At 68.5% G+C, this 57,671-nt stretch carries 48 protein-coding genes and 1 riboswitch (1 of these 49 running past the window's edge); of the genes, 22 read left to right on the top strand and 26 right to left on the bottom strand.

The annotated features are described in order from the left end of the window. The 3 genes in view from ABZ942_RS14650 to ABZ942_RS14640 are tightly spaced (at most 23 nt apart) and all read left to right on the top strand, a layout consistent with a single transcriptional unit that may run on beyond the window. Positions 1 to 119 carry the 3' end of a cytochrome c gene (locus ABZ942_RS14650; RefSeq protein ID WP_357381995.1) on the top strand. It extends 745 nt beyond the left edge of the window, so only the last 119 of its 864 coding nucleotides appear in the window; its start codon lies off the left edge, out of view; the stop codon is at positions 117 to 119. Positions 120 to 142: 23 nt separating this feature from the next. Next, complete coding sequence (locus tag ABZ942_RS14645; RefSeq protein WP_357381993.1) at positions 143 to 1,378, top strand: ubiquinol-cytochrome c reductase iron-sulfur subunit; 1,236 nt, start codon at positions 143 to 145, stop codon at positions 1,376 to 1,378. After that, positions 1,375 to 2,994: a ubiquinol-cytochrome c reductase cytochrome b subunit gene (locus ABZ942_RS14640; RefSeq protein ID WP_357381991.1), complete on the top strand. Its 1,620-nt coding sequence runs from the start codon at positions 1,375 to 1,377 to the stop codon at positions 2,992 to 2,994. The genes ABZ942_RS14645 and ABZ942_RS14640 overlap by 4 nt, the downstream gene beginning before the upstream one ends. Before the next feature lie 147 nt (positions 2,995 to 3,141). On the opposite strand, the gene ABZ942_RS14635 is transcribed toward ABZ942_RS14640, so the two are convergent. Beyond that, positions 3,142 to 3,663: a polyadenylate-specific 3'-exoribonuclease AS gene (locus tag ABZ942_RS14635; protein WP_357383164.1), complete on the bottom strand. Its 522-nt coding sequence runs from the start codon at positions 3,661 to 3,663 to the stop codon at positions 3,142 to 3,144. A 175-nt stretch (positions 3,664 to 3,838) separates the two neighbouring features. On the opposite strand from ABZ942_RS14635, the gene ABZ942_RS14630 reads away from it, so the two are divergent. Next, positions 3,839 to 5,224: a class II 3-deoxy-7-phosphoheptulonate synthase gene (locus tag ABZ942_RS14630; RefSeq protein WP_357381989.1), complete on the top strand. Its 1,386-nt coding sequence runs from the start codon at positions 3,839 to 3,841 to the stop codon at positions 5,222 to 5,224. 24 nt (positions 5,225 to 5,248) lie between these two features. Here ABZ942_RS14630 and pknB read toward each other — a convergent pair whose 3' ends face one another. After that, complete coding sequence (pknB, locus tag ABZ942_RS14625; protein ID WP_357381987.1) at positions 5,249 to 7,204, bottom strand: Stk1 family PASTA domain-containing Ser/Thr kinase; 1,956 nt, start codon at positions 7,202 to 7,204, stop codon at positions 5,249 to 5,251. A gap of 149 nt (positions 7,205 to 7,353) precedes the next feature. Between pknB and ABZ942_RS14620 the strand changes: the two genes are divergently transcribed. Then, positions 7,354 to 7,719 (top strand): Rv2175c family DNA-binding protein, encoded by a 366-nt coding sequence (locus tag ABZ942_RS14620; protein ID WP_357381985.1) that lies wholly within the window; start codon positions 7,354 to 7,356, stop codon positions 7,717 to 7,719. Between the two features lie 367 nt (positions 7,720 to 8,086). Here ABZ942_RS14620 and ABZ942_RS14615 read toward each other — a convergent pair whose 3' ends face one another. The 4 genes from ABZ942_RS14615 to ABZ942_RS14600 form a co-directional block, all read right to left on the bottom strand. Then, on the bottom strand, positions 8,087 to 9,361 hold the full coding sequence (locus tag ABZ942_RS14615; RefSeq protein ID WP_357381983.1) for a phytoene/squalene synthase family protein: 1,275 nt from the start codon (positions 9,359 to 9,361) through the stop codon (positions 8,087 to 8,089). Then, positions 9,358 to 10,941 carry an alpha-(1->6)-mannopyranosyltransferase A gene (locus ABZ942_RS14610; protein WP_357383162.1) on the bottom strand — a complete coding sequence of 528 codons (1,584 nt, stop codon included), beginning with the start codon at positions 10,939 to 10,941 and terminating at the stop codon, positions 9,358 to 9,360. Before ABZ942_RS14610 ends, ABZ942_RS14615 begins: the two co-directional genes overlap by 4 nt. 245 nt (positions 10,942 to 11,186) lie before the next feature. After that, positions 11,187 to 12,701, bottom strand: a complete 1,515-nt coding sequence (gene crtI, locus ABZ942_RS14605; RefSeq protein ID WP_357383160.1) for a phytoene desaturase family protein — start codon at positions 12,699 to 12,701, stop codon at positions 11,187 to 11,189. Between the two features lie 154 nt (positions 12,702 to 12,855). After that, positions 12,856 to 14,007 carry a polyprenyl synthetase family protein gene (locus tag ABZ942_RS14600; protein WP_357381981.1) on the bottom strand — a complete coding sequence of 384 codons (1,152 nt, stop codon included), beginning with the start codon at positions 14,005 to 14,007 and terminating at the stop codon, positions 12,856 to 12,858. 225 nt (positions 14,008 to 14,232) lie between these two features. Between ABZ942_RS14600 and ABZ942_RS14595 the strand changes: the two genes are divergently transcribed. After that, positions 14,233 to 15,117 (top strand): methylenetetrahydrofolate reductase, encoded by an 885-nt coding sequence (locus tag ABZ942_RS14595; protein WP_357383158.1) that lies wholly within the window; start codon positions 14,233 to 14,235, stop codon positions 15,115 to 15,117. Between the two features lie 120 nt (positions 15,118 to 15,237). Here the strand turns inward: ABZ942_RS14595 and ABZ942_RS14590 are convergent, their stop codons facing one another. The 15 genes from ABZ942_RS14590 to ABZ942_RS14520 form a co-directional block, all read right to left on the bottom strand. Beyond that, on the bottom strand, positions 15,238 to 17,265 hold the full coding sequence (locus ABZ942_RS14590; protein WP_357381979.1) for a CocE/NonD family hydrolase: 2,028 nt from the start codon (positions 17,263 to 17,265) through the stop codon (positions 15,238 to 15,240). A 393-nt stretch (positions 17,266 to 17,658) separates the two neighbouring features. Then, positions 17,659 to 18,810: an LLM class flavin-dependent oxidoreductase gene (locus ABZ942_RS14585; RefSeq protein ID WP_357381977.1), complete on the bottom strand. Its 1,152-nt coding sequence runs from the start codon at positions 18,808 to 18,810 to the stop codon at positions 17,659 to 17,661. Beyond that, entirely contained in the window at positions 18,807 to 19,613 is an 807-nt protein-coding gene (locus ABZ942_RS14580; RefSeq protein ID WP_357381975.1) for a DUF1684 domain-containing protein, read from the bottom strand. The genes ABZ942_RS14585 and ABZ942_RS14580 overlap by 4 nt, the downstream gene beginning before the upstream one ends. Beyond that, complete coding sequence (locus ABZ942_RS14575; protein ID WP_357381973.1) at positions 19,610 to 20,980, bottom strand: NtaA/DmoA family FMN-dependent monooxygenase; 1,371 nt, start codon at positions 20,978 to 20,980, stop codon at positions 19,610 to 19,612. Before ABZ942_RS14575 ends, ABZ942_RS14580 begins: the two co-directional genes overlap by 4 nt. Further along, entirely contained in the window at positions 20,977 to 22,110 is a 1,134-nt protein-coding gene (locus ABZ942_RS14570) for an LLM class flavin-dependent oxidoreductase (RefSeq protein WP_357381971.1), read from the bottom strand. Before ABZ942_RS14570 ends, ABZ942_RS14575 begins: the two co-directional genes overlap by 4 nt. Next, positions 22,110 to 22,355: a hypothetical protein gene (locus tag ABZ942_RS14565; RefSeq protein WP_357381969.1), complete on the bottom strand. Its 246-nt coding sequence runs from the start codon at positions 22,353 to 22,355 to the stop codon at positions 22,110 to 22,112. Before ABZ942_RS14565 ends, ABZ942_RS14570 begins: the two co-directional genes overlap by 1 nt. Continuing rightward, positions 22,355 to 24,040 carry an ABC transporter ATP-binding protein gene (locus tag ABZ942_RS14560; protein ID WP_357381967.1) on the bottom strand — a complete coding sequence of 562 codons (1,686 nt, stop codon included), beginning with the start codon at positions 24,038 to 24,040 and terminating at the stop codon, positions 22,355 to 22,357. The genes ABZ942_RS14565 and ABZ942_RS14560 overlap by 1 nt, the downstream gene beginning before the upstream one ends. 3 nt (positions 24,041 to 24,043) lie before the next feature. Then, entirely contained in the window at positions 24,044 to 24,907 is an 864-nt protein-coding gene (locus ABZ942_RS14555) for an ABC transporter permease (protein ID WP_357381965.1), read from the bottom strand. Further along, on the bottom strand, positions 24,900 to 25,910 hold the full coding sequence (locus ABZ942_RS14550; protein ID WP_357381963.1) for an ABC transporter permease: 1,011 nt from the start codon (positions 25,908 to 25,910) through the stop codon (positions 24,900 to 24,902). The genes ABZ942_RS14555 and ABZ942_RS14550 overlap by 8 nt, the downstream gene beginning before the upstream one ends. A 2-nt stretch (positions 25,911 to 25,912) precedes the next feature. Further along, positions 25,913 to 27,532, bottom strand: coding sequence for an ABC transporter substrate-binding protein (locus ABZ942_RS14545; RefSeq protein ID WP_357381961.1), 1,620 nt, complete (start codon positions 27,530 to 27,532; stop codon positions 25,913 to 25,915). After that, entirely contained in the window at positions 27,529 to 28,632 is a 1,104-nt protein-coding gene (locus ABZ942_RS14540) for an LLM class flavin-dependent oxidoreductase (protein WP_357381959.1), read from the bottom strand. Before ABZ942_RS14540 ends, ABZ942_RS14545 begins: the two co-directional genes overlap by 4 nt. Continuing rightward, positions 28,629 to 29,156, bottom strand: a complete 528-nt coding sequence (locus ABZ942_RS14535; protein WP_357381957.1) for a GNAT family N-acetyltransferase — start codon at positions 29,154 to 29,156, stop codon at positions 28,629 to 28,631. The genes ABZ942_RS14540 and ABZ942_RS14535 overlap by 4 nt, the downstream gene beginning before the upstream one ends. A gap of 4 nt (positions 29,157 to 29,160) precedes the next feature. Beyond that, positions 29,161 to 30,120 (bottom strand): ABC transporter substrate-binding protein, encoded by a 960-nt coding sequence (locus tag ABZ942_RS14530; RefSeq protein WP_357381955.1) that lies wholly within the window; start codon positions 30,118 to 30,120, stop codon positions 29,161 to 29,163. 14 nt (positions 30,121 to 30,134) lie between these two features. Next, positions 30,135 to 30,902, bottom strand: a complete 768-nt coding sequence (locus ABZ942_RS14525) for an amino acid ABC transporter ATP-binding protein (RefSeq protein ID WP_357381953.1) — start codon at positions 30,900 to 30,902, stop codon at positions 30,135 to 30,137. After that, the gene (locus ABZ942_RS14520) at positions 30,899 to 31,942 is read right to left on the bottom strand and encodes an amino acid ABC transporter permease (protein WP_357381951.1); all 1,044 of its coding nucleotides are present in this window, start codon (positions 31,940 to 31,942) and stop codon (positions 30,899 to 30,901) included. Before ABZ942_RS14520 ends, ABZ942_RS14525 begins: the two co-directional genes overlap by 4 nt. Positions 31,943 to 32,205: 263 nt before the next feature. Then, positions 32,206 to 32,300: riboswitch (SAM riboswitch) on the bottom strand. 410 nt (positions 32,301 to 32,710) lie between these two features. Here ABZ942_RS14520 and ABZ942_RS14515 point away from each other — a divergent pair. Next, entirely contained in the window at positions 32,711 to 33,424 is a 714-nt protein-coding gene (locus ABZ942_RS14515; RefSeq protein WP_357381949.1) for a hypothetical protein, read from the top strand. An 88-nt stretch (positions 33,425 to 33,512) separates the two neighbouring features. Here ABZ942_RS14515 and ABZ942_RS14510 read toward each other — a convergent pair whose 3' ends face one another. From ABZ942_RS14510 to ABZ942_RS14490, 5 genes are all read right to left on the bottom strand, one after another. Then, positions 33,513 to 34,655, bottom strand: a complete 1,143-nt coding sequence (locus ABZ942_RS14510; RefSeq protein WP_357381947.1) for a glycosyltransferase family 2 protein — start codon at positions 34,653 to 34,655, stop codon at positions 33,513 to 33,515. A gap of 33 nt (positions 34,656 to 34,688) precedes the next feature. Beyond that, a complete protein-coding gene (locus tag ABZ942_RS14505; protein WP_357383156.1) occupies positions 34,689 to 35,435 on the bottom strand; it encodes a DUF3153 domain-containing protein in 747 nt (248 codons plus the stop codon). 96 nt (positions 35,436 to 35,531) lie between these two features. Then, positions 35,532 to 36,389, bottom strand: a complete 858-nt coding sequence (locus ABZ942_RS14500; RefSeq protein WP_357381945.1) for a carotenoid biosynthesis protein — start codon at positions 36,387 to 36,389, stop codon at positions 35,532 to 35,534. Between the two features lie 82 nt (positions 36,390 to 36,471). Further along, the gene (locus ABZ942_RS14495) at positions 36,472 to 38,037 is read right to left on the bottom strand and encodes an NAD(P)/FAD-dependent oxidoreductase (protein WP_357381943.1); all 1,566 of its coding nucleotides are present in this window, start codon (positions 38,035 to 38,037) and stop codon (positions 36,472 to 36,474) included. A gap of 58 nt (positions 38,038 to 38,095) precedes the next feature. After that, positions 38,096 to 38,707, bottom strand: a complete 612-nt coding sequence (locus ABZ942_RS14490) for a GNAT family N-acetyltransferase (protein WP_357381941.1) — start codon at positions 38,705 to 38,707, stop codon at positions 38,096 to 38,098. 141 nt (positions 38,708 to 38,848) lie between these two features. Here ABZ942_RS14490 and ABZ942_RS14485 point away from each other — a divergent pair, with 141 nt between their 5' ends. The 15 genes from ABZ942_RS14485 (at position 38,849) to ftsZ (ending at position 57,176) form a co-directional block, all read left to right on the top strand. Next, entirely contained in the window at positions 38,849 to 39,289 is a 441-nt protein-coding gene (locus ABZ942_RS14485) for an SAV_6107 family HEPN domain-containing protein (protein ID WP_357381939.1), read from the top strand. Positions 39,290 to 39,437: 148 nt separating this feature from the next. Beyond that, complete coding sequence (locus ABZ942_RS14480) at positions 39,438 to 39,866, top strand: DUF3040 domain-containing protein (protein WP_357381937.1); 429 nt, start codon at positions 39,438 to 39,440, stop codon at positions 39,864 to 39,866. 415 nt (positions 39,867 to 40,281) lie between these two features. Next, the gene (gene mraZ / locus ABZ942_RS14475) at positions 40,282 to 40,713 is read left to right on the top strand and encodes a division/cell wall cluster transcriptional repressor MraZ (RefSeq protein WP_040733463.1); all 432 of its coding nucleotides are present in this window, start codon (positions 40,282 to 40,284) and stop codon (positions 40,711 to 40,713) included. A gap of 268 nt (positions 40,714 to 40,981) precedes the next feature. Next, positions 40,982 to 41,956 carry a 16S rRNA (cytosine(1402)-N(4))-methyltransferase RsmH gene (rsmH, locus tag ABZ942_RS14470; RefSeq protein WP_357381934.1) on the top strand — a complete coding sequence of 325 codons (975 nt, stop codon included), beginning with the start codon at positions 40,982 to 40,984 and terminating at the stop codon, positions 41,954 to 41,956. Positions 41,957 to 42,121: 165 nt separating this feature from the next. Beyond that, the gene (locus tag ABZ942_RS14465; RefSeq protein WP_357381932.1) at positions 42,122 to 42,934 is read left to right on the top strand and encodes a hypothetical protein; all 813 of its coding nucleotides are present in this window, start codon (positions 42,122 to 42,124) and stop codon (positions 42,932 to 42,934) included. Positions 42,935 to 43,059: 125 nt separating this feature from the next. Continuing rightward, complete coding sequence (locus ABZ942_RS14460; RefSeq protein ID WP_357383154.1) at positions 43,060 to 44,823, top strand: penicillin-binding protein 2; 1,764 nt, start codon at positions 43,060 to 43,062, stop codon at positions 44,821 to 44,823. 104 nt (positions 44,824 to 44,927) lie between these two features. Continuing rightward, positions 44,928 to 46,514 (top strand): UDP-N-acetylmuramoyl-L-alanyl-D-glutamate--2,6-diaminopimelate ligase, encoded by a 1,587-nt coding sequence (locus ABZ942_RS14455; protein ID WP_357381930.1) that lies wholly within the window; start codon positions 44,928 to 44,930, stop codon positions 46,512 to 46,514. Continuing rightward, complete coding sequence (gene murF, locus ABZ942_RS14450; protein WP_357381928.1) at positions 46,511 to 48,025, top strand: UDP-N-acetylmuramoyl-tripeptide--D-alanyl-D-alanine ligase; 1,515 nt, start codon at positions 46,511 to 46,513, stop codon at positions 48,023 to 48,025. The genes ABZ942_RS14455 and murF overlap by 4 nt, the downstream gene beginning before the upstream one ends. 67 nt (positions 48,026 to 48,092) lie before the next feature. Then, complete coding sequence (mraY, locus tag ABZ942_RS14445; protein WP_150406558.1) at positions 48,093 to 49,169, top strand: phospho-N-acetylmuramoyl-pentapeptide-transferase; 1,077 nt, start codon at positions 48,093 to 48,095, stop codon at positions 49,167 to 49,169. A 49-nt stretch (positions 49,170 to 49,218) separates the two neighbouring features. Beyond that, the gene (murD, locus tag ABZ942_RS14440) at positions 49,219 to 50,655 is read left to right on the top strand and encodes a UDP-N-acetylmuramoyl-L-alanine--D-glutamate ligase (protein ID WP_357381926.1); all 1,437 of its coding nucleotides are present in this window, start codon (positions 49,219 to 49,221) and stop codon (positions 50,653 to 50,655) included. Further along, positions 50,652 to 52,097, top strand: a complete 1,446-nt coding sequence (gene ftsW, locus ABZ942_RS14435; RefSeq protein ID WP_357381924.1) for a putative lipid II flippase FtsW — start codon at positions 50,652 to 50,654, stop codon at positions 52,095 to 52,097. The genes murD and ftsW overlap by 4 nt, the downstream gene beginning before the upstream one ends. Beyond that, positions 52,094 to 53,227 carry an undecaprenyldiphospho-muramoylpentapeptide beta-N-acetylglucosaminyltransferase gene (gene murG, locus ABZ942_RS14430; RefSeq protein ID WP_357381922.1) on the top strand — a complete coding sequence of 378 codons (1,134 nt, stop codon included), beginning with the start codon at positions 52,094 to 52,096 and terminating at the stop codon, positions 53,225 to 53,227. Before ftsW ends, murG begins: the two co-directional genes overlap by 4 nt. Positions 53,228 to 53,270: 43 nt before the next feature. Then, positions 53,271 to 54,710, top strand: a complete 1,440-nt coding sequence (murC, locus tag ABZ942_RS14425; protein WP_357383152.1) for a UDP-N-acetylmuramate--L-alanine ligase — start codon at positions 53,271 to 53,273, stop codon at positions 54,708 to 54,710. Between the two features lie 85 nt (positions 54,711 to 54,795). Then, on the top strand, positions 54,796 to 55,542 hold the full coding sequence (locus ABZ942_RS14420; protein ID WP_357381920.1) for an FtsQ-type POTRA domain-containing protein: 747 nt from the start codon (positions 54,796 to 54,798) through the stop codon (positions 55,540 to 55,542). Positions 55,543 to 55,949: 407 nt separating this feature from the next. Continuing rightward, complete coding sequence (ftsZ, locus tag ABZ942_RS14415) at positions 55,950 to 57,176, top strand: cell division protein FtsZ (protein WP_357381918.1); 1,227 nt, start codon at positions 55,950 to 55,952, stop codon at positions 57,174 to 57,176. Positions 57,177 to 57,671 lie beyond the last annotated feature (495 nt).

The following is a 57,671-nucleotide window of genomic DNA, read 5'->3' as shown; positions in this document are numbered from 1 at the left end:
AGGCCCCCGGCGGCTGGGACCTCGGCGGCTTCGGTCCCGCGACCGAGGGCCTGGTCATGTGGGTGATCGGTATTACGACGGTCGTCGGTGCCGCGATTTGGATCGGGTCTAGGTCATGACGGATGAGAAGGAGCCAAACGACATGGGTCGGCCGGATGAGGGCCACGACGGCGCGCCGTCGAAGGAATCCACGGGCCACGGTTCCCACGAGGTGGTGGCGGGTTCCGACGGCCACGCGGTAGCGGAGTCCGACAGCCACGCGGTGAAGAAGGACTACACCGAGGCCGAACTCGACGCGATGACGCGCGACGAGCTGGTCAAGCTCGGCACCGAGCGGGACGGCGTCGACGTCGCCTACCGGCGTGAGCGGTTCCCGGTTCCGGGCACCCGCGCCGAGAAGCGCGCCGAGCGCGCGGTCGCGTTCTGGTTCGCTGTCTCCGGCATCGCCGCGGCGGCGCTGGTCGGCGTGTACCTGTTCTGGCCGTGGAAGTTCAAGCCGTCCGACGAGGAAGGCCACACCGCCTACTCGCTGTTCACTCCGCTGGTCGGTGTCACCTTCGGCGTCTCGGTGCTGGTCATCGGTGTCGCGGTGGTGCTGATCCGCAAGATGTTCATCCCCGCCGAGCTGTCCATCCAGGACCGCCACGACGGCCCGTCGCCCGAGGTCGAGCGCCGCACCCTGGTCGCCGAGCTCACCGACGCGCTGGAAACCTCCACGCTGGCCCGCCGCAAGCTGATCACCCGCACCGCCGGTGCCGGCGTCGGCGTGCTCGGCATCGGCGCGCTGCTGGTGTTCGTCGGCGGCATGGTGAAGAACCCGTGGGCCAAGCGGGAGAAGTCGCCGCTGTGGGTCTCGGGCTGGACCCCGGACTTCGAGGGCGAGACCATCTACATCCGTCGCGACACCGGTCGCCCGGAGGACGTCGTGCTCGTCCGTCCCGAGGACATGGACGCGGGCGGCATGGAGACGGTGTTCCCGTGGAAGGAGAAGTGGCGCGGCGACGAGCACGCCACGCTCCAGTCGCTGCGCGGTATCCGCAACGCGGTCATGATGATTCGCCTGCGCACCGAGGACGCGCAGAAGGCGATCAAGCGTAAGGGCCAGGAGAGCTTCAACTACGGCGACTACTTCGCCTACTCGAAGATCTGCACCCATCTCGGTTGCCCGACGTCGTTGTTCGAGTCGCAGACCAACAAGATCCTCTGCCCCTGCCACCAGTCGCAGTTCCTGGCGACCGAATGGGGTAAGCCGGTCTTCGGTCCCGCCGCTCGCGCACTGCCGCAGCTGCCGATCACCGTCAACTCCGAGGGCTACCTGGTCGCCAACGGCGACTTCATCGAGCCGCTCGGCCCGGCCTACTGGGAGCGTCGTTCATGAGCCCTTCTGTCGCCGCACAGGCCAATGAGATGGACGAGCGGTATCAAGCCGCTGCGTTCATGAAGCGGTCGATCAACAAGGTCTTCCCGACCCACTGGTCGTTCCTGCTCGGTGAGATCGCGCTGTACGCGTTCATCATCCTGCTGCTGTCGGGTGTCTACCTGACGCTGTTCTTCGATCCGTCGATGACCGAGGTCGTCTACAACGGCTCGTACCAGCCGCTGCGTGGTGTCACCATGTCGCGGGCGTACGAGACGTCGCTGAACATCACCTTCGAGGTGCGTGGCGGTCTGTTCGTCCGCCAGGTGCATCACTGGGCCGCGCTGCTGTTCGCGGCGTCGATCATCGTGCACCTGTTCCGCATCTTCTTCACCGGCGCGTTCCGCAAGCCGCGTGAGGCGAACTGGGTGATCGGCTCGCTGCTGCTGATCCTGGCGATGTTCGAGGGCTTCTTCGGTTACTCGCTGCCCGACGACCTGCTGTCCGGCACCGGTCTGCGGGCCGCGTTCGGCGGTATCACGATGAGTATCCCGATCGCGGGCACCTGGATGCACTGGCTGATCTTCGGCGGGGACTTCCCCGGCACGATCATCATCCCGCGCCTCTACATCGCGCACGTGCTGCTGCTGCCCGGCATCATCCTGGCCTTGATCGCCGCGCACGTCGCGCTGGTCTGGTACCAGAAGCACACCCAGTTCCCGGGGCCGGGCCGTACCGAGAACAACGTGGTCGGCGCCCGCATCATCCCGGTGTTCGCCGCGGACCAGGGCGCGTTCTTCGCCTTCACCCTCGGCATCATCGGCATCATGGGCGGCTTGTTCCAGATCAATCCGATCTGGAACCTGGGTCCCTACAACCCGTCTCAGGTCTCCGCGGGTTCGCAGCCGGACTTCTACATGATGTGGACCGACGGCCTGGCCCGTCTCATGCCGCCGTGGGAGCTCTACCTGGGTCGCTACACGGTTCCCGCCGTGTTCTGGGTCGCGTTGATCATGGGCCTGGTGTTCACGGTGCTGATCATGTACCCGTGGATCGAGAAGCGGCTGACCGGCGACACCGCAGGCCACAACCTGCTGCAGCGTCCGCGCGACGTGCCGGTGCGTACCGCGATCGGCGCCATGTCGATCGGCTTCTACGTCGTGCTGACCCTGTCGTGCGTCAACGACATCGTCGCGCTGAAGTTCGACATCTCGTTGAACGCGACCACCTGGATGGGCCGCATCGGCATCCTGGTCGTGCCGCCGCTGGCGTACTTCATCGCCTACCGGTTCTGCATCGGCCTGCAGCGCAGCGACCGGGCGGTGCTCGAGCACGGCATCGAGACCGGCGTGATCAAGCGCCTGCCGCACGGTGAGTACATCGAGGTGCACCAGCCGCTCGGCCCGGTCGACGACCACGGCCACCCGATCCCGCTGGAGTACCAGGGCGCGACCGTCCCGAAGAAGATGAGCAAGCTCGGCCTGGCCGGCAAGCCCGGCACTGGCAGCTTCCTGCGCGCGGACCCGTGGCAGGAGAGCGAGCAGCACTTCGAGACCGAGCACGCCGAAGAGCACAAGCAGCTCAAGGTGTTGCAGGCGCGTCAAGAAAAAGAGCATGGTGGCAAGCACAGCCACTGATAGCTGAACAGCAAAGGCCCCGAGTCGGTTTCGACTCGGGGCCTTTGCGTTGGGTCCTGCCCTCGGCGACCCAGCGAAATCAGTTGCCGCATTGGTGAAACGAAAGGCCCCGAGTCGAATCAGACTCGGGGCCTTCGCTTTCAGGATCTACAACCGCGGCGCACTGCGGCGGGAGGCCTCGATCGCCTCGAACTTCGCCAGGTTGTGGCGGGCGTCGGCGAGCGCGTCGTGCGCGTCCGGTGGCACGGGCGGCAGCTCGGGGCGGCCGTGCGCGTCCCAGTGCTGGCGCAGCTCGTTGGTGTAGCGGGGGAGGGCGGTGGGCAGGTCGACCATGGAACCCCACAGCTGGCACAGCGCCACGTGGTCGTACGCGCCGACCCAGGCCCACAGCTCCGGCACCACCGACGAGCGCGGCACCAGGAACTTGTACAGGTCGTCGCGGATCTGCTTCCTGCTGCGCCACAGCGGCGAGGAGGGCGAGGGCAGCTGCGGCAGCACGTGCCTGCGCACCCATGGGCCCGCCCGCTCGGGATCGAATTCGGTGGACACCGCGTAGTATTCGCGCCCGTCCTCGCACACGACACCGATGGAGACCAGGTCGATGACGACCCCGTCCTCGATGAATTCGCAGTCATAAAAGTATCGAAGCGAGATCGGTCTACTCCTCAGCAATTCGGCACGGCGCCCGATGTGGCGCCGGAGCTACCTCCGAACAATCACCCTAGGTGGCCGGGGGCTCGGTTTGGCAGCCGGGCTCGGATCCCGAACCGCGATGACCAGGGGTGGCCCGTGCCACCCGTGTGGTGGGTACCGCCCGAGTCCGAGTGGTCCGTATTCTGAACGGGTGAACTGGACCGTGGACGTGCCGATCGATCGCCTGCCGGAACTGCCGCCGCTGCCTACCGAGTTGCGTAGGCGGTTGGACGAGGCGCTGTCCCGCCCCGCCTTGCAGCAGCCGTCGTGGGATCGCGAGCAGGCCGCGCAGATGCGCACCGTGCTGGAGAGCGTGCCGCCGATCTGCGTGCCGGCCGAGGTGGAGGACCTGCGCGCGCAGCTCGCCGAGGTGGCGCGTGGTGAGGCGTTCCTCATGCAGGGCGGCGACTGTGCCGAGACGTTCGCCGACAACACCGAGCCGCACATCCGCGGCAACATCCGCACGCTGCTGCAGATGGCCGTCGTGCTCACCTACGGCGCGAGCCTGCCGGTGGTCAAGGTGGCCCGGATCGCCGGCCAGTACGCGAAACCGCGCTCCTCCGATACGGATTCGCTCGGCCTCAAGTCCTACCGGGGCGACATGGTCAACGCGCTGGTCGCCGATGCCGCGCAGCGCGAGCACGACCCGTCCCGGCTGGTGCGCGCCTACGCCAACGCCAGTGCGGCGATGAACCTGGTGCGCGCGCTGACCGGCGCGGGCATGGCCGATCTGCACAAGGTGCACGACTGGAACCGTGACTTCGTCGCCAAGTCGCCCGCCGGTGCTCGCTACGAGGCGCTGGCCGAGGAGATCGACCGCGGCCTCGCCTTCATGACCGCCTGCCGGGTGAACGACCCGAGCCTGAGCTCGGCCCGCATCTACGCCAGCCACGAGGCCCTGGTCCTCGACTACGAGCGCGCCATGCTGCGCCTCAGCGAGAACGCCGCGGGCGAGCCGGTGCTGTACGACCTATCCGCACACTTCCTGTGGATCGGCGAGCGGACCAGGCAGCTCGACGGCGCGCACATCGCGCTCGCCGAACTGATCGCCAACCCGATCGGCCTGAAGATCGGCCCGACGACCACGCCCGATATGGCCGTGGAGTACGTCGAGCGGCTCGACCCGAACAACGAGCCCGGCCGGCTGACCATCGTCTCGCGGATGGGCAACGGCAAGGTCCGCGACGTGCTGCCGCCCATCATCGAGAAGGTCCAGGCCACCGGCCACCAGGTGATCTGGCAGTGCGACCCTATGCACGGCAACACCCATGAGGCCTCCACCGGTTTCAAGACCCGCCACTTCGATCGCATCGTCGACGAGGTCCAGGGCTTCTTCGAGGTGCACCACGCCCTCGGCACCCACCCCGGCGGCCTGCACATCGAACTCACCGGCGAAGACGTCACCGAATGCCTCGGCGGCGCCCAGGATATCTCCGACCTCGACCTCTCCGGCCGCTACGAAACCGCCTGCGACCCCCGCCTCAACACCCAGCAGTCGCTGGAACTCGCCTTCCTCGTCGCCGAAATGCTGCGCTGAACAAGGGTTTTCCGAGGTAACTGTCTAGGGCAGGGCGACCAAGGACACGGTGTTGCCCGCCTCGATGTTGGCGCCGACGGCCGGGGTCTGCGAGACAATGAGTGAACTGTCGCTTGCGACAAGCTGTTTCACCTCGACCTGAACGCCGAGGGATTGCAGCTTGGCCCTGGCGTTGGCGACGGTCCAGCCGCGGACGTCGGGCATCTTCAAGGCGTTGGAGACGAGCAGGGCCACACCGTCACCGGATTGGATGGTGGTGCCCGCGGCCGGATCGGTGCCGATCGCCTTGTCCGCATCGATGGTGCGGTCGAACTGAGACCTGTTCTCGCGCACCATGATTCCGGCGTCAGTGAGAATTTTGGTGGCCTCGGCGGTGGTTTTCCCACGCACGTCGGGCACCTTCACCGGCTGAGAACCCTTGCTGCGGTACACCTTTACCTGCCCGCCCATCGGGAGGACGGTGCCGGGACCCGGATCGGTCTTGGCCAGCGACCCTTTCGGCGCGGAGTTGCCGATTTCACCGGAGTCCACCGGTTGCAGCCCCGCGTCGCGAATCAGCTGGTTGACCTTGGTGATCGGATCACCCGGCTGCACATCGGGCACCTTCGGCTTGCCGCTGGACACCAGGACCGCGACCGTCGAGCCCTTGGTGACCCGCGAACCCGCCGACGGATCGCTGCCGACCACCCCGCCGACGGGAATGATGTCCGACGCCTTCTGCCGAATCTGGGTCTCGAACCCGGCATCCCGCAGCGCGGCGACCGCGCGGTCGGAGTCCATCCCGGCGATCGCCGGCACCGGCGAATATCGGCCAACGCCCAGCCACCAGCCGCCGACCCCGACGACCAGCGTGAGAATCACCACAATGGCGATCCACACCCACGTCATCCGGCGCGATTTGACCCGGTCGGGCGCGTACGCCTGATACGGCGACGCCGCATGCTGCTGCCGTACCGGCTGCTGCTGGTAGTCGTCGGGCGGACCGTAATCCACCCGCGGCCGCGGCGCGGTGACCACCTTGGTGTGCTGCACCGTCTGCGGCGTGTACGGCTCCGGCGCGTGCATCGCCGCGGGCGCGGCGGCCGGCGTGGCGATCCGATAGCTCGCGCTCAAATGCTCGGCCGACTCCTGCGGCGCGGGCACCCGGTACGGCGGCAGGTTCAGCTTCGCGCCGATCTGCCGCAGCGCCGCCGCCATCTCGTTGGCGTCGGCGTACCGGTGCGCGGGCTCGCGCGCGGTCGCCTTGGCGACCAGCTCGTCGAACTCCGGCGGCACACCCGAGATGAACCGGCTCGGGCTCGGCACATCGTTCTCGATCCGCTGATACGCCACCGATAGCGAGGTGTCTCCGGTGAACGGAACTTTTCCGGTCAACAGCTCGAAGATCAGCACGCCGAACGAATACACATCGCTGCGCGCGTCGGCTGTGCCGGTGGTCACCTGTTCGGGGGACAGGTACGCGGCAGTGCCGAGAATCACGCTGGCAGAAGTGGTGTTGGCCGCGGCCACTGCGCGAACCAGGCCGAAGTCGGCGATCTTCACCTCGCCGTTGTCGGAGATCAGCACGTTCTCCGGTTTCACGTCCCGGTGCACCAGCCCCGCCGAATGCGCGACGCCGATCGCCGCGAGCACCGGTTCGGCCACCGCGCGCACCGCGTGCGGCGGCATCGGGCCGCGTTCGCGCAGCAACTCGCGCAGCGTGCCGCCCTCGACCAACTCCATGATCAGGAACGGATACTCACCGTCGACGCCCTGGTCGTACACCGCGACCAGCGAGGAATGCTTCAGCTTGGCGACCGCACGAGCCTCGAACTCGAACCGGGACAGGAACTGCGGATCACCGGCGAACTTCGGGTCCATCACCTTGATGGCCACCGGCCGATCAAGTCGGGTGTCGACGCCCCGGAAGACCATCGACATGCCGCCGCGGGCGATCGGCGCATCGATGCGATAGCGCCCTTCCAGCATCTGGCCGATCAATTGATGTCCTCCGGCTTTCACAAAGTTCTCACCCCTCGCGGTTGATCCCACAAGTGATCGACCGCCCCGTGCGGCCCTCACGATGGTATCGACCAAACGCACCCGGGTGTCTCACGACTTGCTGCGGGTGACCGTCTACCGTTATCCGCGTGAGTGCATTTCCCTGCAGTGATGATGTCCTTCCGGAGTCCGTGGCAGTGCTGCCGCTGCCCGAGGTGGCAGACAAGCTCGGGCTCGTGGTGACCCGCGTCCATCAGATGCTGCGTGACCACCAGCTACTCGCCGTCCGCCGCGACGGCGTCGTCAGCGTCCCCGAACGCTTCTTCGACCAAGAAGGCGTAGTCAGGTTCCTGCCCGGCCTGATCACCGTGATGAAGGACGCCAAATACACCGACGAGGAGATCCTGGAATGGATCTTCACCGAGGACGACAGCCTCCCCGGCACCCCCGTCGACGCTCTGCACGGCCCCCTCGCCCGCGAGGTCATCCGCCGAGCCGCCGCCGACCCCTTCTGACTAACTGCCGGAGATCCGCACCCTCTCTCAAGACCCGCACCCGCTGCGACGCCCAGAGTCGGTGCGGACCCCGATCCTGCGCGCAGATCCTCCCCGCCGGCGGACAGTGCTGTCCCGCGCGAACGAAAACGATGCGTGGCCTCCAACTCGCCACGTGGGCAACGGAATCCGCACCTCAACTCGGGATCGGCACCGGGTTTAGGGCCCTATTCCGAGTGCAGATCCCGAGTTAGAGTGCAGATCTTCGGCGCTTAGGTGTGCTTGCTCGGAGGGGCGTACTTGTCCGAGTGCTGAGCACGTCAGGTGGGGTCCCCGACCTTCCGCAACTTGGGATGGGCAAGGTGTCGGTTCCAGCGTGCGGTTGGCCTCATCGAGGCGAGTCGAATGGTTGCTCGTAGAGATCAACTAGCGACCATTTGACTCGCCTCGGCGGCGGCTGTTTCCAGCGGGGGCGTAGCGCTGCGGTGGTGAACTGCATTGCTGCTACGCCGAGGCGCTGGTGGCCGGGGACTACCGCGCGGTGGCTGAAGATGGCGTAGCCGGAGTCTTCTATGCGGTTGAGGATGCTTGCGTAGAGCATGGCGGCGGTGCGAATGGCGGGACGGACTCGTGGTTCGAGCAGGTCGATGCCGGGTTCAGCGTGGCGGTAGATGTCGCGGTTGAGGGCGATCAGGTGTGTGAGGGCACGGCGGACGCGGGGGTCGGTGCGTTGCGTGCGGTGGCAGTGCGCGAGCAGGTCGTGGTCGACTCCGAACGCGGCGAGTTCGTCGGCGGGCAGGTACACCCGGTCGCGATCCAGGTCTTCCGCGACATCGCGCAGGAAGTTGGTCAGCTGGAACGCCTCGCCGAGCGCGGCGGCCGCCGGTTCCGCCTCGGCGATCGGCACCACGGTGCCCAGCACCGGTAGGACTTGCAGGCCGATGGCCGCGGCCGAGCCGCTCATGTATTCGTGCAGATCGGCCATGGTGGCGTAACGATCACGGAACCGCGGGGTGCCGGGGGCGTCCATCCGCATGGAGTCCAGGAAAGTCCAGAAGTGTTGGGCCGCAATGTTATAGCGGCGTATAGTGTCGGCTACCGCAAGCAGGACCAGGCCGCGCCGGTACTGACTCGCAGCTTCCGGTGCCGGTCGCCGCAGCGGAGCCGCCGACATGGACGAACGCGATGGCTCCGGCGAGATCCCCAGCACTCCGGTGGCATCGGTCAGCTTCTGCGCCATCGGTGAAACTCCGAGTGGCTGAGCGGCATTGGTTGCCTCCCGCGACTCGAGCGAGACGCCGAGCGGCCAGGTCGCGTCGATTGTCTCCCGTGTCTCCAGTGCGATCCGCAGCTGCTTCTCGATCAGGTCGAGCTCATCGCCTGGGCTGGGCGCGAGCGTTCCGCCCGGATCGAGCGCTCCGCCGCGGCCGTGCTCGGGCAGCTCCCGTACCTGACTCGGATAACGCTGTGCCACATCGATTTCCGCGTGGTCAACGATATCGTCGACCACTCTCGCGAACGCGTACAACGCATGCACCGCCGGTCGACGCTCGGCCGACAGCAACCGGGTTGCCAGAAAGTAGGTCCGCCCGTGCGCTGCCGCGATCTGCCTGCATTCGCGATACGCAGCGGCGAGCTCGGGGTGCGGCGTGCCGCCGATCATGGCCGAGCGGGCGCGGCCGGGTCGATGCTCGGCGGTGTGGCTCGCAATCGCAGCGGATCCACCTTGCGCAGCGACATCGCCGCCACCACGGCGGCGAAGGTCGCCAAGGCCACGTGCCAGAAGCTGTACAACCCGATCGAGCCGTCCGGGTTGAAGACCAGCATCAGCCAGGTACACAGGCCGACCAGCACCATCAAGGTCGTGGTGGACAACGCGAACCCGGCGGCGAGCGCCAGTGGCCACGAGTAGTACCAGGGCAGCGCGGCGGGGGACAGGATGACGATCCCCACGAACGCGATCAGGATGCCGAGCACCGCCTCGCGCTCGCTGTGCCGGAATCGCCACCAGGTCCAGACGAGCATGACGACCAGCGCCACCATGCACAGCATTCTGATCGGATCGAGCAGCTTGTCGGGGTTCAGCGGCGTCACCCAGGTGATGACATCCCGGATGAGGGTCGGCAGCGAGAGCCACTGGATGATCTTCTTGGACCCGGATAGTGCGGTCAGCCAGCCGATGCCGACACCGGCGATGGCCGAAGCGGCCGCGAAGACCGCGGCGAACACGGTCAGGGCAAGCCCGGCGATCTTGGCGAACATCAGCGCCGGATGCCGCATGTCCTCGGTGGGTTCGGCGGCATCGTGCGGCCGTTCACTCTCCGGCAGGTTCTCCGGATCGCGCCCGGCGCGGCGCGCGGCACGCTTCTCGCGTTCGTGCAGCATCCAGATCCACACCAGGAATGGCAACGCGACACCGGCGGTCGCCTTGATCGCCACTCCGATCGAGAGCACCACGATGCCCGCGACGTGGTGGCGTTCCAGCACCAGCGCGATGGCCGCGCACATCAGGCCGACCATCAGCATCTCGTTGTGCACACCACCCCAGAGGTGGATCAGCACCAGCGGGTTGAGCACCGCGAGCCACAGCGCGACCGTCGGCTTGCCGCCGAGGTGCTTGGTCAGATAAGGCACCGCCCACATCATCAGCGCGAGGCCGGGCAGCATGACCAGGCGCATCGCGATGGTGCCCGCGACCACATTGTCGCCGGTGATGCTGGTGATGCCGCGGCCGAGCAGCAAGAAGATCGGGCCGTACGGCGCGGTGGTGAGTTTCCACACCGGGCTCACGTTGTCGAGCAGCACGCCGGGGTTCGCGACCGGTCCGACGACGTAGGGATCGAAGCCGTCGCGCAGCAGCGCGCCCTGCGCCAAGTACGAGTAGACGTCCTGGCTGAACATGGGCACGGCGAACAGCAGCGGAGTGATCCAGATACCGACGATCACGCGCAACTCGTTGAGCGTCACTCCGGCGTCGACCCGATCGTCGCGCCCGATCGTGGTGCGGCCGAGTCGCACCCACGCGGCGATCATCAGCAGCACGCCGATCCAGACGACGATCGTCGACAGCGCGTACCCGTGGCCGAACCGTAGCCAGGACAGGTGCAGCGCCTCGAGTATCGGGTCGCGCTTGCGGGTGCTGCCCGCGCCGAAGCCGCCGAAGGTGATCATGATCGCGCCGTAGCAGCCGAGCATCGCGGCATGCCCTTCCGGGCTGCGCAGGAACAGGGTGACGGTACGCATCCGCGACCGTGCACTCGGTGGCTCGGCGGGGGCCGATTCGCGTTTCGCCGCGATGTTCGGTGCGTGGCCGGTGATTTCGGTCAATGTGGCCTCTGCGGCGTGCGTTTCGGGGGAAGCCATCTGGTGTCGGTCCCCCCGAATGGTCAGCGGTCGCAACCGCGAGTGAATAGGTCGGCGCCTAGTTTACGGCGTCGCCGGGAACACTATCTCGCTGGTACGCGCGGTTTCATCTCGAGCGGGCCGGTCTAGCCGGTAATGCGGGTTGCCGCCAGTTTTCCAGACAGCAGCGTGGTCGGCACCCCTACGCCCGGGGTGGTGCCGCAACCGGCGATAACTACATTGTCGCTGGTGCGCGGAAAATTGCGCGAACGAAATGGCCCGGTTTGCCGGAAGAGGTGGGCCGCGGAGAACGGTGTGCCGGCCAGCAGGCCTTGATCGCGCCAGGTTTGTGGGGTGTCGAGATGGTCGACGGTGAAATGCGCGGCAATGCCCGGGTAACCGCGTACTTCCAGCACTTGGAGCAGTTCACGCAGGTAAGCGGGGCCGATTCGGGGCCAGTCCAGGGGAGCGGCGTCCAGATTCGGACAGGGGGCCAATAAAGAGAATGGTTCGTGCTGTCCGTCCGGGCGAGTGATGTAGAGGCCGGGGTCGGTGAGTGCGGGGCGGGTGAGCAATAACGACGGGTCGGTCATCAACTGGCCACGCCGACCGGCGATCTCCGCGAACGTCTTGTCCCACGCCGCCCCGAAGTCGATGGTGTGGTGCGCCTGGATGGGCCAGGTGCGGGCCACCTCGGCGGGCACCGTGCCGTGTGCGACGACCGCGGAGGGCGCGGCCCGCAACCCGCGGCGACGCCGCACGCCGAAGCGGTCGATGGAGCCGAGATCGACGGTCAGCACCAGGGCATCGCAGTCGAACGTGCGACCGTCGGCGGTGCGCACGCGCTCGGCTCGTCGCCTCGCGTAGTCCACTCCGGTCACCTCGGTGCCCAGCTCGAGCGTCCCGCCCGCCGCCGTGAACGCCTCGGCCATGGCTGTCGCGATCGCCCGCATACCGCCTTCGGGAAAGTAGACGCCGAGCGAGGTGTCCATGTGCGGGATAGCGCCGTACACCGCAAGCGCCTCGGCGGGCGGCAGGCCCGCGTACAGCGCCTGGAAGGTGAACAACCGGGCCAGCCGCGGATCCCGCAGGATCCGGCCGACCCGGCGACCGAGCCTGCCGAACCCGCCCAGGCGCACCAAAGCCGCTAGCGCACGGCGCTTTTCGGGCATCCGGACCATGTCCAGTGGCGAATCGAAGTTGGTGTCCATGAACTCGGTGAACTCGGCCGCGTAGATCCGCGCCAGCCAATCCCGCAGCCGTCGATAGCGACGCGCCTCCGCAGGGCCGCAGACCCGCGCGACCTCCTCGGCCATGGCGTCGGGGTCGGCGAACACCCGCAGCGTGGCCCCGTCGGCGAATGCGGCGTGATAACTGGGCGCCAACTGATGAATACGCAGCGCGGGCTTGCAGGTCTCGGGTGTCCGGCCGACCGCGGCCAGCGCATCGGTGATCAGCTCGGGCAGCGTCAACACGGTTGCACCGGAATCGATCTCGTAATCCGGCCCCTGATAGCGCCCGACGCGCCCGCCGGGATGATCGGCCCGCTCGATCAGGGTGACCTTGCGTCCGGCGCCGGTGAGGTACAGCGCGGCGGAGAGCCCGGCCAGCCCGGCGCCGACCACGACCACGCGATCCGTTGGTCCGGCAACGGTTTTCATCGGACGGGCAGTGACCAGATCGGAGGCGATCGGCATTTCCTGATCGAGCTGCGCCCGATCGATCGGCGCGGCAACGTCTTTCATCAGATTCCCCTCTTCGCGGCACGTGCCGGTTCGGCCTCGATCAGGATTACCCGCTCTGCCACAACCGCTTTCACGCAGCGCGCATGGTCGCCGCCAATGCCATGGCGCGCAACCGCTCTTTCGCGGCCGGTGTCGCCGTGCTGGTTTCGATGGCGGCCAGCCCGGCGTCGGTGAGCTCGCTGATCCGGCGTTCCACCTCGTCGACCGCGCCGAGTTCGGTGATGACGTCGCGCAGCTTGGCCACTTCCTCCGCACCGAGATCGGTGCCGATGCTGGTGCGCAGCAGCTTCGCCGCGGCCGGATCGGCCACGTCGGCCCTGGCCAGCGCCTCGGCGAGCAGCACGGTGCGCTTGCCCTCGCGCAGATCGTCGCCGGAGGGTTTACCGGTGACGGCGGGATCGCCGAACACCCCCAGCAGGTCGTCGCGCAGCTGGAAGGCGATGCCGATGTCGGTGCCGAAGAGACGGTAGGCGTCGATCAGGCCCTGATCCGCGTCGGCGATGGCCGCACCCAGGTGCAACGGGCGCTCGACGGTGTAGGCGGCGGTCTTGTACCGGTTGATCCGCAGCGCGGCCTCGACCGACTCGTCGGCCCCCGCCTCGCCGTGGATGTCGAGCAGTTGGCCGCCGAGCACCTCGGTGCGCATGCCGGCCCACACCGGCGCGAACCGGGCGATCGCCGCCGGGGCGAGCCCGGAGGTGTGCACCATGTCATCGGCCCAGGCCAGCGCCAGATCGCCGACCAGGATCGCGACGCTGGCGCCGAAGTGCGCGGAGTCACCCGCCCAGCCGCGGTCGCGGTGGCGCTGCTCGAAGTCGACGTGCACCGTCGGGAAGCGGCGCCGGGTGCGCGAGGAGTCGATGATGTCGTCGTGGATCAGCGCGCAGGCCTGCACGAGTTCCAGCGCCGCGCACGCGGTCAGCACCGCATCGGCGGCCGGGCCGTCGGCGTCGCCGCCCGCGCCGAGCCAGCCGGTCCAGGCGAACGCCGGCCTGGTGCGCTTGCCGCCGCGCAGCACGAACAGTTCCAGCGCGTCCGCGGCCTCCACGAAGACCGGGCCGAGTTCCTCGACCATGCCGCGCCGGGTGGCGAAGAACCTGGTCAGTGCGTCTTCCACGGCGGTGACGAAGGCGGGCGTCCCTGGCTGTGCTGCGATGAGCTCGGCCGCCGAGGTGCGGTGAGGCGTCTGGATACCGGGTCCGGCGGACAGGGGAGCCTCCAAAGTCGTGCGGTGGGTAGGCGCGGAGCACTACTGGTTCGGTCCGAAGAATACGCGTACTCGTCGGTACGACCAGTGGGGCCCGCCACCGCTCACCACTACACTGAACCGGTGACTTTCGACAATGCACGGGGACGCTCGACCCCAGGCCGTCCGCCCCGGACGCACCCGGACGTCTCGGCGACACCTTCGGTTGTCCAGAGTCTGCGGGCCCACTCCAGCGCCTCGGTGCCGTTCTCCGTCGAGTTCAATCCGCCGCGCGACGCCGCCAACGAGGCCAGGCTGTGGCGGGCCGTTCGCCAGTTCGAGCGGATGCATCCCGCGTTCGTCTCGATGACCTACGGCGCGGGCGGGTCGACTCGCGATCGCACCGTGCGGGTCACCGGCGAGCTCGCGCAGCAGACCACCCTGCTGCCGGTGGCGCACCTGACTGCCGTGGAGCACAGCCTGTCCGAATTGCGTTCGCTGGTCGGCTCTTACGCCGACTCCGGCATCCGCAACATCCTGGTGCTGCGCGGCGACCCGCCCGGCGACCCGCTCGGCGAATGGCAGCAGCATCCCGAGGGTGTCGCCTACGCCGAGGAGTTGGTGCGCATCGTGCGCGACCTCGGCGACTTCCATGTCGGCGTCGCGTCGTTCCCGCAGGGTCACCACCGTTCGCCGGATCTGGACTCCGACACCGCGTACCTGGCCGCGAAACTGCGTGCGGGCGCGGAGTATTCGATCACCCAGATGTTCTTCGACGTCGAGCACTACCTGCGGCTGCGGGACCGGATCGCGAAGTTCGACCCGATCGAGGGCGCCAAGCCGATCATCCCCGAGCTGATGCCGATCACCTCGCTGCGCACGGTGGCCAGGGCCGAGGAGCTGTGCGGCCGCGCGCTGCCGTCGTCGGTGCTCGAGCGGCTGAACAAGGCCGCGGGCGACGCGCCTGAAGGGAATCAGGCTGCGGTGCGCGAGGTCGGCATCGAGATCGCCACCGAGATGGCCCAGCGGCTCATCGACGAGGGCGCGCCCTGCCTGCACTTCATCACGCTGAACTTCGCGAAGGCGACCACCGAGGTGCTCACCAACCTCGGCTACGGCGTCACCGCCGCGCCGATCAGCGCCTGAGCACACACTGCCGTCGCGAGCAGCGCTAAGCCACACATCGCCGCACGCCTCCTGATTTCCTGCACCTGAATTCGCATGCGATTCCAAGTGCCGAAAGCCAAAAGACGTGCGGCGGCGGGATTACCAGCCGGGGGATCCGGCGAGCGGGACGTTGACGTAGCTGGGTGCTGCCGGATCCAGTTGCAGGTGTTGGGGTTTGAGCTCGGTCGCGTCCAGCATCGGGCGGATGGGCAGGCCCTTCGGGTAGTTGCCCGCGAAGATGTCCACCCGAAGCCGGTGTCCCGGCTGCAGTATCGCGTCGGTGGGGGCGAGGCCGAGGTCGAGTTGGGTGGGCTGGCCGGGGACCATGGGCTGCCTGGCGGCGAGGGACATCAGCGGGAACGGATCGGTGTAGGCGCCGTCGGGTGAGCGGCGGCTCTTCTCGTCGTCGACGGCGCGCATCGAGGACATCAGCTGGCCGGTGCTCAGGGTCACCGAACGGCCGTCGGGGGCAACATCATTCAGCGTCGCGGTCCAGTAGCCGTCGGTGGCGTCGTGCACGGTGTTCAGGTGCACCGCGATCGGCCCGGAGATGGGCGTCGGCTCGGCGACCGGCGGGCTGGTGAAGCTCAGCCCGCTGAGTTCTTGCACTCTGGCGTCTTTGCCGCAGCCGGAGAAGACGAGGATGCCCGCGGTGCCCTGGACCGAATCGGACGAGCAGAGGCTGGCCAGCCCCGGCGCGACGGAGAGTCGGGTCGTCTCGGAAGTCGGTTCGGCGGTGAGACTTCCGTCATGCACGCTGGTGTTCGTAGTGCCGCTCGGTGTCGCCGACAGATATAGCCGCCGGTGGCTCGCCTCGGCGCGCGGGAACTGCTCGTTGCTGGTCCAGCCTGCGCCCTGCTGCCACATCGTCACCGGGCCGTAGCCGTCGATGCCGTTGTCGATGCCCTTGAGCCACTTGTCGAACCAGGCTCGCGTGAGCACGTCGATGCGCGGCGGTTCGCCGGGCCTGCCACGCATGTCGAAGCCCGCGTTCACGTGGTAGCTGTTGCCCATGATCAGCTGCTTCTGGCCGGGCGGCAGCGGAATGTCTTGGTAAATACGGGGTTCGCCGTTGGCGAAGTTGTCGTGCCAGCCGCCGATCACCAGGGTGGGCACGGTGATGCGTTCGGGATGCCCGAGCCAGGCCTGGCGGATCGGACTGTCCGGGTCGAGGACGCTGTGCAGCTGTGGCTGAATGGAGTCGAACGAGTCGGTGCCCATGGTCTGAATTCCCACGTCCATGAACGACATCGGGCTGGCCAGCCGGTCGGCCAGCCACTGCATATCGAACTTGCCCTGCACCAGCGACACGAGATCCGGCATGAACTTGGCCGCGTTCACCGCGAGCAGGTAGGGCAGCAGGATGCCGATGGCCGCGCCGCCCGGGGCGATCATGTCGCGCACCAGATCGTTACCCGGCACCACCGGAACGATGGCTTTCAGTGCGGGCGGTTGCTTTTCGGCCGCCTGCACCTGATTGATCCCGGAGTAGGAGGCGCCGGTCATCCCGATCTTGCCGTCCGACCACGGTTGCGCCGCCGCCCAGGCGATGACCTCGGGGGTATCCTGCTGGTCCTTCGGGCCCCAGGGCTCCCAGATCCCTTGGGAGAAGCCGGTTCCGCGCACATCGACCACCACCTGGGTGTAACCGCTGCGAATCAGGTTGGGGTCCACCGCGAAAGCGCGCCCGAACCCGCCGCCCGCCACCCTGGTCGCGTCGGTCAGCGCCTCCAACGGCGTACCGGGCAACTCGAAGTCACGCAGGAACCCGACGATCGCGTCGGACAGCACCGGCACCGACAGCGCCGTCTGCGCGATCATCGACAACAACTTGGTGTAGGGCGTCAGGTTCACGATCGTCGGTAGCGGCGTGCTGACGGGTCCGTTCGCGTCCGCCGGGCGGTACACATTAGCCTTCAGCACGGTGCCGTCGCTCATGGTGATCGGCACGTCCCAGTCGATATGCATCGCCGGATACTGCTGCGGGCCATCGTGTAGCGCCGTCCACGCGGCCGCCCCCTCGGGTGCGGCCGGTACCCCGGGTGCCACCAGCACCTGCGAAACCGTAAGCAGCGCAAGCACTCCGACGAAAACCCTGGTCCACCGGCGGGCTGGAGCAATCCTCATCGATATCCTCCCTCTCCTGATCGGCCAGAAATATACATGCACGCTTGTATGTTTCTGGCCGATTGGCGGAAGTATGTCGATGTGCCCAAGATCGTCGCGCCAACCTGGGCGCCCAGCCGAATACCTGGCTGCGAACAGCCTCGCCCAGCACCCCAGCGCACCCCCTCCGTCGGCGATTGCCGCCCAGCGCCAGATGCGTCCTCCCGCGCATTTCCTTGCCCCACGCGCACGAAATCGCTGACAGTTTCGCGCGCACGAGACAGAAACATGCGCGAAGCACCGCCCGCCGCGTCGTACCGCCGCGCGGCTGTGTCGGCTGCCGCGTATGTATTTGCCTGGTGCGCACGAAATTGCGGGCAGTTTCGTGCGCACCAGGCGAAGTGGTGCGCGGGGTTAGGCGGCGCGGGCGGCGCGCTGGCCCCAGGCGTCGGCGAGGAGGCGGTGTGACTCGAGGCGGTCGGCGTGGTGGTGGGTGATGCTGGTGACGAGGAGTTCGTCGGCGCCGGTGACGCGTTGCAGCGCCGCGAGCCGCTCCACGACAGTGCTCGGCGCGCCGACGAATTGGGATGCCAGGCGATCGGCGACCAGGCGGTGCTGCTCCGGCGTGAGCGGGGCGGCGGTGGCCGGATCCAGGTAGTCGGCCGCACCGGCGCCGCTGCGGATGCTGTGCACCCAGTGGCCGTAGCTGGACGCGTGGTGCTGCGCGGTCGCGTCGTCACCGGCGACGACCACGTCGGCCGAGATCACCACGTACGGTTCGGCCAGCTGTGCGGAGGGGCGGAAGGCGGCACGGTAGGACTCGACGGCGTCCAGGGCGGTGCCGGGCGACACGTGGTAAGCCGCCGCGAACGGCAGTCCGAGCTGCCCGGCAAGCACCGCGCTTTCCCCGCCCGAGCTGCCGAACAGCCACACCTCGACCTGTGCGCCCTCACCCGGAACGGCATGCAGCGCAACGCCGTCCTTGCTCACGAAGTGGCCGCCGAGCAGCGCGCGCACCTCGTCGACCTGTTCGGCGAAGTCCAGCGGCTGCGCGCCCTCCTGCTGCAGCGCGGCGGCCGAGGCGAGGAACTTCGACCGGTCCGTGATCCGGCCGGGATCGAACGGCGGCGGCACCACCACGCCGTCCCTGATCTCGGTCCGCCCGGTGGCGGTGTCGACCTTGGGGTGGCTGCCCTTCGAGTGCGACGGCTCCGATCCGTACTGGCTGCGCCGGTGACCGGATCGCCCGAGCCCGAGGTCGAGCCGGCCGGGATACAGCGCGTCGATGGTGCCGAACGCCTCGACGATCGACGCCGACGTGTGGTGGCCGACCTGAACGGCCGCCGACCCCACCCGAATTCGCGAGGTGGCCGCCGCGACCAAGCCGATCAGGGTGATCGACGAGGAACTGGCCACCGAGACAAAATGATGTTCGGCCAGCCAATAGCGGTGGTAGCCCCACTGTTCCGCGTGCTGGGCGAGATCGATGGTGTTGCGCAGTGCCTGCTGCGCGGTCGACCCGGCGCTGATCGGGGACAGGTCGAGGATCGAGAGTGGCACGGTCATGAATTCCTCCCCAGCCGTGGATGCTGCTCGCCCGCCTCGATCGCCACGCGCAGCCGGTTCTGCGCGGGCGCGAGCGGGCAGGTCGCGAAATCGGTGAAGGCGCAAGGCAAGTTGGCCGCGCGGTTGAAGTCGAGGCGTACCGTGCCGTCCGCGTCCGGTGCGCCGACGGCGAGCGCGCGTGCCGCAGGGTAGGTGGTGATGCCGCTGGTCGCATCGGTGAACAGCAGGCGAAGGTCGCTCGGATCGCCGAACGCGACGACCTGCTCGGTGGCCTCGCCGATGGTGAATTCGATGGTGCCGGAGGCGGTGTGGTGGTGTTCGAGTCCGTCGACCACAGCACCGGTGGTCACCGTGGTCTGCTCGTCGAACGGGGTGAACCGGCCGGTTACCACCCAGCGCGGATCCGGTGCGTAGGTGGGAATGCCGTCGAAACTCGACAGTGTCGGCGCGGCGGGATCGTGCACGCGCACGGCGTACCGACCGGTGCGCCGGATCACCTCCAGCACCCGATGTTCGTGCAGCACAGTGAGTCCCGGCGCGCCCTCCACGGGCTTGATGATCTGTACGCCCGCTATGCGCGTGCCGTCGAACTCCAGCCGATCGGCGGGCTGCGCGGTGATGAACACCTTGTCGTCGGTGACCCACCAGGTGCCCGGCACGTCCGGCAGCCGCTCGGGTTGGTCGGTGAGCCAATGCAATCCGGTCAGGCTGAGGAAGCCGAGCGGGTCACGCAGCTGGTCCTCCCTGGCGTGCTGCCAGTGCGCCCACTCGGTTTCGAAAACGGTACTGATGCTTGTCGTCATGACGCTCGTGCTCCTTCGTGGGCGGTGGTGTGCTGGTGCGGATGGCGCAGCCCGAGATGTTCACGCAGGGTCGCGCCGGTGTATTCGGTGCGGAAACTGCCGCGCTGCTGCAGTTCCGGGACGACCCGGTCGACGAATTCGTCCAGCCCGGCCGGGGTGAGATGCGGGACCAGGATGAAACCGTCACTGGCGTCGGACTGGACGTAGGTGTCGATCTGCTCGGCCACCGCGGCGGGCGTGCCGACGAACTGCTGGCGCGCGGTGACCTCGATGATCAGCTCACGGATGCTGAGGTTTTCGGCCGCGGCCTTGGCCCGCCAGGCGTCGGCGACCTCGCGCGGGTCCTTGGCGTGGCGCACCCGGCCGCGGGTGATGGTGACATTGTCGGTCGGTTCGACGTCGGGCAGCGGACCGTCCGGGTCGTAGCCGGAAAGGTCACGGCCCCAGACCTGTTCGAGGAAGGCGATGGCGGTCTGCGGGCCGACCTGCTGGCGCCGGATATGGCGAGCACGCTCCTCGGCGTCCTGTGCGCTGTCGCCGAGCACGAAGGTGGCCGCGGGGAGGATCTTCAGCTCGTCCGGCGTCCGGCCGTATTTCGCCAACCGCCCCTTGACGTCGGCGTAGAAGCGTTGTCCCGCTTCGAGCGTGCCGTGGCCGGTGAAGATCGCGTCGGCGGCGGCCGCCCCGAACTCGCGGCCGTCGTCGGAATCGCCCGCCTGCAACAACACCGGATGCCCCTGCGGGCTCGGCGGCAGCACGAAACGTCCCGCGATATCGAATTGACCACCGCGATGGCGGGTTTCGGGGATCTCGCGGGCGAACACCCCGGCCGCCCGATCGACCACCAGGGTGTCGGCGGCCCAGCTGTCCCACAGCTTGCGAGTCACCTCGACCACCTCGGCGGCGCGCTGGTAGCGCTGGGCATGTTCGAGATAGCCGCCGCGGCGGAAGTTTTCGCCGGTGAACGCGTCGGAGGAGGTGACGACGTTCCAGGCGGCGCGACCACCGGACAGGTGGTCCAGCGAGGCGAACTGCTTGGCCAGCTCGAACGGCTCGTTGTAGGTGCTGTTGATGGTGCCCGCCAGGCCGAGCTTGTCGGTCACCCCGGCCAGCGCGTTGAGCACCGTGAAGGTGTCCGGCCTGCCGACCACGTCGAGATCGTGGATGCGCCCGAGGTGTTCGCGCAGCCGCAGCCCCTCGGCGAGGAAGAAGAAGTCGAACAGGCCGCGCTCGGCGGTCTTCGCCAGGTGCACGAACGACTCGAAATCGACCTGGCTCTTGGACGCCGGGTCGGCCCAGACGGTGGTGTTGTTGACGCCGGGGAAGTGGGCGGCGAGATGGATCTGCTTGCGTGGTTTGCCGGTCACGACGGCGTACCTTCCTGGATCGTGGTGGTGTCGGCGTAGCGGCTGAGTGGCCGCGGCAAGCCGAGCCGGTCGCGTAACGTGCCGGCGGACCGGGGATTCCGGGCCAACGCGGCGAGGTGGGCAACGGTCGCCGGCGTCGCGAGCGGGCGGAGCACGACACCGTCGGCCGCACCGGAAGCGCCGATGGCACCGAGCAATTCGCGCAGCGTCGCCGGAGTTCCGAGGTGGCGCAGGCTGGTCGGGGTGGCCGCCGGGGTCCATTGATCCAACTGGGCCACCTCATCTCGCACCGTGCCCGGTGTATCGGCCAGATGGACTTCGACATCCAGCAGAATTCGCACGGCGTCGGGATCGCGGTCTGCGGCTCGGATGGCCGTCCGCAGCGCCGTGCGCAAGACCCGCGCCGCGTCGAGATTGCTTGCGGCGACACGGATCAGGTCTCCACGACGCACCGCGACACCCGTGCTCGCGTCGGCATCGGCCCGCACCGCGACGACCGACTGCCCCTGTGGGGAGCGCGGCGTGATCGACGGCCCCTGCACCGAGAAGTTGTCCCCGGCAAAGTCGATGTAGTGCAGCTTGTCTCGATCGATGAAGCGTCCGGTGGGCACGTCGCGGATCTCCGCATCGTCCTCCCAGCTGTCCCACAGCCGGGTGACCACCTCGATCGCCTCGTCCGCCTCATGCCACAGCGACACCGCGTCCTGTTCGCCCTTGCGCCCGAATGCCCGTGCCTGCTCCACACCTTCGGATACGGTGACCTCCCAACCGGCGCGCCCGAACGAGGCGAAATCGAGACTCTGGATGGCCTTGGCCAGATGGAACGGCTCGGTGTGGGTCACGGCGGCCTGCGGCAGCAGACCGATGTGCCGAGTCGCCGCCGCCACCCTGGCGGCGATCGCCACCGCGTCGAGCCTGCCCCGCGCGACACCGGGTCCACCGGGCTGCAGCCCGAACGAGTCGGGCACGAATACCGCGTCGACACCGGCCTTTTCGGCCGCGGTGACCGCGTCCACCCAATACTCGCCGGTGAACAGATCCTCGGCCCGGGAGTCGTCGCGCCGCCAGGACGCCGGGTGAATTCCGGTCCCGGCGAGTTCCAGGCCGAGGAAGAACTCGGATTCGGCCATCAGTAGGTTTCCTTCCAGTCGAGGCACTGCCGCGCCGCCGGGTGCACACCCGCGGCGTCGGGCGCGAAGAAGAACGCGTGCTGCCACAGATCGGTGGCCGCGGTGCGCTGGGGCGCCTGCAGATGCGTGCGCCACCAGCGCTTCGCCCTGGTGGGCAGCGAACCCCGCTCCGGCCTGCTCCGGCAGTGCGCGGGCCGGTCGGTGCGGACGAGTATCCGGCTGTGCCGATAGGTCGATTCCGGCATCAGGATGGTCCTTTCGCGACGGCGGGGGCGGGGATGGCCGACAGCAGCTCGCGGGTGTACTCGTGCTGCGGGTTGTCGAAAATAGCGGCGGTCGGCCCGGATTCGACGATGCGACCGCGCCGCATGACGGCGACGTGATCGCTGATGCGGCGGACCACCGCGAGGTCGTGCGAGATGAACAGGTAGCTCAGCGACAGTTCGGCCTGCAGCCGGTCGAGCAGCTGCAGGATCTGCGCCTGCACCGAGGCGTCGAGGGCGGAGACCGGCTCGTCCAGCACCAGCAGGTCCGGGTGCAGGGCGAGCGCGCGGGCGATGGCGATGCGTTGCCGTTGTCCGCCGGACAGTTCGGCGGGGCGGCGCTGCGCGAAATGCGCGGGCAGCGCCACTTGGTCGAGCAGTTCGGCGACGCGTGCCTGCCTGGCCGCGCGGTCGCCGACTCCGTACGCGCGCAACGGTTCTTCGATGGTCGTGCCGACCCGCCACCGGGGATCCAGTGAGGAGTACGGGTTCTGGTACACCACCTGGAACCGCTTGCGCAGTGCCCGCAGTCGAGTGCCGCGCACGCGGGTCAATTCGTGCCCGTCGAAGGTGACCCCGCCGCTGTCGGGCTCGGTGAGCCGCAACGCGATTCGCGCCGTCGTCGACTTACCCGAGCCGGATTCGCCTACCAGCGAAAGGGTTTCGCCGCGGCCGAGCTCGAACCCGACCCCGGCGACCGCCGTCACCGAACCACCGGCCTGCGCGCGGAACCGCTTGTGCACCTCGCGCAGCGCCAGCAGCGGCGCGCCCTCGCGTGGCTTGGGCGTCCGATAGGCGCCTGCGGGAGCGAGACTCGGCGACGCGGCGAGCAGCCGTTTGGTGTACGGATGCCGAGGTTCGGCAAGCACTGTCGCCGTCGGTCCGCTCTCCACGATCTCGCCGCCGTTCAGCACGACGATCCGATCCGCGCGCTCCGCGGCCACCGCGAGATCGTGGGTGATCAACAGCACCGCGGTGCCCTTGGCCGCGATCTGGGCTGCCAGCTGATCGAGCACCCGCCGCGCCACCGTGGCGTCCAGCGCGCTGGTCGGCTCGTCCGCGATCACCAGGTCCGGTCGGCAGGCCAGCGCGGACGCGATGAGCACCCGCTGCCGTTGCCCGCCCGAAAGTTCATGGGGGTACTGCACTTCCCGCAGTTCCGGGCGGTCCAGGCCGGCCTCGGCCAGCAGCTCGATCGCGCGCTCGCGCGCCGACCGTTTGTCCGCCAGGCGATGCACCAGCAGCGACTCGGCCACCTGATCGCCGACGCGCCGCACGGGATTGAGCGACAACCCGGGATCTTGCGGGACGAACCCGATCCGCGCGCCGCGCAGCCGCTGCAACGCCCGGTCGGACCGGATGTCGATGACGTGCCCGTCGAACGCGATCGTCCCGCCGGTGATGTCGGCGTTCGCCCCGAGCAGGCCGATCACCGCCTGCGCGAGAGTGGACTTGCCGGAACCGGATTCACCGACCAGCGCCACCACTTCACCGCGGGACACACTGAGCGAGACACCGGCCAATGCGTTGACGTCGCCGGAATCGGACCGATAGCGCACGCACAGGTTGTCGACCCGCAGCAGCGGACCTGATTCCGGCCCTGCGGTTTCGGCGCGCGACGGCGCGTCGGTGGGTGCCGCGCGCGGCGAAGAAGCGGTGGTGGTCATCGGCTATTCGTTCCTTCCTACGGCGCGCCCGAGGCGCTGGGCGGCCACGACGACCGCGACGATGACCAGTCCGGGGAGGGTGGTCATCCACCAGGCGGTGGCGAGATAGTTGCGGCCCTCGGAGATGAGCGAACCCCACTCGGGGGTGGGCGGTTTCGCGCCGTAACCGAGGAAGCTGAGGGCCGAGATGGAGAGCACGGCCATGCCGAATTCGACGGCGGCCAGCGCGAGCACCGGCTGGTAGGAGTTGGGCAGCACGTGCCGCAGCAGCACCGTGTACCAGCGGACGCCCGAAGCCTGCGCCGCCTCGACGAATACCGCGTGCCGTACCCGCAAGACCTCCGATCGCATCACGCGCGCGAAGTTGGCGACGAGTGAAACACCCACCGCGATCGCCACATTCCGGGTGCCGAAGCCGAGCGCGGTCACCAGCGCCAGCGACAGCAGCAGCGCCGGAATCGAAAGCAGCACATCGACGACGCGCATCACGGCGGCGTCGACGATGCCACCGGCCGCCCCCGACAGCAGGCCGAGCACCGACCCGGTGACCAGCGCGATGCCCACCGCGGCGAGCGTGGCGGTCAGCGAGAGCCCGGCGCCGTGCACCATGCGCGTGTACAGGTCGCGGCCGAGATTGTCGGTGCCGAACCAGTGCTGCGCACTGGGACTGTGGAACTTCTGCGCGGGCACCCCGACCAGCGGATCGCCACTGGCGAAGACCGACGGGAACAGCGCCCAGCCGACCGCGAGCAGCACCACCACGCCGGACAGGACCAGTACCGCGTTGTCGCGCAACCACTTCCACCGCAACACCGGTGTGCGCAGGCGCGGCACCGTGCCGCGCCGTTCATCGATGACGTCAACCATGAATTGCCACCCCTTCGGCAGTGCCGCCGATCCGATCCCCGGTCTCCTCGTCCGCGGCCGCCCGGCGCGATCGGGTGACGATGCGCGGGTCGAGCAGCGGATACAGCAGGTCCACCGCGAGATTCACGGTGACGAAGACGACCGAGGTGAGCAGGACGATGCCCTGCACCACCGGAATGTCCTGGGCCAGTACGGCGGTCTGGGTGAGACGACCGACACCCTGACGGGCGAAGACCGTCTCCACCACCACCGATCCGGCGAGCATGTTGCCGACCAGCACCCCCGCGATCGTGAAGGTGGGCACGCTGGCCGGGCGCAGCACGTGCTTGCGCTGCACCCACCAGCGCGAACCGCCCTTCGACAGCGCCACATCGACGTATGGCTGCCGCCAGGTCGAGGCCAGCCCGGCGGTCAGCACCTGAGCGATCACCGCGCCGATGGGTAGCGCGAGAGTCAACGCGGGTAGCACCGTGCCCGCGAACCCATGACCGCCGAAGGCCGGAACCAGCCGCAACCGGAACGAGAACAGTTGCAGCAGTAGCAATCCGGTCCAGAAGGTCGGCACCGACACCCCTAGTGAAGGGAGGGCGGTCAGTGCGGTGCGCAGCCACGGACGGCGGGTGTACGTCGAGGCGAAGGCCAGTGCCACCCCGCCGACGGTCGCGAAAACCAGGGCGAGCCCGGCCAATCCGAGCGTCCCGGGCAGCGCGTCGCCGATGGCACCGGTCACCGGCTGCCCGGTCGCGATCGAATGCCCGAGATCGCCGCGCACCGCGTGCCCCAGCGCGGTCCAATACTGTTCCCACAGCGAACGATCCAGCCCGTAGCGGGCCTGCAGCTCGGCGATGGCGGCCTTGTCCACCGGTGTGCCCGTCCCGGCTCCGTCGGCCGCGATGGAGATCGGGTCGGCGGGCAGCAGGTAGAGCACCACGAAGGAGATGGTGAAGGCCGCCCACAGCACCCAGAGTGCTTGCAGGACTCGCAGAGCCAGATAGCGCGCCACGGTTACCGCCCGCTCAGCCAGGTGTCGAAGAACTGCAGGCGCGCCGACGCCTCGAACTTCAGATCCTGGGTGGCGCCGGCGGCGCCGATGGCCTGGGACAGCTCCACCGTCGGAATCAGCAGCCCGGCGTCGAGCACCTGCTGCTGCGCGGTGTGGATCAGGCCGTTGCGGATACCGGTGTCGGTGGTGCTCAGCTGTCCGTTCAGCGCCTCATCGAGTGCCGGGATGGGTTCGCGCGCATTGAGATTGCGACCGTCCAGGCCGAACGAGGTGCGCAGGATGTCCCCGTCGGCGCGGGTGGTGTTGCCGTAGCTGCTGTCGAAGTCCTTCGTGTTCTGCCGTGCCGTGGTCTCGGCCGCCGACACCAGATCCAGCTTCAGTTCGACCCCGACCTGCCGCAGCTGCTGCTGCACCAGCTCGATGATCGCCTGATTGCCCGCGAATACCTGGCTGAAGAGCACCGAGAAGGACAGCCGCTCACCGTTCTTCGCCCGGATGCCGTCACCGCCGGGCGCCCAGCCCGCTTGGTCGAGAATGCCGCGGGCCTTCGCCGGGTCGTAGGCCAGCCGCGCCGAAAGATCCTGGTAGCCGGGCGTGCTGCTGGCCAGCGAGCTGGTCGCGGGCTTGAACTGCGGCCCGAGCACGGTGTCCACCAACTGCTTTCGATCGATCGCGGGCAGCAGGGCCTGGCGCACTGCGGGATCGCGCAGCGGTCCGCGGGTCACGTTGGTCTGGAAGCCGAACGGCACACCGGGATTCGCGGTGCTGAGCACCCGTCCGCCCGCGGCCTCGAGCTGTGGCGCGTCTTGCGGCAGCGCGTCGCTGATGGCGTCGAGTTGACCGGACGCGAGACTGCCGGTGCGCACGCCGGATTCGGGCACTACGGTGAATTCGATCTTGTCCAGGTACGCCTCGCCGCGATGCGCGAACACCGCCGAACCCCACTGGTACCCACCGCGCTTGGTCAGCGTCACCGACGCGTCCTGGCGGTAGTTCGCGTAGGTGAACGGCCCGCTGGCGATATTGTCGCCGAGGCAGCGCTGCTCGGCGGGCTTGGCGGTGGTGGCGTCGGCCAGAATCCCGAGCTGGGCGGTCGAGGACGCTTGCAGGAACTGCGCATTGGGCTTGCTGAACTCGACCCGTGCGGTCAATTTGTCCACCGCGGTGGTGCCGACATAGTTGGTGAGGTAGCTCGAGGCCAGCGCCGCCTTGGCCGAGCCGAGCTTGATGACCGAATCGAAGGTCTTGCGCACGGAGTCCGCGGTGAGCGCCGTGCCGTCGCTGAAGGTGACGCCATCGGTCAGGTGGAAGGTGAACACCTTCGCGTCCGGCGTGACCTCCCAGCTCTGCGCGAGCCACGGCTTCAGCTCACCTGTCTTCGGATCCTGGTCGGTCAGCGAATCGACGATCTGCCGTGTCACGTACAGCGTTTGGTTGGTGGCCGCCTGCGCAGGGTCCGAGCAGGTAGGCGCCTGTGAGAGGCCGTAGCGCAGGGTGCCGCCCGGCTTCGGCGGTCCGGCGTCGCCGCCGGGTGCGGCCGAATCGGTGCCGCAGGCGGCCACGGTGGTGGCCGCGGCGAGGGCGCCTGCCAGCACGGCGATTCGGTGGCGGGTTCGGATCACGGTGTAACTCCAGATGTTTCGGTGCGGACGAGTTCGTCACGCGGATCGAGCTCGGCGCCAGTGGCCAACGGGCGGCTGGGAATTCGGCGGCGCAGCTCCGGCACCACCTCGGTCTGGAACAGCGCGAGGCTGTCCAGGTAGTCGATCTCGGGGCGGCCGTCCCGCTCGGCGGACAGGTGGATCACCTCGTGACCGAACTGCTCGTGCTGCCTGCCGACCTTGTCGATCACCTGCTCCGGGCTGCCGACCAGCGCCGAACTGCGGGTGACGAAGTCGTCCAGGGTCTCGAACACCACCGGCAGGCCGAGCTTGCGCGCCAACACGAGTCGCGCTTCGAAGATCGGCCGGTAAGTCGCGAGGGCCTGCTGGGAGCTGCGGGCGACATGGAATCCGGCGGTGCCTGCACCGACCAGCGCGTCGGCCGGGTTGTGCCCGTAGAACTCCCAGCGCTCCCGATAGTGGCGGACCAGTTCGGCATACGGCTCGATCGGATTGGTGACATTCGCCGAGAACAACGGATCACCGTGGCGCGCGGCGAGTTCCACCGAGTCGCGGCTGGTCGCACTGCCGTGCCAGATCCGGATCTTCGGCTGCCACGGCCGCGGCAGGGCCTTGGCGTTGCGCAGTTCCGGCCGGAACCGGCCCGACCAGGTGACGCTGTCGCTGGCCCACAGCGCCCGAAACAGGTCGTAGCCTTCGCGATTGCGGTCCCACTGATCGTCGGTGGTGACGTGGAACAGCTCGGCCTGCGCGGTCCCGTTGCCCTTGCCGATGATCAGCTCCAGGCGGCCGCCGGACAGATTGTCCAGCGTCGAGTAGTCCTCGAAGGCGCGCACCGGGTCGAGCAGGCTCAGCGTGGTGACCGCCGTGAACAATGTGATGCGCGAGGTCACCGCGGCGATGTGGCTGAGGATCACCGGCGGCGCGGCGGACAGGAACGGATCCTCGTGCCGCTCACCGACGGCGAAACCGTCGTAGCCGAGATCCTCGGCCAGCCTGGCCTGTTCGACGACGTTGTGCAGTCGCTCCCTGGTGCCGGGCAGGCGGCCGGTCGTCGGATCGGGCACCCGGGTGACGAGGGTGAACAGTAGGAACTTCATGCGCTTGCTCCCAGTTCGTCGGTGCCGGCGGGCAGATGCTTCTCGAAGGGGTGCGGACCGAGTTCCTCGGCGGGCACGGTGGGGTCGTAGAGCGCGGTGTATCCGGCGGCCAGGTAGAGGCCGACGGCCTCGGGCTGGCGCGGACCGGTGGTCAGGTAGATCCGCCGGTAACCGCGCCGCGCGATCTCGGCTTCGAGCTGTTCGAGCACGAACAGGCCGAGTCCCTGCCTGCGGTGTTCGCGCGAGGTCCAGATCCGCTTGAGCTCAGCGGTTTCCGCGTCGTAGCGCTGGAACGCGCCGCCCGCCACCGCCTCGCTGTCCCGGGTGACGACCAGTAGCGCGCCGTGCGGCGGCGCGAATTCCGTTGCCGGATAGTCACGTAGCGCCGCGTGCAGCTCGCCGGGGCTGCGGCCGTAGCGGGCGCTGTATTCGACGGCGAGCTCGGCCAGCAGTGGCGCGGCCAGCGGATCGTCCTGCGCTACCTGATGAACTCGCAGGCCGGGTGGCGAAAGTTGCTGGGTCACCGGATCACCGCTGCTTCGGTAGGCCGGGCGGATTGATCCGCGACTCGGTGACCTGCTCGGTCTTCAGGCCCCAGCGATCGATCACCTGCTGATAGGTGCCGTGCTGGATGGCGTGGTTCAGCGCGTGCTGGACCGCGGTGATCAGCCCGTTGTTCTTCTTGGTGAGCACCGCGATCTCGCCCTGCAGTGCGTCGCCCGCACCGGAGAAGGTGGCGAGGATCTTGGTCTGGTTCGCGGTGGCGGAGTGGTAGATCGCGGTCGGGTTCGGGCCGATGTAGCCGTCCAGCCGCTGCGAGGCGAGCGCCAGGTAGTAGTCGCTGGTCTGCTGGAAGTAGGCGATGTCGATGGGCGCCAGGCCCTCCGCGCGGTTCTGCTCGTTCCACTTCACCAGCAGCTGCTCCTGGTTGGTGCCGCTGCCGACGCCGATCCGCTTGCCCGCCAGGCTCTTACGATCCTGGTATGCGAGGGTGCTCTGCTTGGGTACCTCCAGCGCGACGGTGTCGTTGCGGTAGGTGGCGAAGTCGTACTTCTCCTTGCGCTCCTCGGTCACCGTCACGTTGCCGATGAAGGCATCCACCTCGCCGGAATCGATGCGCACGAAGTTCTGCGCCCAATCCGCCACCTGCAGTTCGAGTTTCAGGCCGAGGATGTCGGCGACCAGCGCGGCGATATCGACCTCGGAGCCGACCACGGTCTTGTCGTCGTCGGCGTAGAAGCGCAGCGGCGGTGCGGTGCCGGACGCGCCGGTCACCACCAGGGTGCCGCGGTCCCGAATGGCCTGCGGCACTTCGGCGGCGATGCTGTCCACCTTGGTGGTGTGCACCCGGCCGGTCTGGGCGGCGGAGAGGTCGAAGGTGATCGCACCGGCGGGCTGGGCCGCGGACTCCGCTTCGGGATCGGTGCAGCCGGTGGCCAGCAGTACGACCGCGGTCGCGGCGGCGGTGGCCAAGGCGGAGAGCTTCATCGGAAACCTGTTCATCAGCGGACTCGGGAAAGGAACGCGCGAGTGCGCGGGTGTTCGGGATGGTCTAGGACGACTTCGGGCGGCCCCTGCTCGACGATGGCGCCCGCATCGAGAAACACCACGGTGTCGGCGATCTCGCGGGCGAAGCCGATCTCATGGGTGACGATCACCAGTGCGGTGCCGCCGTGCGCGAGGTCGCGGATCACGTCGAGGACCTCGCCGACGAGTTCGGGATCCAGCGCGGAGGTGGGTTCGTCGAACAGGATCACGCGGGGGCGCAAGGCAAGTGCCCGCGCGATCGCGACGCGTTGCTGCTGCCCACCGGAGAGCCTGCGTGGGTATGCGTCGGCCAGTGCGCCGATGCCGACCCGGTCCAGCAGCACCCGCGCCTCGGCCTCGACCTCGTTGCGATCCCGGCGCTGCGCGGAAAGCGGTGCGATGGTGACGTTGTCGAGCACGGTCAGATGCGGGAACAGGTTGAACTGCTGGAAGACGAACCCGATGCGGGAGCGCTGCCTGCGCACCTCACGGTCGGGCAGCGCGTGCAAGGTGTTGCGGCGCAGTCGATATCCGATCAGCTCACCGTCGATGTGCACGGTGCCCGCGTCCAGCGACTCCAGGTGGTTGACCACTCGCAGCAGCGTGGACTTGCCGGAACCGGACGGGCCGATCACCGTGACCACCTCGCCGGAGCGCACGGTCAGATCGACGCCGCGCAGCACCTCGTGCGGGCCATAGGCTTTACGGACGCCGCGGACTTCGACGGCGAGTGCGGTGGTCATCGGGTCGCTCCTCGCGGTGCGGTGGAACCGGATTCGGCGATCTCGCGCAGCTTCTGCCAGGCCCGCTGCGTCGGCGAGGGCGGTGGCGTGCGCTGGGTGCCCTTGGCATAGTGGCGCTCGATGTAGTACTGCGCCACCGAGAGCACGGTGGTGAGCACGATGTACCAGGCGGTGGCGACCAGCAGCAGCGGCACCACCCGGCCGTTGCGGCCGTAGATCACCTGGACCTGGTAGAACAGCTCCGCGATCGCCATCACCGACACGATCGAGGTGCCCTTGAACAGGCTGATCACCTCGTTGGTCGCATTGGGCAGGATCGAGCGCATGGCCTGCGGGACCACGATGGAGCGGAACTGGCGCACCTTCGGAATACCCAGCGCGGCAGCGGCTTCCAGCTGACCGGCGTCGACGGAGATGATGCCCGCGCGGATGATCTCGGCCGAGTATGCCGCCTGATGCAGCGCCAGGCCGATCACCGCCGCGGTGAATCCGCTGATCACGCCGTTCACCTCGAAGGTGAAAAACGAAGGACCGAACGGGATTCCGAGCGACAGCGTGTGGTACAGGTAGGCGATGTTGAACCAGAACAGCAGCTGCACGATGAGCGGAATCGATCGGAACGCCCAGATGTAGCACCACGAGATGACCCGAAGCACCGGATTGTTCGACAGCCGCGCGATGGCCAGCGCGGTGCCGAGCAGGAAACCCAGGGCGGTACCCCAGGCGGTGAGTTCGAGGGTCACCTTCAGCGAGGCCAGCACCGACTTCGCGGTGATGTACTTCGCGAAAGTCGGCCAGTCCCAACCGGGATTGGTGACCAGACCGTGGATGAACTGGGCGAGCAGGATGAGCGCGACGGCGCTGATCACCCAGCGCCACGGGTGCCGGGTCTTGGCGACCGTCGGCGCGGAATCGCCTGCGCCGGCGGCGGATCCGTCCGGCACCGGGTCGAGCGCGGTGGCACGAGTCTCGGTAGCGACCGGTTCGCCGTCGGTGGCGTCGGGGACAGCGGTGGCGTCGGGTGCGGTGGACGCGGTCATGACTGCGCCTCGTCGGCGCTCGGCTCCGTCATGACTGCAGCTGGGCCTGGTGTTCGCTCGCTGCGCTCACGCATGGTCGGGGTCCTTCGGAAGAACGAACGAGACCGCGCCACCTCGGGCCGCGGTCACATCACCCGGCCAGCGACGGGTGCAAGAGACTGGCTGCGGGTCAGCCCCGACAGCTCGCGGACGTCACTTTGCATTGGTCGATATGCCGGCGGCCCCAACGGGCGCCTCGGACAGCGGAGATGATCACTTCGGTTCCTCCATCGGTCCCGGCGGAAGCACCCGCACCCGGTGAGCCGGGGGGTTGCTGCGACGTCGACGAGCCAGGTCTCTCGGTCGCTCTGGATGGTTGTCGCCGATCCGGACACCGGATGATGTCAGGGTCGAGCCGAATTATCATGCCCAGCAGGGGAACCCTTGGGCAAGGGAAGTAATCACCGTGAGCGTAGCTATTGTCTCGGCCCGGTTCGCCGGGTATTTCCGATAGCCGGACATGCGCTGGCTCAGCCTGATCGACGGCGGCCTGTCGAGTGTCGACTTCGTGGGGCGGGCGCTCACCTACTCGGGCGGCTCCGCCGGGAAGCAGCATACGGCTTATCGCAAGCCTCGATGTGCGGACCCCGGGAACTCGCCGTCAACCAGGAGCCGCCGCCGACCATCGATGACACGCCGAGAGCTTGCCGCAGGCAATACGGCCAGTTCACGGCGTTTGCCGGAGTACCGTCAGCCTTCGATTCGCGTCGACGATGAGAAGAGGTCTCCATGGCCGTACCGCGCCGTCTGACCATGCTGTCCGCTGCCGCGACCTGCGCGGTCGCGCTGGCGCTCGCCGCCCCCGCCGCGGGCGCGACGCCGACGCCGTCCGCAGCGGCCCCCGTCCCACCCGGTCCCACCCAGACCGGAACCGTCGCGCCGGGCGACCTGTTCGGCGTCTACAACACCGCGATCGACGGCCTGCGCGCGTTCGGTATGCAGCCGTTCCTCTACCCGACCGCGGCCGCGTACTGCCTCAACGGCAACTCCCTCGGTCTCGCCCCGGCGGTGGCCGGCGCGGTGCCGGGCCCGTGGCCCAAGACCTCGGTCACCATCCCCGGACTCGACCTGTCCGCCGTCAAGGCCGGACAAACCATGTTCACCTTCGTCCCCTACGGCCTGAACCAGGACGGACCGGATACCACCGGCATGCAGGTGGCTTGGCTGAACGTGACCAGCGGCCGCGGCGGCCTCGCCTCGATGGGTCCGCTGTCCAGCATCCTGCGCGCGATGGTCCCCGCCGAAGTCCCGATCGCCTTGCGGCCCATCGCCGAACGCGCCATCCAAGACTTCTTCTTCGCCGCCCTGCCGATGGGTGGCGTGCGGGCCGTGCCCGTCGACACCGGGCAGGGCACGGTGCTCGCCGCGGTCTTCGGGACCGTCGAGAACGGCGGCAAGTCCTGCTTCTTCCTGCCCACCGTGGGGATCACCGAGGTTCCGTAGGAGCTTGCGCGATGCCGACTATGGTGCGAGCGCAGCCTTTTCAAGTCAGCGCGCCTGGTCGATGGGCGGGAGGCTGCGTCCTACCTTGCTACGCCCTCTCATTGCCGAGCGCTCGACCCTTCCAGCGCAGCGCGCCGCGTCGTCGGGCGCGGTGGGAGCGTGCCCACAGCAGTAAGTAGGCGACTACCGAGAACGGGTGGGCCAGGGCCGCAAGGACATCGGTGAGGGAGAGCGGTCGGCCGGTTTCAGTGGAGCGTGCCAGCAGCCTGCCGGTGACGGCCGCCGTGTAGCCGAGGGCACCGGCACGGCGGACGGCCCCGCGACCGCCTGCCGCCGCCAAGGGCGGGACCCAATAGGCCAGGGCGGCAAATGTTCCCACGGCGGCTCCGCCCGCGATGGTGCCGCCGTACGCGGACCACAGCCAGCGGGTGTATCCGGCGTCGAGTTGAGCAGCGCCCTCGTACATTCGAGTGCTCGCCATGCGGCCCGCAGCGACGAGGGTGGTGGGTTGTCCTGCCCGGCGCAGTGTTCGGGCGATGTCGAGGTCTTCGGTAGCGCTGGCGGCCACCGCGGTGTGCCCGCCGACGGCGCGGTAGGCGGCGGTGTCGAACACCAGAAACTGGCCGCAGGCAACGGAAGTCGACGGCCGCAGGCTCCGATTGGCCAGCGCGATCGGCAGCGTGGCCGCCCAAGACCAGCACAGCAGCGGCTGCACCAAGGTCTCGGCCATCGACTCGGCCCGTTGCACAGGCCACGGTGACACCAACGCGACTCGCTGCCTGCGTAATTCGGTGACGGTCGCGGCGACCGCTCCCGGTGCCAGCCGCACATCCGCGTCCACGAATACCAGCACCGGCGTATCCACCGATTCGGCCAATCGCGCACACGCGGCGGCTTTGCCGGTCCATCCGGGCGGTGGTTCGGTGTCGTTGCGCAACACCGTGATTCGCGGATCCCCACCGGCCGCATCGATCGCGGTCCCATAAGTCTCATCGCCCGACGCGTCATCGAGAATCACGACACTCAGCCGCGAGACTCCGCGCTGCGCCCGCAGATCCGCGATCAACCCGGGCAGCCGCGCGGCCTCGTCACGAGCCGGAACACACACGGTGACCGGCTCGATCACCTCGACCGTGGTGTCCACCAGCTGCCGCACGGTAACCCGGTTGTAGAGCGCGATCCCAGCGCCCAGCACCGAGATTCCGGCTCCACACCGCACCGCCTGCGCCATTCGGCTCACGGAACTCGGCTGCGGCACAACGGCTCAGCGGCTCTGTTTGACCGTTTTCCACCAGCGGCTCCAGGACAGGCCGGTGGGGGCGCCCGGTGCGGGCGGATTGCGGTCCATGAAGGCCATCGCGGCGACGATGGCCGCGACGGCGAGGGTGATGCCGCCGACGATGCCCGCCCAGCCCGCGAACGAGCGGGTATTCGGGTCGGCGTAGCTGACCTCGGCGCGCAACGTGGAGACGTCGCCGGCGGGCAGCTTCCAGGAGACGATGTTGTCGCCCTCGCGATTGCCGTTGGTCTTGGCGACGCGGGCCGGGAACGCGATGGTGAACTGCACGTCGGAGCCGTGCGGCGGCACCGATTTCAGGTCGACGCGCCCGGTCAGGCTCACCAGGTCACCGGCGCGCTGGAACTGCATCTGGAACATGCCCTGGGTTTGCTCGGACAGCTGACCGAGCTGGCCGACCTCGCCGAACGACATGTCCTCGAAGAACACCTGGCTGCCGACGTACCCGTCCTGCGAATAGGGCTCGATGCGCACCTTCGCGGCGAGCGAGTCGGGCGCCTTCAGCTGCGGCCCCTTGTCATTGGCCTCGGAGGGCACGACCGCGGCGACGATCCGCCCGGACACGCGGTCGTTGGACGAAACGCCCATCGATACCTGCACGCGCAGGCAGCCCGCGAGCAGGGGTACCAGCAACGCCGCAAGCAGGACCGCCGCGGCGACACGCGCTCCAGGGCGGGGCGTCCGCGGCGACGGTAGTACCGGGGCATCGGGCATCGTGGTGATGGGACTCGGCTGCACGGGGACATCGTGCCAGGCCATCCGTCCAGATGCCCACGCGACGGGCGGAAGCAGGCCCGCGATGTGTCTCCGCTAGCCCGCCTGCGCGGGTTGCCGACGGCAAAAGTAGAGGTGACGCAGCAGCGGGAGGCCCAGAACAGCCAGCCCGACGCCGCCGTAACAGGCCGAAATCGGCAGACCCAGAAACACCGCGTGCGCGAGTGCGGAGCCGAGCCAGGTCCACAGAAAAACCGCCACCGGCACCGCGACCGAGCCGGAATTCGGCGCAACGGTGTCCAGCCCTGCTGACGAATTCACCGGAATATCCAGCCCCACTGACACGGGAATCGTGCGCGCCAAGACGGTCAGCAGCACACCCATGAGCAATGCCACCGTGAGCCAACCGAGATAGTTCGTGATCGGAATCTCGGCGAGGCCGGGCAGGCCCGAGTCGGTGTCGCACCAGCTCCACTGCCCATCGGCGACCATCTGCGGATCCAGAAAAAGATCCCAGCCGACCGCGCCCACCGCCAGCAGACCGATCCGCGACACCGCCCGCCGGGTGAGCAGCCCGGCCACCACCCACACCGGATACAACCCGCCGGTCCACGCCAGCGGAACCACCAGCGGCACTCCACTGAGCGCGGGCCCCAGCCGATCCACCGCGTACTCGTAACACCCGAACGGCACGCCCGTCGCGGTACCGACGACCTCGGCGGCCAACCCGAGCCCCGACACGATCACCAAAAACCCGGCCGCATAACGAATCCCACGCGTAGCCGCCGCATGCGCCAACGCCGTACCCGCCGAAAGCAGCACAACCGCCACCGTGACCCGATCCCGCCCAACGCCATGCGCCAGCGGATAGGCGATCTGCACGAGCACCAGCGCCACCGCCAACACAGGCGGCGCACACCACCGCACCGTCCCACGTGCGGCACCCCTCTTCACAGCGGCACGCCTTCTGATTCCTCGCACCTGAAATCGCATGCCAATCCCGGTGCGGGAAATCGGAAAGCGTGCGGCTGTTCCGTCATCGCCTGCGCAGCAGCGGGAATCGGTGGCGGCGGAGGTCGCGCAGGGCGAGGTTGGCGGCGCTACGGCCGCTGGCGCCGGAGACGCCGCCGCCGGGATGGGTCGACGCGCCGGTCAGGTACAGGCCCGGTGCGCCGGGCACGCGTTGGCCGGACAGTTCCGGCAGCGGTCGCCAGAGCATCATCTGATCCAGCGACATCTCCACGTGCATCACATTGCCGCCCAGCAGCCCCATCTCCCGCTCCAGATCGACCGGTGTCTGCACATGCTTGCGCAGCACCGAATCGGCGAATCCCGGTGCGTAGGAGTCCACTTCGGCGATGATGCGGTCGCCCTCCCGCTCGGCGTGCTCGGCCCAGTCGCTCCCGTCGGCCAAGCGATACGGATGCCACTGCGCCCACAGCGACAGCTGATGCTCGCCGGGCGGCGCGATACTCGGGTCCACCGCGCTGAAACTCATCGCGAGCACGACCGGCCGCGGCGGCAGCTCCCCGGCCGACGCGGCCCCGTGGGCGAGCCGGAGCTGCCGCCGGTCGGACACGAGAAACTGGAGGCCACGGGCGGATTCGTCGACCGAGCTGCCCGGATAGTTCGGCAACGACCGCGTCGCCACCCGCACCACCATGCCGATACCCGGTCCGATCCGAATGCGCCGCCTCCAGTCGTCGAGCACGGCGGCGTCGAATCCGCCCTCGCGCAACAGATCCAGGGTGGTCAGCACGTGCGAGCCCGCGATAACGGTGTCGGCGTGCAGGTTTCGCCCCGCTGCGGTGCGCACCCGCCAGCCGTCCCCGTCGCGCCGCAGCGCGGTCACCGCGTCACCCGCCGTCACCACGCCGCCGTCGGCGCGCAGCCGCTCGACGAGCGCGGCGGACAACGCGCCACTGCCGCCGACCGCACGTCCCGGCGGCAGCGTGTGCATGAGCGCGGCGAACCCCACCATCGGCGCGGTGCCCGGCTCCGACATCGGCGGACCGGACTGCGCGCCGAACCAGGCCAGCGACGCCTTGAGTCGTTCGTCCTGAAAGTACGTGTCCAGCAACGCGTCCCCGGACTGCAGGAACTCCCGCGACAACGCGCTGCCGCCGTCCTTCGCGTCCAGCCCCCAGAACGAGCGCAGCAACCGGCCCGGCGTCGGTCCGCCGCCGAACGCGCGCATCACGCGCGCGCTCCGCGGCCCCCACACTTCGACAAATCGCCGATACGCCACCGCATCCCGATCACCACAGGCGGCCGCGATCGACGCGCACGTGGCATCCAGATCGCGATGGAACACCAGCGGCGCGCGCCCGTCTCTGGCGGGTGTGAAACCCCAAGGGTCGCAATCGATGTACCGCAGCCCGAAGCGAGCGAGCTCCAGCTCCTCGATGATCCCGGTGTGCCGCACCATGATGTGCGCGGAGGACCCGCGATCGACCAGATGCCCGGGAAACCGTTCGACCGTCGACACCGCCCCGCCGAGCACCTCGTCGCGTTCCAGCACCTCCACTGGATGCCCGGCCCGCGCGAGATAACAGGCGGCGACCAGCGCATTGTGGCCGGAACCGACCACGACGACCGTCACGTGACCCTCGCCACGACACCCCGGGGGGCCAGAAGCGTTGGGCGACAGGGCACAGCCCTCACAGCGGCAGCCGCCGTCCGAGAATGGCGAACGGCCGATTGTCACCGGCGAACACGAAATTCCGCACCACGTCGGTGAATTCCTGCCGCCGATACAGCCGCCAGGCCCGGTTGTCTTCCCCGGCCACCTCCGGGGTGGACAGCAGCACGGCCTTCTCCGGCCGATCGCGCAGCAGCCGTTCCAGCAGCGTGCCGCCGATGCCGAGCCCCTGCGCCGACGGGTGCACGTGCAGCTCGGTCAGCTCGAAGTAGTCCGAAAGTAGTTCGCGCGTCGAATGTTCCGGCCAGCCGGAGCGCCGCATCCCGCTGTGCACCTGCTGGTGCCACCACTGGTGCGCGGCACCGCGGTAGCCGTAGGCGATCGCCACGATCGGCGACGAGCGTAGGTCGACGTGCCCCGAATCGTCGGGGACCACCGCGGCCACGGCCTGCCAGCCGGGACGGGTGGTGTGCTCGGTCCACATCGGCGCGCGATGGTGTTCGGTGCCGCGCGGATAGTCCATCGCCGCGACATACACCGCCAGTGCATCGTGCAGCCGGGAGCGCAGTGCCGCGACGGAGAGGTCGACGACGACAGGTGCGGGGGTGTGATTGGGCTTGACGGCGGTCATGGCTCTCGTCGGGTCCACAGCGGGCGCGGAAGTTTGTCGGTGGGCGTCTCTATATTCAATCTCAATTCAAACGTTCGAATACTTGTTCGGTCACACTAGGCGGTGTTGGCTCCAGGTATGCGATGGCGGAGGGACTCCGAGATGTCTGGTCGGGTCGAACATCCGGGACAGCCCGGTCGAGCGGGCAAACTGCTGCAACGGGCCGATGGCCTGCTGATGGAGGCGGCGGGGGAGCGGGACCCGCGCGAGCGGTTCCGCACCGCCTATTTGGCCGCTTTGCGTGGTGCCGGCGCGGTGATCGCACTCACCGGCGCCGACCACGCGCCGCGGGCTCGTTCGCGTAACGCTTGGGTGCTGATGCAATCCGCCGCGCCCGAGTTCGTCATGTGGGCCGATTACTTCAGCGCGCGCTCGGAGACCAGGGCCGCACTGGAGGCCGGACTCGATCGGGACATCGACAAAGACGAGGCCGACGAGTTCTATTCGCGGGTAGGAGCATTCCTGCACGACGTCGAAGATCTCCTTACCGCATCGGCTCGGTTGCGCCCCGCACCGGGGTGGACAAACGGCATGACCGGATAGTGACCGGCGGCACGCCCACATAGTTATGGGCGACTAGGTGGTACGGCCCTGATCGAACTCGTATCATTGGTGACAGATAGCCGCCAAGGTCGGCTATCAGGTCGCCTACCCGGAGGCGACAGCCACGCCTAGTGCCGGGGGAGGTACCGTGCCACTCTCCGAGCACGAGCAGCGCATGCTCGAACAGATCGAGAGCGCGCTCTATGCTGAGGATCCGAAGTTCGCGTCGTCCGTCCGCGGCGGGCGCCTTCGCTCGACCTCGAGTCGTCGCAGACTCCAGGCCGCGGCCTTGTTCGTCCTTGGTCTGTTTCTACTCGTCGCCGGCATCGCCGCTCCAGTGAAGCCCGGCGGCTTCCCGATCATCAGTCTGGTCGGCTTCATCGTCATGTTCGCGGCCGGCGTACTGCTGCTGGTCGGCACCTCCAAGGGCATGGCGAAGGGTGATCGGGCGGGCGGCGACGCCACGCCCGGTGGTCCAGGCGGTGGAGCGGCCGGACAGCGTGGGCGCCAACGCAAGTCCGGCGGATTCTCCGAACGCATGGAGGATCGCTTCCGGCGACGGTTCGAGCAGGATTAGCTCGCTCGTAGCCTGACAATCGCAGACAGACGGCGACGCCGCACCGATCCGGTGCGGCGTCGCCGTCTTGCGTGTGGATAACCCGGTGCCGCCGATGATCGCCACGCGCGCTCGGCGGCGGTTGCCCCACCTCTCCCCACAAGATCCCCCACTTCGCCCCATCCTTGGCTGAACTACGCGACACCTGGGCGTTTGCTGGGTGTTTCCGGGCCTTTGTCCATGCGGACTGTGCGTGTCGGCAGAACACGCAAAAAGTTCTCCACCATGGTGATAGCTGGGATGACCTGCGAAATCGCCTGAGCGGGGAGCCAGATCACCGGCAGTTTCGATTGAAAGTGGGGGAAAGTGGGGTAATGTGGAGCGCGCACTACCGGAAAGGCCGACCATCGAGGTGATCGACTAGGGAGGTATCGAGTTGTTTCTCGGTACCTACACACCTCGGCTGGACGACAAGGGGCGACTCACGTTGCCTGCGAAATTTCGAGACGATCTGGCGGGAGGGTTGATGGTCACGAAGGGTCAGGACCACAGCCTTGCCGTGTACCCCAAAGAAGAGTTCACCGCGCTCGCTCGTCGGGCCGCGGCGGCATCTCGAAGTAACCCGCAGGCGCGCGCGTTCGTCCGGGCACTTGCGGCTGGAACGGATGAACAACGTCCGGACGCACAGGGCCGGATCGTGTTGTCAGCCGAACATCGGCGTTACGCAAACCTGCAACGGGATTGCGTGGTGACCGGCTCGGTCGACTTCCTCGAAATATGGGACAAGCAGGCGTGGGACTCCTACCTCGCCGAGCACGAGGAGGATTTCTCGCAAGCGAGAGACGAGTCGCTGGGCGGAATCTTCTAGCCCCGAGCGAACGAGTGCCGCGCGGCCTCTGCCCGGACGCGGACCCTGACGTACTTCCCCGACGCCAGGTGCCGCGGTTCGGTCAGAGACCACGGGGCATTCGTCTCCGGCAACGGTTTCTTATGCAAAAGCACTTGCGGCCCAATGAGACACAATCGCGAAGCGCTCGTTGGGCCGATGGGGTGCGGGAACTCCCGCATCGGCACAGAGGAACAAGGCGACCCGTCCGCGGTGCGCGACGAAGCGAGGCAGATCCCGGGAGGTCGAGGTGAACCGTGAGCAGGACGGCCCCCGCCATGTTCCTGTTCTGCTCGGCCGGGCCGACGCGCTGCTCGGGCCCGCGCTCACCGAACCCGGCGCGGTCTATCTCGACGCGACGCTCGGTCTCGGCGGACACGCCGAGCACTTCTTACGCACCTATCCCGGCCTCCGGCTCGTCGGTCTCGATCGCGACACCGCCGCGCTGAAGCTGGCCACCGAGCGACTCGCGCCGTTCGCGGACCGAGTCACCCTGGTGCACACCCGATATGACGGGATCGCCGACGCGCTCGACCAGGCCGGGCTGTCCGCCCGCGGGTCGGTCTCCGGCATCCTGATGGATCTCGGCGTGTCGTCGATGCAACTCGACGAGGCCGAGCGCGGCTTCGCCTACTCCATCGACGCGCCGCTGGACATGCGGATGGATCCCACTACCGGCCCCACCGCCGCCGACGTGCTCAACACCTACAGCCACGGCGACCTGGCCCGGGTGCTGAAAACCTATGGCGAGGAACGCTTTGCGGGCCGGATCGCCTCCGAGGTGCTGCGCCGCCGGGCCCAGCAGCCGTTCACCACCAGCGCCGAACTGGTCGAACTGCTCTACGCGGCGATACCGGCGGCGACCCGGCGCACCGGCGGGCATCCGGCCAAGCGGACCTTCCAGGCGCTGCGGGTGGAGGTCAACCGCGAGCTCGATTCGCTGCGCGCCGCGCTGCCCGCGGCGCTCGATTCGCTGCGGATCGGCGGCCGGATCGTCGTCATGTCGTATCAGTCACTCGAAGACAAGGTGGTCAAGCAGGAGTTCGCGCCGCGCGCGGCCTCCAGGACCCCCGTCGACCTACCGGTCGAATTGCCCGGCATGGGACCGGAATTCCGGATGTTGACCCGTGGCGCGGAGAAGGCGACCGAGGCGGAGATCGAGGAAAACCCGCGGGCCGCACCCGTAAGGATGCGGGCCGCGGAGCGAATTCAGGAGGTCGGATGAGACATGAGCTCGTCCGGCGGACCGGGTGCGGGGCCTGGACAAGGGAGGCCGGATGTCCCGCACAGACTCACGAGGGGACGGCAGCAGTATGAGTGAGCGAAGCGAACGAATCATGTGCCAGCGTGCCATGCACATGCCGGAACCGAGCGCCAGCGAGGTGGAGGCATGAGCATTAGGACGCGGACCGTCGAGGCACCCGGGCGGATCGCCCGCCGGGTGCACGAATCCGAGCGGGTGAAATCGGGTGCCGCGCAACGGGCCTACGCCCGGCGCCGGACGCGTGCCGAAACCCGTTCGGACACACCCGATCTGCCGCGTCGGCAGCGATCGGCGATGGCCGGGCGCATTCCGTTCGTCGCGGCGATCATCGCGTTGCTCGGCTGCGGTCTCGCGCTCACCCTGCTGCTCACCACCCGCGCCGCGGAGGACAGCTACCAGCTCGGCGACATCAGAGCGACCAACAAGCGGCTGGCCGACGAGCGCGCCGCGCTGCAGCGCGACGTGGAGTCCGCGGATTCCGCGCCCGACCTGGCCGCCCGTGCCAGGGAGCTGGGCATGATCCCGGCCAAGGACCCGGCCCGCATCGTGGTCGCGCCCGACGGCACCGTGACGGTGATCGGTAAACCGACTCCGGCAGAGGGCCCCCCGGTGCCGCCGCTGAACGTGTCGCCCGCCGCTCCCGGCAGCGGGCAGCCGGGAAACCCGCAGGCGGCCAACATACAGGCTCGCGGTGAACGGGTGGTGCCGGTGACCACCACACCGCCGCCACCCGCCCTGCCGTCCGCGCCGGGCAACGGTGCGCAGGCGAACAACGTTCAGGTGAACGCTGCTCCGGCGAGCCCGGTTCCGGTCAGTCCGGTCCCGGCGGCCCCCGCCGCGCCGCAGCAGGCCGACGCCGCGCACCCGCCCACCGATGTCGCGCAGGCGCAGGCGGAAACAGCACAGCCACAGGCCCTTCCAGACGGAGGACAGCGGTGACACAGACCAGGCCCGCCCCGCGCCAGCGACGCGGGCCTGGTCCAGGCAAGGCTGCCAGACCACGCTCCGCACCACCGAAGAAGGACCGGCCGCAACGCAGGCGGCTCGGCGCGGGCCGGATCATCATGCTGATCGCGCTCGGCGTCGTCGCGCTGCAATTGCTGTGGATCCAAACCATCAACGCGCCAAGCCTTTCCGCGCAGGCGGCGAACCAGCGCAGCAACACCGAGGTCGACTACGCGGTGCGCGGTCCGCTCACCGACCGCAACGGCAAGTCGCTGGCGTACACCATCGCCGCGAAACAGCTGAACTTCCAGCCGATCGCGGTCCGCAAGCAGCTGGCCGACGCGAAGGCCAAAAACGACAAGGCCCCCGATCCGGACGAGCGGCTCAAGGCCATCGCCAAGACCGTGCACGACAAGCTCGGCAAGGGCGGCCCGTCGGAAGCGGATCTGCTCGCCAAGCTGCGTAGCGATGAGACGTTCCTGTACCTGGCGCGCGGCGTCGACCCGCGGATCGCTGCGGATATCCGCGCGCAGTATCCGGAGGTCGGCGCGGATTCGCAGTATCCGAGGGAGCATCCGGGCGGTTCGCTGGCCGCAAATGTGCTCGGCGCCACGGGCTGGGACGGGCACGGGCAGATCGGGCTCGAGTCCTCGCTCGACTCGGTGCTCGCGGGCACCGACGGTTCACATACGTACGACCGCGGTTCCGACGGCGCGGTCATTCCCGGCAGCTCGCGCGACAAGCAGGATGCGGTCAACGGCCACGGCGTGGAGCTGACCCTGGACTCGGACCTGCAGTACTACGTGCAACAGCAGGTGCAGCAGGCCAAGGAGATGTCGGGCGCCAACTCGGCGTCGGCGGTCGTGCTCGACGCCAAGACCGGGCAGGTGTTGTCGATGGCCAACGACAACACCTTCAATCCGCAACTGGGACCGCAGAATTGGTCCGGCGCCGACCTGGACAATCCGTCGGTGTCCAACGTGTTCGAGCCCGGTTCGGTGAACAAGATCATTACCGCGGCCGCCTCGATCGAATACGGACTGACCAATCCCGATGAGGTGCACCAGGTTCCGGGCGAGATCCGGATGGCGGGCGTGACCGTGCACGACGCGTGGGTCCACGACGTGGCGCCGTACACCACCACCGGCATCTTCGGTAAGTCTTCGAACGTGGGCACCCTGATGCTGGCCCAGCGGGTCGGCGAAGATCGGTTCGCCGACATGGTGAATCGTTTCGGACTCGGCCAGCGAACCGGCGTCGGTCTGCCGGGCGAGAGCGCCGGCGTGGTGCCCGCCCGCGATCAGTGGTCGGGCGGCACCTTCGCCAACCTGCCTATCGGGCAGGGGCTTTCGATGACCACGCTGCAGATGACGGGCATGTACCAGGCCATCGCCAACGACGGCGTGCGCATCCCGCCGCGGATCATCAAGGCCGAGATCGCGCCGGACGGCACCCGCACCGACGAGACCCAGCCCGACGGCGTGCGCGTGGTGAGCCCGCAGACCGCGGCGACGCTGCGCACCATGTTCCAGTCGGTGGTCCAGCGTGATCCGATGAACTCGAACCAGAACGGCACCGGCTGGCCCGCCGCGATCGACGGCTACCAGATCGCGGGCAAGACCGGCACCGCGCAGAAGGTCGACCCCAACTGCGGCTGCTACTCGACATCGTCGTTCTACATCACGTTCGCGGGCATCGCCCCGGCCGACAACCCGCGCTACGTCATCGGCCTGATGCTCGACAACCCCATCCGCAGCTCGGACGGCAGCGGCGGCCAGTCGGCCGCACCGTTGTTCCACAGCATCGCCTCGTGGGCGATGCAGCGCGACCGCATCCCGCCGTCGCCGGAGCCGTCCAAACGTTTCGTGCTCCAGGCGGACTGAATCCGTGCGGTCTGGGACTTACCGTAGGTGCGTTGCTGGGCCGTGACCGGCCGTCGGTAACCTGACTCGTCGTCCCAGTCCCGCCCGTATCAGAGAGGAGCAATGTGCCTGCGCAGTCCAGCCAGCACGCGCTCCGGCCCGCCCATCCGCCGGAAACCGCGCTGACCGCCGTGCTGGCGGCGACCAGTGCCGAGGCGACCGGACCCGCGCTCGCGCAGATCCACGTCACCGGCATCGAGCAGCGGTCGCAGGCCGTGCGACCCGGTGACCTGTTCACCGCGCTACCCGGCGCGCACGCGCACGGCGCCCGGTTCGCCGCCGACGCGGTCGAACGCGGTGCGGTCGCGGTGTTCACCGATGCGGCGGGCGCCGAGCTGGCCGGGGAGCTGGCCGTTCCGGTGCTGGTGCGCGAGAATCCGCGTGCGGTGCTCGGCGAGTTGTCGGCGCTGATCTACGGCAATCCGTGCGAACGGCTGCGCATCGTCGGCATCACCGGCACCTCCGGCAAGACGACCACCTCTTATCTGGTGGAGGCCGGTCTGGCCGCGGCCGGACTGTCGACGGCACTGATCGGCACCATCGAGACCAGGATCGGCGGTCGTCGGGTGCCGAGCGCGCTGACCACGCCCGAGGCGCCGCAGCTGCACGCGATGTTCGCGCTGATGGTCGAGCAGGGCGTGGACGCGGTGGTGATGGAGGTGTCCAGCCACGCGCTGGCGCTGGGCCGGGTGGACGGTGTCCGCTTCGCGGTCGGTGCGTTCACCAACCTGTCGCAGGACCACCTGGACTTCCACGCCGACTTCGAGGACTACTTCGCCGCCAAGCGCAGGCTGTTCGAGCCGACGTCGCCGATCGCCGCGCGGACCGCGGTGATCTGTATCGATGACGAGTGGGGCCGACGCCTCGCGGACGGGCTCGAAGCGCCGATCACGGTGTCCACCACCGGAACTGGCGCTTGGTCGCTGGACGGCCCGATCGCCGCCCATGGCGGCGAGCAGGAGTTCACCGCGACCGGACCGAGCGGCAATGTCGCTGTGCGACTGCGTCTTCCCGGCCGCTACAACGTGGCCAACGGGCTGCTCGCGGTCGCCGTGTGCGCGGCCGCCGGCGTCGACGCCTCGATCGCCGCGCCCGCCCTGGCCACCGTCGACGTGCCGGGCCGGATGCAGCGGGTGGAGCGCGGGCAGGACTTTCTCGCGATCGTCGACTACGCGCACAAGCCCGCCGCGCTGGAATCGGTGATCGCCACGCTGCGTGGACATCTCGCGGTGGACGCGCCGGAATCGCCGGGGCGCCTCGCCGTGGTGGTCGGGGCCGGTGGCGACCGCGACGCGGGTAAACGTCCGCTGATGGGCGCGGTAGCGGCCAAAGGCGCCGACCTGGTGATCATCACCGACGACAACCCGCGCAGCGAGGACCCGGCGCAGATCCGGGCGGCGATGCGGACCGGTGCACTGGCGGAGGCCGGCCGCGGCGAGGTGCGCGAGCTCGGCGACCGCGCCGAAGCCATTGCGGCGGCGGTGAATTGGGCTCAGCCCGGCGACGTGGTACTGGTTGCGGGTAAGGGGCACGAGGCAGGGCAGGAGATCCGGGGTGTGAAGCACCCCTTCGACGACCGCGACGTGCTCGCGGCGGCACTGGACAAGCGAAGTCCGCATGACGCGGACGCGGAGGACTTGACGGTTTCATGATCGAGATGACACTGCGGGAGATCGCGGACGTCGTCGGCGGCACGCTGCACGACGTCCCCGACCCGGAGGTGCGGGTGACCGGTTCGGTCGAATTCGATTCGCGCCGAATCGGTTCCGGTGATCTGTTCCTGGCGCTGCCCGGCGAGCGGTCCGACGGCCACGACTGGGCGGCGACGGCGGTCGCCGCCGGTGCGGTCGCGGTGCTGGCGGCACGGCCGGTGGGTGTGCCCGCCATCGTCGTCACCCCCAGCCCCGGTTCGGTGCCGTCGACTTCCGTTGCGCTGGCCGGTGATTCGGATGGTTCGGGGGCCGCAGTGCTCGCCGCGCTGGCCGACCTGGCCCGCGCCAGTGTGCAACGCCTCACTGCGGCAGGCACTCTCACCGTGATCGGAGTGACCGGCTCGTCCGGCAAAACCTCCACCAAGGACCTGCTCGCGGCCGTGCTCGCGCCGCTTGGCTCGGTGGTCGCCCCGCCCGGCTCGTTCAACAACGAGCTCGGCCACCCGTGGACCGCGTTGCGCGCCAACGCCGATACGCGTTTCCTGGTGCTCGAGATGTCCGCGCGCGGCCCCGGCCATATCGCGGCGCTCGCCGAGGTGGCGCCGCCGACCATCGGCGTGGTGCTCAACGTCGGCACCGCGCACCTCGGTGAATTCGGCAGCCGCGAGGCCATCGCCAAGACCAAAGGCGAACTGGTGCAGGCACTTCCGCCATCCGGGCTGGCTGTACTCAACGCCGACGACAACCAGGTCGCCGCGATGACCTCGCGCACCACCGCCCGCGTGGTGACCGTCGGCCAATCCGACGGCGCCGACATCCGCGCCACCGATATCCGGCTCGATGACGAAGCGCGAGCCGGATTCACCCTGCACACCTCCGTGGGCAGCATCCCGATCCACCTGGCGGTGCACGGCGAACACCAGGTCGGCAACGCGCTGTCCGCCGTCGCGGTCGCCCTCGAATGCGGCGCCGACCTCGACACCATCGCGCAGTCGCTGTCCGAAGCCCACGCCGCGTCCGCCCGCCGCATGGACGTGCAAACCACCGCGGGCGGCGTGACCGTGATCAACGACTCCTACAACGCCAACCCGGATTCCGTCCGCGCCGCCCTCAAGGCCCTGGTCACCATGTCGCGCGCGGGCGAAACCCCGCGCCGCAGCTGGGCGGTGCTCGGCGAAATGGGCGAGCTCGGTGCAGAATCCGTGATCGAGCACGACCGGATCGGCAGGCTCGCAGTGCGGTTGGACGTGCACCGGCTGATCGTGGTCGGCGACGGAAGGCCGTCCCGCGCGATGCATCAGGGAGCCGTGATGGAAGGCTCTTGGGGCGAGGAGTCGATCCTCGTGCCCGACATCGGCGCGGCCATCGCGTTGCTCGACGACGAAGTCGAGGCGGGTGATGTGGTGCTGGTCAAGGCGTCGAAGTCGGTGGGCCTCTGGGAGGTCGCCGAACACTTGATCAAATCGGAGCCATCCAGCGGACGTACGGGAAGCACGGAGGCATTGGAGTGAGCGAGCGGACCATCAATACAGCGACCGCTTGTCGTACGGCTGGGTCGAGCGCTAGTGAGGCTGAGTCGTGAGACAGATTCTATTCGCGGCGGCGATTGCGCTCGCCGTGTCGATTCTGCTGACCCCGCTGCTGATCAAGATGTTCGCCAAGCAGGGCTTCGGCCAGGAGATCCGGGTCGACGGCCCGGCCAGTCACCAGGCCAAGCGCGGCACGCCCACCATGGGCGGCGTCGCCATCATCATCGGCATGTGGGCCGGCTACCTCGGCTCGCACCTGATCGGTATCGGCTATCGGGCGGACGGGCCGTCGGCCTCGGGCCTGCTGGTCCTCGGCCTGGCCACCGCGCTCGGCGGCGTCGGCTTCGTGGACGACTTCATCAAGATCCGCAAGCAGCGCAACCTCGGCCTGACCGCCGCGGGCAAGTACCTCGGCCAGCTCACCGCGGCCGTTGTGTTCGGCGTGCTCGCACTGCAGTTCCGCGGCGCGAGCGGGCTGACCCCGGCCAGCAGGCATCTGTCCTATGTGCGCGACATCAGCACGGTGACGATGGGTGTCGTCGTGTTCCTGGTCTTCGTCTGCCTGGTGGTCGTCGCCTGGTCCAACGCGGTGAACCTCACCGACGGGCTGGACGGGCTGGCCGCCGGATCGATGAGCCTGGTGCTCGGCGGCTACGTGGTCATCACGTTCTGGCAGTACTACCACGCCTGCGAGATCAAGGCCGAGGTCGGCTGTTACAACGTGCGTGACCCGCTCGACCTGGCGCTGGTTTGCGCCGCGGGTGCCGCGGCGTGCGTCGGCTTCCTGTGGTGGAATGCCGCGCCCGCCAAGATTTTCATGGGTGATACCGGTTCGCTTGCGCTCGGCGGCATGCTGGCCGGACTGTCTATCACCACCCGGACCGAGCTGCTGATGATCGTCATCGGCGCCCTGTTCGTTGCCGAAACCCTGTCGGTCGTGCTGCAGGTGGCGGTGTACCGCACCACGCGCAACCGGCTGTTCAAGATGGCGCCGTTCCATCATCACTTCGAACTAAGCAAGTGGGCCGAGACTACGGTGATCATCAGGTTCTGGCTATTGGCCGCGATGGCTTCCGCCGTCGGGCTCGGCTTGTTCTACAGCGAATATCTCTCTGCGGTCGGGTGAACTAGCGATGGTCGAACATTCTCCTCGGGCCCTGCGATCACCAGGGCCCATGCTCGAATTCCTGCGCGGCCGTGACGTTCTCGTCGCGGGCTGGGGCATATCGGGGCGCTCGCTGATCGAGCCGCTCCGCGATATCGGCGCGCGCCCGGTGGTCACCGACGGCGGCGCCGCGGCGCTGGCCGAGGCGGCCGGGCTCGGCCTGGACATCGCCACCTGCGTGGAACTGGAAACCACCGACTGGAGCCGGTTCGCACTGGTGATCACCAGTCCGGGGTGGCGACCGGACTCACCGGTGCTCGCCGCGGCGGTCGCCGAGGGTACGCCGGTGTGGGGCGACGTCGAATTCGCCTGGTGGGTCGATCAAGCCAGGATCTACGGCCCGGTGCGCAAGTGGCTGGTGATCACCGGAACCAACGGCAAGACCACCACCACCCAGATGACGCACGCCATCCTGCGCGCCGCGGGCATCCCCAGCGTCGCGTGCGGCAACATCGGCCTGCCGATCCTGGATGCGTTGCGGCGCAACCCGGGACCGCAGGTGCTCGCCGTCGAGCTGTCCTCGTTCCAGCTGCACTGGGCGCCGTCGGTGCGTCCGGAGGCGGGCGTGGTGCTCAATGTGGCCGAGGATCACCTGGATTGGCACGGCGGCCTGGACGCGTACGCCGCCGCCAAGGCGCGGGCGCTGGTCGGCCGGGTCGGTGTGGTCGGGCTCGACGATCCGGTGGCCGCCTCGCTGGCCCGCCGTTCGAAAGCCCGTCGCACCGTTGGCTTCCGGATCGGCGTGCCGGCCGACGGTGAGCTCGGCGTGGTCGACGGCAAGCTGCTCGATCGCGCGTTCACCAAGGCCGCGATCCTGGCCGAGGTCGGCGACATCAGCCCGCCCGGGCCCGCCGGTGTCGCCGACGCGCTCGCCGCGGCCGCGCTCACCAGGGCCATCGACGTTGCGCCGCAGTTCATCCGGGAGGGGCTGATCGAGCACAAGGTCGGCCCGCACCGGTCCGCGTTCGTGCGTGAGGTCGGCGGCGTCGACTTCATCGACGACTCCAAGGCGACCAACCCGCATGCCGCGCGCACCGCGATCCTGGCGCACCCGCAGGTGGTCTGGGTGGCCGGTGGTCAGCTCAAGGGCGCGCAGATCGAGGACCTGGTCGAAGAGGTCGCCGATCGGCTGGTCGCGGTGGTGCTGATCGGGGCGGACGCGCCGGTTTTCGCGGCCGCGTTGGCGCGACACGCGCCTGAGGTCCCGGTCATCGAGCTGATCGCGGGAGACGATGCAGGGATGGGTGACGCGTCGAGAGATAAGGCCGACGCCGTGATGGCGCGTGCCGTACAGGCCGCGGCCGGGTTCGCCCGACGCGGCGACGCCGTACTGCTCGCCCCCGCGGCGGCATCGTTGGACATGTTCGCCGATTACACGCATCGGGGCCGCAGTTTCGCGGCGGCGGTGCACGCACTGGAAGACGGTGACGTCGGGCGGACACTATGACGGAAACGACGCGGCGTAAGGAACAGCAACCCCGAGCCGGCGCCAGGTTCGTGGCCTGGCTGGCGCGGCCGCTCGCGTCGTTTCATCTGGTCGTCACCATCGCCACCTTGCTGACCGTGCTCGGTTTGGTGATGGTGCTGTCCGCGTCCAGCGTCGAGGCGTATGCCGATGGGGGATCGGCGTATTCGCTGTTCATCCAGCAGGCGATGTTCGCCACGATCGGTGCCGTGCTGTTCTACCTCGCGCTGCGTATTCCACTGCGCCGGTTGCGTCAGTGGTCGTTTCCGCTGTTCGTGCTTTCGGTGCTCGGCCTGGTACTGGTGCTGGTCCCGGGGATCGGTTCCAAGGTGCAGGGTGCGCGGCGGTGGATCGACCTGGGCGTCTTCAACGTGCAGCCATCGGAAATCGTGAAAGTCACGTTGGTGGTGTGGGGCGCGCACCTGCTGGCGTCGCGTCGCTCGGAGCACGCGGGGCTGAAAGACATTCTGATGCCGCTGGTTCCGGCGGGTCTGCTGGTGTGTCTGCTCGTCGTGGTGGAGCCGAACCTGTCGACGACGATCGCGTTGGGCATGGTGATCGCGGCGCTGCTCTGGTTCGGCGGCCTGCCGCTGCGGCTGTTCGTGACGGTCGCGGTTTCCGGTCTGGTCGCGGCGACGGTGCTCGCCTTGTCGGCGGGTTATCGATCCGATCGCATGCGCGCGTTCTTCAACCCCGGCGACGACCCGCAGGGCATGGGTTATCAAGCGCGCCAAGCGCTCTACTCGCTCGCCGACGGCGGCATCTGGGGCCGCGGCCTCGGGCAGAGCCGGGCCAAGTGGAGCTACCTGCCCAACTCGCACAACGACTTCATCTTCGCCATCATCGGCGAGGAGCTCGGCTTCCTCGGCTGCGCCCTGGTGCTCGGACTGTTCGCGCTGTTCGTCTACACCGGAATTCGCATCGCCAGCCGTTCGGTCGATCCGTTCCTGCGGCTGCTCACCGCGACCGCCACGACGTGGATCACCGGTCAGGCGCTGATCAACATCGGCTACGTGGTCGGCCTGCTGCCGGTCACCGGCCTGCAGCTGCCGCTGGTGTCGGCGGGCGGTTCGTCGCTGGCCATCACCCTGTTCATGTTCGGCATCATCGCCAACGCGGCCAGGCACGAACCGGAGGCCGTCTCCGCGCTGCATGCCGGGCAAGACGGTAGGTTCAGTAAGTTGCTGCGGCTGCCCAAGCCGGAGGTGTACTCGCCGGCGCGGGCCAGCGCCGCCAGGGCGAAGTCCGCCCAGCGAAAGGCGCCACGGCCGGGCAGACAAGCGTTGCCCGCGCGGCGGCCGCAGCCGGAGCCGGGACGACGCCGCTCGCCGGAGAGTCGCGGCACCAGCTCGCTGCGGGCCACCAGAGCGTGGGAACCCAGCTACCCGGTCAACCACACAAGAGAACGAGGAAAATCTAGGTGATCTCGGTAATCGTCGCAGGCGGCGGCACGGCGGGCCATATCGAACCCGCCCTCGCGGTGGCGGACGCGCTGCGGCGGCTCGACGATTCGATCCGGGTGACCGCACTGGGCACCGAGCGCGGCCTGGAGACCAAGCTGGTTCCGGAGCGCGGCTATCCGCTCGAACTCATCCCGCCGGTGCCGTTGCCGCGTAAGCCGACTGCGGATCTGCTGCGGCTGCCCGGCCGGGTGCGCGCCTCGGTGGCGCGGACCAGGGCGGTGATCGACGCGGTCGAGGCCGATGTGATCGTCGGCTTCGGCGGATATGTGGCGCTGCCCGCGTACCTGGCCGCCGGGCCCGGTCTGCTGCGGCGCAGGCGCGCGGTGCCGGTGGTGGTGCACGAGGCGAACGCCAAGGCCGGGATCGCGAACAAGGTCGGCGCGCGCCGGGCCGCGCGAGTGCTTGCCGCAGTACCGGATTCGGGGCTGGCGGGAGCGCAGGTCGTCGGCATCCCGGTTCGCGCCGCGATCACCACGCTCGATCGAGCCGCGCTGCGGGCCGAGGCGCGGGCGCACTTCGGACTGCCCGCAGAGGGACCGGTGCTGCTGGTGTTCGGTGGCTCGCAGGGCGCGGTCAGCTTGAACGAGGCGGTGTCCGGTGCCGCGCCGCAGCTGGCCGCAGCGGGTATCTCGGTGCTGCACGCGCACGGACCCAAGAACACCCTCGATGTCGCCGCAGGAGCGGAGCCTGCGCAGCGATCCGCGGCCGGGAGTGGCGCGACCGCACCGTATGTCGCGGTGCCGTATCTTTCCCGGATGGACCTCGCCTACGCCGCCGCCGACGCGGTGGTCTGCCGATCGGGTGCGATGACCGTCGCCGAAGTGTCGGCGGTCGGGCTACCCGCCTTCTATGTGCCGCTCCCGCACGGCAACGGCGAGCAGGAACTCAATGCCAGGCCCGTCGTCCGGCAGGGCGGGGGCAGAATTGTCCCGGATTCGGAGCTGACGCCGAAATACGTGATCGATGAGGTGATTCCGCTGCTCATGGACTCCGCACGGCTGATCGAGATGGGTCGTGCCGCGGCCGGCGCCGGACATCGCGACGCCGCGGACGCGGTGGCGCGGATCGTGTTGGAGGTCGCACGTGGTTGACGAGGATCTCTCGGCGCTGCCGCCGTCGTTGGCGCGCGTGCACATGGTCGGGATCGGCGGGGCGGGCATGTCCGGCATCGCGCGAATCCTGCTGTCCCGTGGTGGTGCCGTGTCCGGCTCGGACGCCAAGGAGAGTCGCGGTGTGCTCGCGTTGCGGGCGCGTGGCGCGCAGGTGCGCATCGGCCACGACGCCAGCGCCCTCGACCTGCTGCCCGGCGGACCGACCGTGGTGGTCACCACCTACGCGGCCATCCCGAAGACCAATCCCGAACTGATGGAAGCGAATCGGCGCGACATCCCGGTGCTGCTGCGGCCCGCCGTGCTCGCCTCGCTGATGCGGGGACATCGCACCCTGCTCGTTTCGGGCACGCACGGCAAGACCTCGACCACCTCGATGCTCATCGTGTCGTTGCAGCACTGCGGCTTCGACCCGTCCTTCGCGGTCGGCGGCGAGCTGAACGAGGCAGGCACCAACGCCCACCACGGCACCGGGGACATCTTCGTCGCCGAGGCCGATGAGAGCGACGGGTCGCTGCTGCAATACGACCCGGATGTCGCGGTGGTCACCAACATCGAGTCCGATCATCTGGATTACTTCGGCACCGACGAGGCCTACGTCCAGGTCTTCGACGACTTCGCCGATCGGCTCACCGAAGGTGGGCTGCTGGTGGTCTGTTTGGACGATCCAGGCTCCTTTGCGCTGGCCGAGCGGGTCGGCGAGAAGCTGGCCGCCAAGAACATTCGTGTGCTCGGTTACGGCTCCGGCGAACTCGCCGACGCGCCGGTGCCGGTCGGCGTGCGGCTGCACAGCTGGGAGCCGCGCGATGTCGGCGGCATCGCCCAGTTCCAGCTCGACGACGAAGCGACGCCGCGCACGCTGCGATTGTCGGTGCCGGGCAGGCACATGGCGTTGAACGCACTGGCCGCGCTGCTGGCCGCCCGCGCGACGGGTGCCGATGTGGACGAAATCATCCAGGGTCTGGAGGGTTTCGGTGGCGTGCACCGCCGGTTCCAGTTCGCGGGCCGGGAGAACGGGGTGCGCGTCTTCGATGACTACGCACACCATCCGACCGAGGTGCGGGCCGTGCTCGGCGCCGCCGCCGAGCTGGTGCAGCAGGAGGCGCGCGACGGAGCGCGGTCGCGGCAGGGCCGGGTGATCGTGGTCTTCCAACCGCATCTGTACAGCCGCACCGCGACTTTCGCGCAGGACTTCGGTGCCGCGCTGAGCCTCGCGGACGAGGTTGTCGTGCTCGATGTGTACGGCGCGCGGGAGAAGCCGCTGCCCGGCGTGAATGGCGCGCTGGTCGCCCAGTCCGTCACCAAACCCGTGCACTACCAGCCGGATATGTCGCGGGTGGGCCGTCAGGTGGCCAAGCTCGCGTTGCCCGGTGACGTCGTGATCACCATGGGCGCGGGCGATGTGACCATGCTCGGCAGCCAGATCCTCGACGGTTTACGGGCGCGTCCACAGTACGGGCGGTGAGGCTCGTGCGCCGACTTCAGCGAGCGAACCAACGACACAGCCCGCCGTTGGGCACGACGGGGCCGAGCGTCAGCGAGGAGCCGTCGTGACCAGGAGCGGATCGGGGCGTGCGTCGGTGCGTGAGCGGCGTTTCGGCGCGGCGCGGTCGGTGGGTGCGCGACTCGGCCCGAACGGGTGGCGGCGGGTTCGGCTATGGGGATTGCTGGGCGTGTGCGTTCTTGCAATCGTCGGTGCGGTCGCCTGGTTCACGCCCGTGCTCTCGGTGCGCACCGTCAAGATCGAGGGCGTGGTCGCGGTGCCCGAGCAGCAGGTGCGCGAACTGCTCGAAATCCCGTCGGGGCGCTCGATGTTGCGCATCGACACCACCGCCATCGCGCGGCGGGTGGCGAGCATTCCGAAGGTGCGCTCGGCGCGCGTGCAGCGGGTCTTCCCGTCGACGGTGCGGGTGACCGTGGTCGAGCGGACTCCGGTGCTGTTCTTCGACAGTCCGCAGGGTGCGCATCTGCTCGACGCCGAGAGCGTGGAGTTCGCGATCGAGGACGCGCCGATCGGTGTGCCCAAGTTGGTCACCGATCATCCGGCCAGTGACGCGCCCGTGACCAGGGCCGCGGTGGCGGTGCTCGCCGCGCTGCCGCCCGCGCTGGTGGTTCAGGTGGACGAGGTTGTGGCGCGGTCCATTTCGGATGTTTCGTTGAATCTGAAGGACGGGCGCACGGTACTCTGGGGCGGGATGAACGACGCCGAACGCAAGTCGGCCGTCGTGCTCCCGCTGCTGACCCGCCCCGGAACGGTGTTCGATGTGTCGAGTCCCAACCTGGTCACGGTAAAGTGAGCGATACCCATTGCGCCCGCGTCGAATTGCAGTATTCGACGGGTGGCGTTCGCAGACCCTCCATGGTCACGCGAGCTGCCGCTTCCGGGCCTGACGCTCACGCCGCCGGCCCTCGCGCCGGCTACCGAGCGCCGGGGGGCAACCGTTCACCATACGTCGTGCGGCGCTGCGAGACGAGAGGGATCACACAAGATTCTGTCTTTCGTTTCGGCGCGCCTGCGCGCGTATTGCGGCGGCGGCGAATAGCGTTCCGCAGCAGTCGGATACTTGACATAACGCTAACCCTATGGTTGAGGTTTAGGGTTTGCCCGGGCGGCGGTTCGCTGAGTGAAGCCGCTCAGGCGAAACCGGCGGAGTGTCTCGAATCCGAAAACGACAGGCTTTAGATCGAAGGAAGGCGAGAGCCCATGACGCCCCCGCACAACTACCTTGCAGTGATCAAGGTCGTCGGTATCGGCGGCGGCGGTGTGAATGCCGTCAACCGGATGATCGAACAGGGCCTCAAAGGTGTCGAGTTCATCGCGGTCAACACCGACGCGCAGGCCCTGCTGATGAGCGATGCCGACGTCAAGCTCGACGTCGGCCGCGAACTCACCCGTGGCCTCGGTGCCGGCGCCGATCCCGAGGTCGGCCGGCGCGCCGCCGAGGACCACAAGGACGAGATCGAAGAGGTGCTCAAGGGCGCCGACATGGTCTTCGTCACGGCGGGCGAGGGCGGTGGCACCGGTACCGGTGGCGCCCCGGTCGTCGCCCAGATCGCGCGCAAGCTCGGCGCGTTGACCATCGGTGTCGTCACCCGCCCGTTCTCGTTCGAGGGCAAGCGGCGCGGCGGCCAGGCCGAGACCGGCATCGGCCAGCTGCGCGAGTCCTGTGACACGCTCATCGTGATCCCGAACGACCGGCTGCTGCAGCTCGGCGACGCGGCGGTGAGCCTGATGGACGCGTTCCGTTCGGCGGACGAGGTGCTGCTCAACGGTGTGCAAGGCATCACCGACCTGATCACCACCCCCGGCCTGATCAACGTCGACTTCGCCGACGTCAAGAGCGTGATGTCCGGCGCCGGTAGCGCGCTGATGGGCATCGGCTCGGCGCGCGGCGAGGGCCGGTCGGTGAAGGCGGCCGAGTCGGCGATCAACTCGCCGCTGCTGGAGGCGTCCATGGACGGTGCGCACGGCGTGCTGCTGTCCATCGCGGGCGGCTCCGACCTCGGCCTATTCGAGATCAACGAGGCCGCGTCGCTGGTCCAGGAGGCCGCGCACATCGAGGCCAACATCATCTTCGGCACGGTGATCGACGACTCGCTCGGCGACGAAGTGCGAGTCACCGTGATCGCAGCGGGTTTTGACGGTGGAGGACCCGCCCGGCGTACCTTCGAGACCACTCGGTCGGGCACCATCGGATCGGCTCGCGCAGGCGAGATCGGTCAGAACCGTCCCGCCGAGGTTGCGGCACGCAGCACCGACATAGCCGCCGCCACCGCAAGCTCGACCAGCTCCACCCGCGGCGCCGTCCCGAGCTACCGCGAAACCGAGAAGGCTCGAATGGACCCGACGTTGGCCCAAACCCGAGCCCACATCGAACCCCCCGACGACGATGACGACGACGTCGACGTCCCTTCTTTCATGCGACGGTGACCCCCAGCCACCGCACAGAACAAGCTGAACCACGAAGGCCCTGACCCCGAACGGGATCAGGGCCTTCGCCGCACCCCAGCACCGGCCCCCAGCCAAGATCTGCACTCTCTCTCGGGATCTGCACTCGCTCTAGGGCCCTAAAGCCAGTGCACATCCCGAGAGACAGTGCGGCTCTCGTCCGACACCGGCCCCTCGTCCGACAGCGTCCCGCTGCGACCGTCCGGCACCCACACACCCGCACCCCTCTGTCAGCCGATCACCGTTTCTGCGACCCTCACACCCGCTACACCGGGTGTGAGGGTTGAGGAAAGGGCGCTCAGCTAGAACAAAGAGTGCACATCGGAGCCCAGCGGCCCCGAAAACGCCCACACGACACACTCATTCCTTGAAAAGCGCTCGAGAACAGCACCACAGCCAGATGACCACCTCCGGAACGTGACATCGCGCACCTGACCGATAACTAAGGTCGGGGACCCCACCTGGCGCGCCCAGCAC

Origin of the sequence: Nocardia sp. NPDC046473, assembly GCF_040645995.1 — a bacterium.
GTDB lineage: Bacteria > Actinomycetota > Actinomycetes > Mycobacteriales > Mycobacteriaceae > Nocardia.
Note: the sequence above shows the minus strand (reverse complement) of the source record. Positions and strands in the feature narration are given on the sequence as shown.

Coding starts and splice junctions, on each gene's coding strand:
- murD (WP_357381926.1), top strand. CDS start 49,219: ATGCTCGAATTCCTGCGCGGCCGTGACGTTCTCGTCGCGGGCTGGGGC.
- murF (WP_357381928.1), top strand. CDS start 46,511: ATGATCGAGATGACACTGCGGGAGATCGCGGACGTCGTCGGCGGCACG.
- ABZ942_RS14565 (WP_357381969.1), bottom strand. CDS start 22,355: ATGCCGGAATCGACCTATCGGCACAGCCGGATACTCGTCCGCACCGAC.
- ABZ942_RS14520 (WP_357381951.1), bottom strand. CDS start 31,942: ATGACCGCGTCCACCGCACCCGACGCCACCGCTGTCCCCGACGCCACC.
- ABZ942_RS14570 (WP_357381971.1), bottom strand. CDS start 22,110: ATGGCCGAATCCGAGTTCTTCCTCGGCCTGGAACTCGCCGGGACCGGA.
- ABZ942_RS14465 (WP_357381932.1), top strand. CDS start 42,122: ATGAGCATTAGGACGCGGACCGTCGAGGCACCCGGGCGGATCGCCCGC.
- ABZ942_RS14610 (WP_357383162.1), bottom strand. CDS start 10,941: ATGCGTACCGTCACCCTGTTCCTGCGCAGCCCGGAAGGGCATGCCGCG.
- ftsW (WP_357381924.1), top strand. CDS start 50,652: ATGACGGAAACGACGCGGCGTAAGGAACAGCAACCCCGAGCCGGCGCC.
- ABZ942_RS14510 (WP_357381947.1), bottom strand. CDS start 34,655: ATGGCGCAGGCGGTGCGGTGTGGAGCCGGAATCTCGGTGCTGGGCGCT.
- crtI (WP_357383160.1), bottom strand. CDS start 12,701: ATGAAAACCGTTGCCGGACCAACGGATCGCGTGGTCGTGGTCGGCGCC.
- ABZ942_RS14640 (WP_357381991.1), top strand. CDS start 1,375: ATGAGCCCTTCTGTCGCCGCACAGGCCAATGAGATGGACGAGCGGTAT.
- ABZ942_RS14515 (WP_357381949.1), top strand. CDS start 32,711: ATGGCCGTACCGCGCCGTCTGACCATGCTGTCCGCTGCCGCGACCTGC.
- ABZ942_RS14490 (WP_357381941.1), bottom strand. CDS start 38,707: ATGACCGCCGTCAAGCCCAATCACACCCCCGCACCTGTCGTCGTCGAC.
- ABZ942_RS14555 (WP_357381965.1), bottom strand. CDS start 24,907: ATGGTTGACGTCATCGATGAACGGCGCGGCACGGTGCCGCGCCTGCGC.
- ABZ942_RS14525 (WP_357381953.1), bottom strand. CDS start 30,902: ATGACCACCGCACTCGCCGTCGAAGTCCGCGGCGTCCGTAAAGCCTAT.
- ABZ942_RS14530 (WP_357381955.1), bottom strand. CDS start 30,120: ATGAAGCTCTCCGCCTTGGCCACCGCCGCCGCGACCGCGGTCGTACTG.
- ABZ942_RS14485 (WP_357381939.1), top strand. CDS start 38,849: ATGTCTGGTCGGGTCGAACATCCGGGACAGCCCGGTCGAGCGGGCAAA.
- ABZ942_RS14580 (WP_357381975.1), bottom strand. CDS start 19,613: ATGACGACAAGCATCAGTACCGTTTTCGAAACCGAGTGGGCGCACTGG.
- ABZ942_RS14505 (WP_357383156.1), bottom strand. CDS start 35,435: ATGCCCGATGCCCCGGTACTACCGTCGCCGCGGACGCCCCGCCCTGGA.
- ABZ942_RS14540 (WP_357381959.1), bottom strand. CDS start 28,632: ATGAAGTTCCTACTGTTCACCCTCGTCACCCGGGTGCCCGATCCGACG.
- ABZ942_RS14560 (WP_357381967.1), bottom strand. CDS start 24,040: ATGACCACCACCGCTTCTTCGCCGCGCGCGGCACCCACCGACGCGCCG.
- ftsZ (WP_357381918.1), top strand. CDS start 55,950: ATGACGCCCCCGCACAACTACCTTGCAGTGATCAAGGTCGTCGGTATC.
- ABZ942_RS14590 (WP_357381979.1), bottom strand. CDS start 17,265: ATGAGGATTGCTCCAGCCCGCCGGTGGACCAGGGTTTTCGTCGGAGTG.
- ABZ942_RS14645 (WP_357381993.1), top strand. CDS start 143: ATGGGTCGGCCGGATGAGGGCCACGACGGCGCGCCGTCGAAGGAATCC.
- murC (WP_357383152.1), top strand. CDS start 53,271: ATGGTCGGGATCGGCGGGGCGGGCATGTCCGGCATCGCGCGAATCCTG.
- ABZ942_RS14615 (WP_357381983.1), bottom strand. CDS start 9,361: ATGATCGGCGGCACGCCGCACCCCGAGCTCGCCGCTGCGTATCGCGAA.
- ABZ942_RS14460 (WP_357383154.1), top strand. CDS start 43,060: ATGCTGATCGCGCTCGGCGTCGTCGCGCTGCAATTGCTGTGGATCCAA.
- ABZ942_RS14585 (WP_357381977.1), bottom strand. CDS start 18,810: ATGACCGTGCCACTCTCGATCCTCGACCTGTCCCCGATCAGCGCCGGG.